Origin of the sequence: Microbacterium algeriense, from assembly GCF_008868005.1 — a bacterium.
GTDB lineage: Bacteria > Actinomycetota > Actinomycetes > Actinomycetales > Microbacteriaceae > Microbacterium > Microbacterium algeriense.
Genome location: NZ_WAAO01000001.1, coordinates 1,454,573 through 1,509,278 on the forward strand (window position 1 = coordinate 1,454,573; position 54,706 = coordinate 1,509,278).

Genomic DNA, 54,706 nt, shown 5'->3' on the forward strand with positions numbered 1-54,706 from the left:
GAGATCCACTTGAATCCGGTGAGCGTCTCGTGGAAGTCGAGACCGTGGTGCGCCGCGACGGCGCCGAGCCCGGGGGAGGAGACGAGCGAGCAGGCGAGCGACGCACCGGGAGTGCCGGCCGCCGCCTTCGCTGCTCTGGCGCCGAGGAGCAGGCCGACCTCGTTGCCGGTCAGGCGGCGCCAGCCCTGCGGCGACTCCTCGTCGGGGACGGCGACGGCGAGGCGGTCCGCGTCCGGGTCGTTCGCCAGGATGAAGTCGGCCTTGACGCGACGGGCCCTGGCGAACGCGAGGTCCATCGCCCCCGGCTCCTCCGGGTTGGGGAACGAGACGGTGCGGAAGGTGGCGTCCGGGGTGAGCTGCTCGTCGACCACGAACGGCTGCGGGTACCCGGCGTCCTTGACGATGCGGGAGAGCGTCTCCCATCCGACACCGTGCATCGCGGTGTACACCCAGCGCATGCCCGTGGTGCCGGCGGGGGCCGGGGCGACGGCGGCGGTCGCGGCGATGTAGGCCTCGACCACGTCCTCGCCCGCGGTCTCGTAGTCCGTCGCGCGCGGCAGTGCCGTGACGGGACCGGCGTCGGCGACCCGCTGGATGTGCGCGGCGATCTCGGCGTCCGCCGGGGCCACGATCTGCGAGCCCTGGTCGGCGCCGCCGAGGTACACCTTGTAGCCGTTGTCGTTCGGCGGGTTGTGCGAGGCGGTGACCATGACGCCCGCATCCGCGCCGAGGTGGCGCACGGCGAACGCGAGGACCGGCGTGGGCAGCAGCCGGGGCAGCAGGATCGCGCGCAGGCCCGCGCCGGCGAACAGCTCGGCGGAGTCGGTCGCGAACACCCGGGAGTTGCGGCGACCGTCGTAGCCGATCACGACCGTCGGTGTGCCGCCGTTCGCCTTCTCGCGCAGGTAGGCCGCGAATCCGGCCGCGGCCTGGGCGACGAGGACCCGGTTCATCCGGTTGCTCCCGGCGCCGAGCTCTCCGCGGAGTCCTGCGGTGCCGAACGCCAGGCGGGTGCGGAACCGGTCGTCGAGCTCGGCGACGGCCGCCTCGTCCGCTGCGGCCGCACGGGTGATCAGACCCGCCAGCTCATCGCGCGTCGCGGGGTCGGGGTCCTGTCGCAGCCAGGCGCGCGCCTGGGCGAGCCGCTCCTCGCTCACAGGGCCTCGACCACCCTGGCCAGCAGGGCGGAGATCACCGGCTCCGCCTCGCGTCCGGCCTCGATGACCTCGGCGTGGCTGAGCGGCGTCTGCTGGATGCCGGCCGCCAGGTTCGTGATGAGCGAGAACCCGAGGATCTCCATGCCGGCCTCGCGCGCGGCGATCGCCTCGAGCGCGGTGGACATGCCGACGATGTGGCCGCCGATGTGCTTGGCCATCTGCACCTCGGCCGGCGTCTCGTAGTGCGGTCCGCGGAACTGCGTGTAGACGCCCTCGTCGAGGCTCGGGTCGATGCTGCGGGCGATGTCGCGCAGGCGCTTCGCGTACAGGTCGGTCAGGTCGATGAAGGTCGCGCCCTCGAGCGGGGAGTCCGCGGTGAGGTTGATGTGGTCGCTGATCAGCACGGGCTGGCCCGGCTTCCAGGTCTCGCGGATGCCGCCGGCGCCGTTCGTGAGCACCATGATCTTCGCGCCCGTGGCTGCGGCGGTGCGGACGCTGTGCACGACCCGGCGGACGCCGTGGTCTTCGTAGTAGTGCGTGCGGGCCCCGATGACGAGGACGTTCTTCCCACCGGGCGTCCGGATGCTGCGCAGCGTGCCGACGTGGCCCTCGAGCGCCGGCTTGGAGAACCCGGTGACCTCGGTCGCGGGGACCGTCGCGACGGTCTCGCCGATGATGTCGGCGGCCTTGCCCCAGCCGCTGCCGAGGGTGAGGGCGATGTCGTGCTTCTCGACGCCGGTCAGACGCGCGATGTCGGCCGCGGCTTCGGCGGCGACCTCGAACGGGTTCGCAGAGGGGTCGTCGAGGGGGTTGCTGTGGGTTTCAGGCATGGATCCACTCTAGGAAGTGGCAGGCTCCGGTGCCAGGATTGCGGAAGAATGGAGAGCATGTCTTCCACCACTTTCGAGCGCACTCAGCGCGTCGCCGTCCTCGGCGGCGGTCCCGGCGGTTACGAGGCGGCCCTCGCGGCAGCCCAGCTCGGGGCCGAGGTCACCCTGGTCGAGCGGGTGGGCGTCGGCGGATCCGCCGTGCTCACCGACGTCGTGCCCTCGAAGAGCCTGATCGCCACCGCCGATGCGGCCGTCGCCATCTCCGAGGCCAGCGACCTCGGGGTGAACTTCTACGCGAAGGGCGAGAACGGCAAGCCGCTCAAGCCCGAGATCGCCATCAACCTCGCGGCGGTGAACAAGCGCCTCATCGCCCTCGCCGGACAGCAGTCCGAGGACATGCGCGCCACGCTCCTCGACGCCGGAGTGCGCATCCTCTCCGGTCACGGCCGGCTCGAGGGCCCGAACGCCATCGTCGTCTCCACGGGCGAGCGCGGCACCGACTTCGACCGCGTCGAGGCCGACACGATCGTGGTGGCCGTCGGCGCGTCTCCCCGCGAGCTCGACTCGGCCAAGCCCGACGGCAAGCGCATCCTCACCTGGACGCAGCTGTACGACATGAAGTCGCTTCCGGAGCACCTGATCGTGGTCGGATCCGGAGTCACGGGCGCGGAGTTCGCCTCCGCCTACATGAACCTCGGAGCGAAGGTCACGCTCGTCTCCAGCCGGGATCAGGTCCTCCCCGGCGAGGACAAGGACGCGGCGAGCGTGCTGGAGAAGGTGTTCAAGCGCGGGGGCATGCAGGTGCTCTCCAAGTCGCGCGCCGACAAGGTCGAGGTCACGAAGGACGGCGTGACCGTGACCCTCTCCGACGGCCGCACGGTCGACGGCAGCCACTGCCTCATGGCGGTCGGGTCCATCCCGAACACCGCGGGCATCGGCCTCGAGGAGGCCGGGGTCGAGCTCGACGACTCGGGTCACGTGCGGGTGAACAAGGTCGCGCGCACCTCGGTGCCCAACGTGTACGCCGTCGGCGACTGCACGAACTTCTTCCCCTTGGCGTCCGTCGCGTCGATGCAGGGGCGCACCGCGGTGTTCCACGCGCTCGGCGACATCGTGATCCCGCTCGAGCTGATCAAGATCACCTCGAACATCTTCACCGCACCGGAGATCGCGACGGTCGGCTACGGCGTGAAGGACGTCGAGGACGGCGTCGCAGACGGCATGGTCTACAAGCTCCCGCTCGCGGCGAATCCGCGCGCGAAGATGATGGGCATCAAGGACGGCTTCGTCAAGCTCATCGCGCGGAAGGGCTCCGGCACGGTGATCGGCGGTGTGATCGTCGCTCCGAAGGCCTCGGAGCTGATCTACCCGATCGCGGTCGCCGTCGAGCGACGGCTCACGGTCGATCAGGTCTCTCGGGTCTTCGCCGCGTACCCCTCGCTCTCGAGCAGCATCACCGACGCGAGCCGCGCGATGCACCTCGTGAACATCTCCTGATCCGAGACCCCGCTTTCACGCCGAGACCCCGGGCTGCAGACGTCTGCAGCCCGGGGTCTCGGCGTGAAAGCGGGGTCTCGCGGGTCAGCTGATCGTGAGCAGCTGGTGCCCCGCGGAGACCGTGGCGCCCGCGTCGGCGTTGATGTTGCTCACGACGCCGTCCTTATGCGCCTGCAGCGGCTGCTCCATCTTCATGGCCTCGAGCACCACGACGAGGTCGCCCTTGACGACCTGCTGCCCGTCCTCGACGGCGATCTTGACGACGGTCGCCTGCATCGGCGAGGTGACCGCGTCGCCGGATGCTCCCGCGTTCGCGGTGGTGGCGTGGCTGCGGCGCGACGGCGGAACCGCGAGCGGGCGGCCGGCCGTCCCTGGAGCCACGGCGACGCGATCGGGAAGGCTGACCTCGAGCCGCTTGCCGGAGACCTCGACGACGACGGTGTGCCGCGCTTCGGCCGGGGCCTGCGTCTCCAGCTCGCCGTCCCACGCCGGGATGTCGTTGACGAACTCCGTCTCGATCCAGCGGGTGAAGACGCCGAACTCGCCGTCCTCGGCGGTGAAGGCGGGGTCGCGGACGACCTTGCGGTGGAACGGGATGACGGTGGGGAGTCCCGCGACCTCGAACTCGTCCAGCGCGCGGCGGGAGCGCTCGAGGGCCTCCGCCCTGTCCTTGCCGGTGACGATGATCTTCGCCAGCAGCGAGTCGAAGGCGCCGGAGACCGCGTCTCCTGCCGTGACGCCGGAGTCGAGGCGGATGCCTGGGCCTCCGAAGGTCTTGAACACGTGGATGGGCCCGGGCTGGGGGAGGAAGCCGCGTCCGGGGTCCTCGCCGTTGATGCGGAACTCGAACGAGTGCCCCTGCGGCTTCGGGTCGTCGTAGTCGATCGTGCCGCCGGCGGCGATGCGGAACTGCTCGCGGACCAAGTCGATGCCGGTGACCTCCTCGGAGACCGGGTGCTCGACCTGCAGGCGGGTGTTCACCTCGAGGAACGACACTGTGCCGTCCGCGCCGATCAGGAACTCGCAGGTGCCGGCACCGACGTAGCCGACCTCCTTGAGGATGGCCTTCGACGCGGAGTACAGCTGGGCGGTCTGGTCTTCCGTGAGGAACGGAGCAGGGGCCTCTTCGACGAGCTTCTGGTGGCGGCGCTGCAGAGAGCAGTCGCGCGTCGAGATGACGACGACGTTGCCCTCCGCATCGGCCAGGCACTGGGTCTCGACGTGGCGCGGCTTGTCGAGGTACTTCTCGACGAAGCACTCGCCGCGCCCGAACGCGGCGACGGCCTCGCGGGTGGCGGACTCGAACAGCTCCGCGACCTCGTCGAGCTCACGGGCGACCTTGAGGCCGCGCCCGCCGCCGCCGTACGCCGCCTTGATCGCGATCGGCAGACCGTATTCCTTCGCGAAGGCGACGACCTCGTCGGCGCCGGAGACGGGGCCGGGCGTGCCGGGGGCGAGGGGAGCGCCGACCTTCTCGGCCACGTGGCGCGCGGTGACCTTGTCGCCGAGAGCCTCGATGGCCTCCGGGGACGGGCCGATCCAGGTCATCCCCGCATCGATGATGGCGCGGGCGAACTCGGCGTTCTCAGCGAGGAACCCGTAGCCGGGGTGCACGGCGTCGGCACCGGCGCGGCGGGCGATCGAGAGGATCTTCTCGATCTGGAGGTAGGTCTCGGCGCTGGTCGATCCGCCGAGCGCGTACGCCTCGTCGGCGAGACGCGTGTGCAGGGCATCCCGGTCCTGGTCGGCGTAGACCGCGACCGAGGCGATCCCGGAGTCTCGGGCGGCGCGGATGATGCGGACGGCGATCTCGCCGCGGTTGGCGATGAGCACCTTGGCGATAGCAGGCATGATTGCCAGCCTAGCGAGAAGCCTCGCGATCCTTTTGACGACTCCCCACAAGAAAGACGCAGAAACGTGGAGGGGAGTCTACGACCACAGGTCCGTCCACCGGACGCCGAGCTCTCCGGCGAGGCGGCGCACGGTCGACAGCGACATGCCCACGACCGTGGACGGGTCACCGTCGACCCGGGTGATGAAGGCCCCGCCCAGGCTGTCGACCGTGAAGGCGCCCGCGACGTGGAGCGGCTCGCCGGATGCGACGTACGCGGCGATCTCGGCATCCTCGATGTCGGCGGCGAACGTCACGGCGGCCTCGGCGACGGCGGTGGCCTCCACGGGTGATGCGCCGGGGGAGACCCGGAACACGGAGTGCCCGGAGTGCAGGATCCCGGTCGCGCCGCGCATCTCGCGCCAGCGTCTGGTCGCCTCGTCCGCGGTGTAGGGCTTGCCGTAGACGCGCCCGCCGAGCTCGAACATCGAGTCGCCGCCGATCACGAGACCGTCGAAAGCACCCTCTTCGGCCAGCGCCCCCGCCACGGCGGCCGCTTTCGCCCGCGCGAGCAGCAGCACCAACTCGGCCGGCGCCAGCGCGGCTCCGCGTTCCCGCTCGGCGGCCGCGGCGACGGCGTCCTCGTCGACGTCCGGCGACACCGTGAGGGGTTCGATCCCCGCCTGGCGAAGCAGCATGAGACGGGCGGGTGAGGTGGAAGCGAGGCAGACGCGCATGTGCACCACCGTATCCTCGAAGGATGACTTCCTCCCCAGCCGACGTGCTCGAGCTCGACATCACCGGCATCGCCCACGGGGGCACCTTCGTCGCCCGTCACGAGGGACGCGTGGTGTTCGTCTCCGACACGATCCCGGGGGAGCGCGTCCGCGCCCGCGTGATCCCTCCGCAGGAGGGGACGGATGCCGCCACGCGCAGCTTCTGGCGGGCCGAGACCGTCGAGGTGCTGGAGGCCTCGGAGCATCGCCGTCCGCACATCTGGGCGGAGGCGGACGTCACCCGGGACCCGGCCGATCGCCCCGGCGGCGCCGACCTCGGCCACATCGACCTCGATCACCAGCGCGTCCTCAAGCGCCGCGTGCTCTCGGAGGCGCTCGACCGCTTCGCCGGGGCCGGGCTGGTCGCCCCCGAGATCGAACCGGTCGAGTCCGGCGACGGCCTCGGCTGGCGCACGCGCGTCACGCTGCACGTGGACGACGAGGGCACGGTCGGTCCGTTCGCCGCCCGCAGCCACCGCGTCGTCCCGGTGAGCTCGTATCCGCTGGCCCGCCCCGCCATCGCCGAAGCGGCGCTCGCACTCCAGGGCGAGGCGCCAGGACGCATCGAACTCGTCGAGCCCGCCGACGGCCGGGTGCGGGTGATCCGCCGCGAGGAGACCGAGCGTCCGGCGAAGGTGGCGCGCGGGTTCCGGCGCAAGCCGACGCCCGAGGTGATCCACGAGACCGTGAATGACCGTCGTTTCGAGGTCGACGCCACCGGGTTCTGGCAAGTCCACCCGCGGGCGGCGTCCGTGCTCGACGCCGCGGTGTACGGGATCCTCGACGGCCACGTCGACGACGCCAAGACCCACTACGACCTGTACGGCGGGGTCGGCCTCTTCGCCGCCACGCTCGCCGACCTCGGCGGGACCGACATCGTGACGGTCGAGTCCAGTGCGCGGGCCACCCAGCACGCGGCGGCCAACCTCGCCCCGCTGGAGGTGACCGCGGTGACGGCGCGCGTCGACCGCTTCCTCGCCACTCGGACAGGGGGAGCGCGGACGGGGGCCGTCGTGCTCGACCCGCCCCGCGCCGGAGCCGGTCGGCAGGTCGTCGAGGGGGTGCACGCGCTCGCCCCCGACGCCATCGCCTACGTCGCCTGCGACCCGGTCGCGCTCGCCCGCGATCTCGGCACCTTCCGCACGCTCGGATGGAACGTCGACCGCCTCCGCGGCTTCGATCTGTTCCCGCACTCGCACCACTTCGAGGTCGTCGCGCTGCTCACCCGGTGAGGCCGCGCTGCGGCCGCCGACCGACTCACTAGGCTGGGCGGATGAGCACGGTCGCACTCATCGACGATCACGAGTCCGTTCGCCTCGGCCTCGAGGCCGCCTGCGCGCGTGATGCGCAGACCGTGGTGTTCTCCGGCAGCACGGTCGTGTCCTATCTCGAGTGGCGTGCGGCGTCGGGCTCTGCTCCCGCCGATGTCGTCGTGCTCGACCTCACCCTCGGGGACGGGACCACCGTCACCGAGAACGTGACGTCGCTCGTCGCCGACGGTGCGAGCGTGGTGATCCACAGCGTCGCCGACCGTCCGGCCGCGGTGCGCGAGGCGCTCGCGGCCGGAGCCGCCGGTGTGGTCAGCAAGTCCTCCGCGCTCGACGACGTGCTCGACGCGATCCGCACCGTCGCCCACGGCGAAGCCCTCAACAACGTGGAATGGGCCAGCGCCGTCGACGGCGACCGCGCCTTCGCCGACGCGCAGCTCTCCACCCGCGAGCGCGAGGTGCTCCGGCTCTACGCGGCAGGACTGCCGCTCAAGGCCGTGGCGGAGCGACTCGGCGTCGCGTACTCGACCGCCAAGGAGAACATCACCCGGATCCGCGTGAAGTACGTCGAGGTCGGACGACCCGCACCGACCAAGGTCGACCTGCTGCGCCGGGCGATGGAGGACGGCATCGTCGGGGCGGACGGGGCGCCGAGTGCCCGCTGAACCGCTGAGCATCCGCGACGCCTGGAGCAAGATCCCCTCTCCGGGCAGCACGGAGACGGCGTTCGAGCGCTTCACCGGCACCCGCATGGAGCGGATCCTCGCGATCGTCGTGGCGATCGGCTCGACCGCGCTCGCCGCTCAGGCCTTGATCGCCGCCGTGCACGGGCTGTCGCACGCCGACGCGGCGCACATCGTCATGCTGGTCGTGGTCTTCGCGCCCCTCGCCGCGATGCTCGTGGCCTGTCTGGTCGGTCGGGGCGTGCGCACCTTCTCCGGTCTGTTCGCGGTGGCGTACGTGCTCGCGCTCGCCGCCTGGCCGACGGTCGTCGATCAGGCGGACAAGAGCGCAGGCGACCAGCCGTGGATCTTCTTCCTCGTCAACGTGGGGGTCGTCGCAGCGATGCTCGCGTTCCCGCTGCGGCTCCAGTTCGTGTGGGCCGTCGGCGTGCCGTTCGTCTACGGCTACGTCCGTCTCGTGCAGGGCGGATTCTCGCGCGAGTTCTGGGTCACCACCGCGTTCGACGTGTCGTTCACCCTCATCCTGGGCGTGGTCATCATCTCCCTCGGCTGGATGTTCCGATCGGTCGCCGCAGGGGTGGACGAGGCGAGAGGGCAGGCCGTCGCGTCGTACTCCACCGCCGCGGCGACGGCGGCAGCAGAGGAGGAGCGGGTGGCGATGTCGGCGCTGATGCACGACAGCGTGCTGGCGGCCTTGATCGCTGCCGAGCGCGCGGACAACGAGCGCGCGAAGGAGCTTGCCGTGGCGATGGCGCGGGAGGCGCTCACCCGCCTCGCGAACACGGAGGCCGCGGTCGCGCAGGAGGGCAGCGACGAACCGGTCGGCGCGGCGCAGATCGTCGTCGAGCTGCGGCGGGCCCTGTCGGAGCTCGGCGCCGACGCGATCGTCGAGGAGCGCGGCGGCGTCGGCCTCATCCCGGGACGCGCCGCGCGCGCGTTGGTCCTCGCGGCACGCCAGGCGATCGGCAACGCCGTCACGCACGCCAACGGGCGCGGTCTGCACATCATCGTCGAAGGGCACGGCGACGAGGGGATCGGCGTGACGATCTCGGACACCGGCCCCGGATTCGACGTGGGAGCGATCGGTGCGGATCGCCTCGGCATCCGCGCGTCGATCTTCGCGCGCATGGCCGGGGTGGCCGGCACCGCCGACATCCGCTCCGATGAGCACGGCACCACCGTCACCCTGGTCTGGGAGCGCTCGTGAACCGCACCGTCCGCAGCGTGGCCACCTCCCTGGCCGTCGGGTTCGCGCTCTACTTCGTCGCACGAGCGGTCTGGTGGATCGAGCAGCCCACGGTGCCCCTGCTCATGGTCCTCGCGATCGCCGTGTACCTCGTGGTGGTGAACGTCGCGATCCTCGGCGACGGCTCCTCGGTGCGCATGCCGCTGTGGACGGCCGTCCTGGCGGTGGTCTCCACCGCCCTCATCCCCGCCCTCGTGACGCTGTCGCTGGATCCCGCCGACCGCACGGCGCCGTTCGCCACCTGGTACATCGGTGCGCTGGGCCTGCTCGCGGTGGTGTGCGTCGTGCGGCGTCGATCGGTGGTCGGCTGGCTGACCCTCGGCATCCTCATCGTCTCGGCATCCGCCTACCTGGGCGTCGGCGTCGCCCTCAGCCTCGGCCTGGTCGGTTCGATCATGTGGGTGGCCGTGGCGCGTCTGCTGGTCATGTTCTGGGACCGAGCGGTCCGCGACACGGAGCGGCTCGCGGAGATCCAGCAGGCGGTGTCGGCCTGGCACGCCACGCAGCGGGTGCGGCAGCGCGAGCGTCGGCTGCGCACGCAGTTCGCTCTCGCCGTGGCAGGTCCCGTCCTGAGCCGCGTCGTCGCGGCGCGCGGCGACCTCACGGACCAGGAGCGCTTCGATGCGCGACTCGCGGAGGGCCGGCTGCGCGATGAGCTGCGCGGGGCTGATCTGCTCAACGACGCCGTGCGCAACGCGATTGAGGCCGCGCGCCGACGCGGTTCCGTCGTCACCGTCTTCGACGAGGGCGGCTTCGACGAGATCGATGAGGAGCGGCGCCGGGAGATCCGCGACGAACTCGCCGTGGTGCTCGAGCGCGCTCACACGGGGCGGCTGATCATCCGCTCGGCGCGGGATCCGCGTGTCGCGGTGACGGTCGTCGGTCGTGCGGGTTCGCGTTCCTCGGGAGATGACGACGCCGTCGACCTCTGGCACGAGATCCCGCGGAGGGGATCCGGAAGCTGAGAGTGGGCGAGGGGCGGCGAATCCGCCTGCCCCTCGCCGTGCGGACAGTTACCCGAAAACCGTCCGCTGGTGGCCGATCAGCGTCTGTCTACCCTGGGACAGAGAGACCAGCCGAACGCGAAGCGTCCCCCTCAGTCTGATGGTTCTTCAAGTCGTTGTCTGTAGGTATTTTGGGGGACAAGATTCTCAGCCCGATAGGAGATCATAGGACGATGGGAACTCGCCGGGGCACGAACCTTCCGCGGATGGGCGACTTCAATCAGTCGGTCATCCTCGAGGCCATCCGGCAGGCGGACGACGGTCTGAGCAGGACCGAGCTGGTCGCGGCGACAGGACTGTCCGCGCAGACGGTGACGAACATCACCAGGCGACTGCTCGGCGACGGGTTCATCCGTGAGGCGGAGCGCCGCATCAACGGCCCCGGCAAGCCGCGGGTGACGCTCCGCCTGATCGCCGACAGCCGCTTCTCGGTGGGCGTGCACCTCGACCCGGCGGTGATGACGTTCGTGCTGCTGGATCTCTCCGGGGCGGTGGTGCGACGGATGAGCGTGCGCACGCCTGCGAAGGAGCCGCGCCTGATCATCGAGAGCATGGCGGCCACGATCGAGGCGCTCATCGCGGGCTCCGGTGTGGATCGCACGCTGATCGCCGGGGTGGGCGTCGCGGCACCCGGTCCGCTCGACACGCAGAAGGGGACCGTGATCGATCCGCCGAAGCTGCTCGGCTGGCACCGGGTCCCGCTGCGTGCGGTGCTCGCGGAGGCGACGGGCCTCCGGGTCGTCCTCGAGAAGGACACCACCTCGGCCGCGGTCGGCGAGCTCTGGAAGCGGCGCGGCTCCGCCGACGACTCGTTCGTCTTCGTGTATCTGGGCACGGGCATCGGTGCGGCTCTGGCCAGGGACGGGGAGGCGGTGCGCGGGAGCACGCACAACATCGGCGAGATCGGACACATCATCGTGGATCCGCAGGGACCGTCGTGCACCTGCGGGCTGCGCGGCTGCGTCGAGGTCGTGTGCACACCCGAGGCGATCGTGGAGCGGGCCGAGCGCGCCGGAGTGTTCCAGGACGATCGCGAGGGAAGCGACGCCGCTGCCGTGGACGTGCGGTTCAGCGAGCTGTGCGACAGGTCGGCGGCGGGGGAGGAGCAGGCTCGAGAGGTGCTGCGGCAGGCCGCGGAGCATCTCGCGGTCCTGACGGCGGCGCTGACGAACATGCTCGACGTCGACCGTGTCGTGGTCGGCGGCCCCTTCTGGGCGCGCTTCTCCGAGATCGCCCTCGACGTGATCCCCGGGTCGCTGGAGCGGGCCAGCGCGACCAGGGCGCTGCGTTCGCTGCCGGTCGCCGGCACCGTGGTCGGCGACGACGTCGGAGCCGTGGGGGCCGGGTGCGTCGTGCTCGACTCGCTCCTCAGCCCACGCGCGTCCGATCTGCTGCTGGACGACTGAAGAAGCCCTCGGCTCAGCCCGAGAAGCGGCCCCAGGGGATGTCGCGGCGCAGCGGCGTGCGCAGCGGGCGCTGCGTGCGCGTCCAGGCCGACACCGCAGGTTCGTCCGCCACCGCGTCCGCCGCTTCCGAGGCGTAGGCCTCGCTGATCACGGCGATCAGGGCGGCGAGCTCCTCCTCGGTGGCCTCGCCGCGCGTGATGTCGAGCATCGTCGCGACCTCGTCCGGCGCGGCGGCAGGCTCCTGCTGCGCGGTCACAGCGGGATGTTCCCGTGCTTCTTGGGCGGCAGCTCCGCGCGCTTGCCGCGCAGCGCCCGCAGCGCCTTCGCGATCGACACGCGGGTGTTGGCCGGCTCGATGATGCCGTCGAGCTCTCCGCGCTCCGCCGCCAGGAACGGCGACGCGACGTTGTAGGTGTACTCGTTCGCGAGGCGGGTGCGCACGGCCGCGACGTCTTCGCCGGCCTCCTCGGCCTTCTTGATCTCGCCGCGGTACAGGATGTTGACCGCGCCCTGACCGCCCATGACCGCGATCTCGGCCGTCGGCCACGCGAGGTTGACGTCCGCGCCGAGCTGCTTCGAGCCCATCACGATGTATGCCCCGCCGTACGCCTTGCGCAGGATCACCGTCACCAGTGGCACGGTGGCCTCGGCGTAGGCGTAGAGAAGCTTCGCGCCGCGGCGGATGACCCCGGTCCACTCCTGGTCGGTGCCGGGGAGGTAGCCGGGCACGTCGACGAGCGTGACGATCGGGATGGAGAACGCGTCGCAGAAGCGCACGAAGCGGCTGGCCTTCTCGCCTGCCTCGATGTTCAGCGTGCCGGCCATCTGGGACGGCTGATTGGCGATGATGCCGACCGAGCGTCCCTCGACGCGACCGAAGCCGATCACGATGTTGGGTGCGAACAGCGGCTGCACCTCGAGGAAGTCGCCCTCGTCGACGACGTGCTCGATGACGGTGTGGATGTCGTACGGCTGGTTCGTGGAGTCGGGGACGATCGTGTTCAGCACGCGGTCCGCGTCGGTGGTCTCGAACTCGAACGTGCTCTCGTACGACGGCAGCTCGGCCATGTTGTTGTCCGGCAGGAAGCTGAGGAGCGTGCGCGCGTAGTCGATCGCGTCGTCCTCGTCTTCGGCGAGGTAGTGCGCGACACCCGACCGGGTGTTGTGCGTGTAGGCGCCGCCGAGCTCCTCCATGCCCACGTCCTCGCCGGTGACCGTCTTGATGACGTCCGGTCCGGTGACGAACATCTGGCTGGTCTTGTCGACCATGATGACGAAGTCCGTCAGCGCGGGGGAGTACACCGCACCCCCGGCGGCCGGGCCCATGATGATGGAGATCTGCGGGATGACGCCGGAGGCGCGGGTGTTCAGGCGGAAGATCTCGCCGTACTTGCCGAGCGCGACCACCCCTTCCTGGATGCGCGCTCCGCCGGAGTCGAGGATGCCGATGCAGGGCATCCCACCGGCGAGGGCGAACTCCATGATCTTCACGATCTTCTCGCCGGCGACCTCGCCGAGCGAACCGCCGAAGGTGGAGAAGTCCTGCGAGTACACCGCGACCGTGCGTCCGTTGATCGTGCCGACGCCGGTGACGACGGAATCGCCGTAGGGGCGCGAGCGATCCATGCCGAAGGCCGTGGTGCGGTGGCGCACGTACTCGTCGAACTCGACGAAGCTCCCGGGGTCGACCAGCAGCTCGATGCGCTCCCGGGCGGTCATCTTGCCCTTCGCGTGCTGCTTCTCCTTCGCTTTCGCCTCGGCGTCGACGACGGCCTCGGTGTAGCGAGCGCGCAGATCCGCGATCTTGCCGGCGGTGGTAAAGAGGTCGGGCTTGTCCGTCACGGATTCCACCCTATCGTCGGCTCGGCCCGTGCCGTTGGATGCTCGCCACAACGGGTCGGCTGATCCTTTGGCGACCTGCTCTCTCTGCGATCAGCGCTCGGCGGCGTCCGCGCCGGGGTGCGACGGGAGGTCGTGATCGCCGTGGTCGGTGTCACCCGCCCCCGCCTCGAGCTCCTCGACGGCACGCCCGCGGCGGGTGGCGAGGTCGCCGACGCGGTGCCCGACCCACCCGGCACCGCGGACGACGGTCCCGGCGGCGCCGGCCACCGCGCCGCCCGCGTAACGCGCACCCCGCAGCATCCTGAGTTCGAGCTTCTGTGCACCCGGCACGGGCTCCAACTCGAGAGGCAGATCGAGGGGCGCCGCCCCGAACGCCCGATGCGAGGTCGTGAGCACGCGGCGTCCGAGGATGTGGTTGCCCGCGCCGCCGACGGCGGCGCCGATGCCGAACGGGAGCGCCTTGCCGATGACCGAGGCGCCGCCCTTCGCGGCGAATTGCTTCACGAACATGCCCTTGAGCTGATCGACGAGCGGGCCGACGGCAGCGCGGGGGAGCGACTTGGTGACCAGCTCGCCCCAGTAGGACGATCTGCTCGCGCCCCGGCCGGCGACCTGCCCGGCGAGCTGCGCGACCAGGTCGACGCCCTCCTTGCCGAGCATCAGCGTCATCACGAGGGCCCTCGCGCGGTCGGGGTTCGCGACCGCGATGCCGTGCACCTCGGCGACCGACTGGGCGAACAGCGCGGTCGACTCCACGAAGCCCACGGTCTCCACGCCGGAGAGGGCGAGCGTGATCCCGGTGCCGATGCCGGGCACGACGGCGGTCGCGCCGACGGCTGCTCCACCGGTGGTCACCGCTGCGAGGTAGCGACGTTCCAGGATGCGGATGATCTCCGCAGGGGAGGCGTGCGGGTTGCGGAGGCGGATGCTGCGGATGTGCGCCAGGACGAGCGGGCGCTGGATCGACAGGACGCGATCCAGTCCGCGCACCATCATGGGGTGCTCTGTCGAGCCGACCGGCGGTACGCCCTTGTCCCAGGGGGCGTCGTCCGGGAGCGAATGGATCTTGTGCACCTTGGGGGCCATGCAGCGATCCTAGGGAGCCAGTCCGCGAAAACGCCGAAAGCCCGGCACCGCGCGGGGTGCCGGGCTTTCCGAGCAGGGATCAGACGAAGAGGTTCGCCCGCTCCAGGTCCTCCGCGAAGTCGACCTCGACCGCGTACAGGTCGGAGACGTCCATCGGCTCGAGGAGCAGGCCGTCCTCGGCGATGGCGAGCTCGAGGCCGCGCTCGAAGTAGTCCTGGTCCTCGACACGCTGCAACTGGCGCATGAACGCCTTCTTGTGCGTCGAGGAGATGTAGTTGATGCCGACGGCTTCGCCGAGGCCGCCCTTGACGGTCTTGGAGAGCTCGTTGATGTAGCCCTCGGCCGTGACGGTGTACTTGACCTCTTCGTCGCTGACCTTCGAGGTGTTCACGGTGACGAAGGACTGGTCGCGCTCGATGTACTCGAGGGCGCGGCCCAGGATCATCGGGTCGAACACGACATCGCCGTTCATCCACAGCACGCCGCCGCGACCGGTGGCGCCGAGCGCGCGGAGCAGGCTCTTCGACGTGTTGGTCTCGTCGTAGCGCTCGTTGTGGACGTAGTTGACGTGCGGGAAGGCGTCGATGATCGTCTCGGCGCGGTAGCCCACCACCGTGGTGATGCGGGCGCTCGAGCCGAAGGCGGCGCGGATGTTGTCGTGCTGCTGGCCCATGATCGTGCGGCCGTCGCTGAGCTCGGTCAGCGGCTTCGGCAGCGCACGGCCGAGGCGCGAGCCCATGCCGGCGGCGAGGATGACGGTCTGAAGAGTCACGAGTGCTCCTAAAGGAAGTTGTGTTCACGGTCGGTTAACCGACCAGACACTTCGTCGTGCCGCGTTCATGCTAGCGATACAGCCTGGGAACCCCGGGGCCAGGGAGGCCCCGTTGTCATTTCGTGACCGAGTACACACCGGACGCACAGGCTGGACAACCCCCTTGCGCATCGGAGGATCTTCGCTCTCGGATCGTCGATTGTCGCGTGGGGCCTTGGCTCGACGCGACCCGTTGATACCGTAGTACGGTGACTGCCTCCCCTGACGACCGCACCGCCCAGGTGGACGAGACCGAGACCGCGACGAACAAGACATCGGCGAAGCGCGCGCCCGCGAGGAAGCAGAGTTCCGGGGCGGCGACGCCCGAGGAGACGACGACGGCCGGGTCCGCCGCGAAGAAGACGGCGCCGCGCACCGCGGCGAAGCCCGCGACGGCGAAGAAGACCGCCGCGGCACGGAAGCCCACCGCGAAGCAGGCCTCCGGTGCGAGCCGAGCGGCTTCCGGTACGGCCACCGCGGCGAAAGCGGCCGCAGAGAAGGCGGCACCCGCCACAGACGTGGTCGTGGAGCCCCTGAACCGCGCCCTGGCGGAGAACTCCGGCGCGAAGACGAGCGCGTCATCGGCCGCACCGCGGTCCGCGGCTGCTGCGCGTACCGCCGCAGCAAAGAACTCCGCCGCGCGGTCGACCGCGCCGAAGTCGGCATCCACCGCGAGGTCGACGGCCAAGCCTGCCGCGAAGAGCACGGCGGCGAAGACCACGGCAGCCAAGACCACGGCAGCCAAGACCGCCGCGCCCAGGACCACTCCGGCCAAGACCACGGCCAGCAGCGCCGCGGCGAAGACGGCCGCAGCGAAGTCCGCGGCCGCCAAGGCCGCGGCGACCAAGGCAGCGGCGGCGAAGTCGGCGGCACGATCGACCACCGCGAAGACGACGGCCGCGAAGGCGGCAGCGGCGAAGGCGGCGGCGACGAAGGCGGCCAAGGCCGCGGCAGCCAAGGAAGCCAAGGCCAAGGCCGCCGCGGCCGAGCCGGTCGAGCCGGAAGCGGTTGCGGTGGAGGCCGAAGCCGCCTCCGTCGAGACGGCTCCGGAGACGCCCGTCATCGAGTCCACGTCGCAGATCGAGACGCAGTCGGCGACCGAGATCGAGCCCGCTGTCGAGTCTGCGACCGTGGTCGAGCCTGCGACCGTGGTCGAGCCTGCGGCCGCGGCGGAGAGCGAGCCGGCAGCCGAAGCGGAGCCCGACTCCGCGGCGCCTGTCCTCGTCGAGCCGCCGTCGGAAGTCGAGACGGCGCCCGAGGTCGAGCTCGAGGTCGTGGAGGTCGTCGAGGCCGTCGTGGACTCGGACGATGCGGCCTCCGGCACGATCCGCCCGGACGACGGGGCGTCCGCCGGCGAGGCGATCCGCATCCGCGGGCTGGTGAAGCACTTCGGCGACAACCGCGCGGTCGACGGCATCGACCTCACGGTTCCCGCCGGCTCGTTCTACGGTGTGGTCGGCCCCAACGGCGCGGGCAAGACGACCACCCTCTCCATCGTCGCCGGACTCCTGCGCGCGGACGCCGGAAGCGTCGTGATCTGCGGGATCGACCAGGCCAGCGACCCGCAGGCGGCGAAGCGGGTGATGGGCGTGCTGCCGGATCGGCTCCGCACCTTCGATCGGCTCACCGGCCGTCAGCTCCTCTATTACTACGGACTCCTCCGAGGCCTCACCGCCGACGTGATCGAGAAGCGCGCCGCCGACCTGGCGCGCGCGTTCGACCTCGGCGACGCGCTGAGCCGCGTCGTCTCCGACTACTCGGCCGGCATGACGAAGAAGATCATGCTGGCCGGCGCGATGATCCATTCGCCGCGGGTGCTGGTGCTCGACGAGCCCTTCGAATCCGTCGATCCGGTGTCGTCCGCGGTGATCCTCGACATCCTCCGCGCCTACGTCTCGCACGGCGGGACCGTGATCCTCTCCAGCCACGGCATGGACCTGGTGGAGCGGGTGTGCTCCCGCGTGGCGATCATCGTCGGCGGTGAGGTCCTCGCCGAGGGCACGATCGACGAGGTGCGCGCGGGGCAGACCCTCGAAGCGCGCTTCGTCGAGCTGGCCGGTTCGAGCGGAGAGGTGGAGGGGCTCGAGTGGCTGCACACGTTCTCCGACTGAGGTTCGCCCTCCTCCTGGGCGCGGTGCGGGGCGAACGTCGGATCCGGACGCTCGTGGCGTTCGCGGCCATCGTCGCGATCACGGTCGCCGTGTGTCTGGCCGTGCTCAGCCTGGACAGCGCCCCCGTGCCGGTCGCCCGCGCGGTCACGGTGCTCGGCGGCGCCGCCCTGCTGGTCGGCTTCCTCGTCGGGCCGGTCCTGGTGGGCGCTGTCGACCAGCTCGACCCGCGACGGTTCGCGGTGTTCGGCGTCGACGAGCGGCAGATGCCCTGGGTCCTCGCTCTCGCCTCGCTCGTGAGCGTCCCCAGCCTCGCCCTGCTCGCCGTCTACATCAGCGTGTGCGTCGTCGCGATCAGCGCCGGGGCACCCTGGGCGCTCGCGGTGCTGCTCACGATCGTCAGCGTGCTCACCACCGCCCTCACGTCGCGGATCGGCATGGCGATAAACGCGCTGCTGCTCCCGGAGCGCCGATCTCGCGAGCTCACCGCCCTGTTCGCCCTCGCGCTGATCGTGATCGCCTTCCCCGTCGCGGTGTTCTTCGGATCGCTGCGCTGGGACGGGCTCGTTCCCGACTCCCTGGCCGTCCTGACGACCGCGATCGGCTACAGCCCGTTCGGCGCCGCCCCGGCGTTCCTGTTCTCGGTCGCGGCCGGCGAGGCGGGGGCCGCGTGGGTCAGCGGCATCGTCGCCTTCCTCACCCTCGCCCTGCTCTGGCTCGCGTGGACCTGGGTGGTCCGCCGACTGCTGACGACCACGGAGCGTCCGGTCGCCGCACGGGAGCGCACCGGGCTGGGCTGGTTCGGACTGCTGCCGTCGAACGCCTTCGGCGCGATCGCCGCGCGCAGCCTGGTCTACTGGCTGCGCGACCGCCGCTACATCATGAACATCATCGTGGTGCCGGTCGCCGGCGTGCTCACGGTGCTGCCGCTCATCGTCGCGGGAGTGCCCATCGAGATCGCGGCGCTCGTCCCCGTGCCGGTGATGGCGCTGTTCTTCGGTTGGCTGCCGCACAACGACGTCGCGTACGACTCCACGGCGCTGTGGACGCACGTGGCGAGCGGCGTGCGCGGGCTGCCTGACCGTCTCGGGCGCCTCGTCCCGGTGCTGCTGGTCGCGGTGCCGGTGCTCGCCATCGCGGTGCCCCTGTCCCTCCTGCTGATCGGTGACTGGAGTCTGCTGCTGCCGCTCGGCGGTCTGGCGGCGAGCCTGCTGTTCTCCGCGCTGGGCGTCTCGAGCGTCCTGTCCGTGGTCGCCCCGTATGCGGTCTCGCGACCGGGCGACAGTCCGTTCCAGCAGCCGCAGCGGCCCACCTCGCGGGGCACCTACGGCCCGGCCGCGGCGTTCCTCGGGGCGATCGTGTTCAGCGCACCGACCATCTGGCTGTTCGCCGCCACGATCATCGAGGGCTCGGCGTACGCCCCTGCGACGTTCTGGGTGGGGATCCTCGCGGGGCTGCTGGTGCTGGTGGTCGGCGCCGTCGTCGGCGGACGCATCTTCGAGCGCAGCGGCGAACGCCTCATGGAGTTCGTCGAGACCGCGTGATGCCTGCCCGCAGCGCGCGCGACGCCGGTAGACTCACGGGATGAGTACTCCGCTGGACAGCCCCGATCAGGGCGGCGTGGCAACGCTTGATCGCGAACTGGAAGAGCTTCTCCGCGAAGAGAACCTCGAGCCGGGCGACCATGAGCGCTTCTCGCATTACGTGAAGAAGGACAAGATCCTCGAGTCCGCGATCACCGGCAAGCCGGTGCGCGCACTGTGCGGCAAGAAGTGGACCCCGGGCCGCGACCCGGAGAAGTTCCCGATCTGCCCCACGTGCAAGGAGATCTACGAGTCGATGATCGGCTGACCTCAGTCGGCTTCGACGAAGAGCGTCGGGATCGCCGGGTCGGACTTGCTGAGCGCCAGAGCGCGCACCGGAAGCTCCTCCCGCACCCGCAGGTGGTGCGCCCGCGCCGATGCGGTGCCCGCAGCGCCTTCATGGGCCGTGTCGATCTCGCCCGCTTCGACGAACGTCGCCTGCAGCGCGCGGCCGTCCGGGTGCTCGGCCGGGGTGTCCAGCGCCTCGAAGCCGTCGGAGACCACCACCGTCTCGGCGGTCGCGACGCCGTCCTCCAGGGTGCGGAACGCCGCCTTGCGCCCGCCGTGCGATGCCTTGTCGGCCGACGCCTTCGCGACGCCGATCCAGGAGCCGGCGCCGTCCTGCCTCGCCACGAGCTTGTAGACCATGCTCGCGGTCGGGTAGCCGGATCCGGTGACCACCGAGGTGCCGACCCCGTAGGCGTCCACAGGGGAGGCGGCGAGGGCGGCGATGGCGTACTCGTCGAGGTCGCTCGTCACGGTGATCCGGGTGCCCGTCGCGCCGAGTTCGTCCAGCTGCGCACGGACCTCGGCGGCCACGATGGGAAGGTCTCCGGAGTCCAGGCGCACGCCGCCCAGGCCGGTGCCGGCGACGCGGATCGCGGTCTCCACCCCGGTGCGGATGTCGTAGGTGTCAACGAGCAGCGTCGTGTCGAGGCCCATGCTCTCGACCTGCGCGCGGAACGCCTCCTCCTCGGTGTCGTGCAGCAGCGTCCAAGAGTGCGCGGCCGTGCCCATCGTGGGGATGCCCCAGGTGCGACCGGCTTCGAGGTTGCTCGTGGCCCCGAATCCGGCGATGTAGGCGGCGCGGGCTGCGGCGACGGCTGAGCGCTCCGCGGCTCGTCGCGAGCCCATCTCCGCCAGCGGACGCTCCCCGGCGGCGATGCTCATGCGGGACGCGGCGGTGGCGACGGCGGAGTCGTGGTTGAGGACGCTCAGGGCGAGCGTCTCCAGGACGACGGCGTCGGCGAACGTTCCCTCGACCGTCAGGATCGGCGAGCCGGGGAAATAGAGCTCGCCCTCGCGATATCCGCGGATCGAGCCCGTGAACCGGTAGTTCTCCAGATAGCTGAGGGAATCCGCGTCGACGACCCTCTCGTCTCGGAGGAAGCGCAGCTCGTCGTCCCCGAAGCGGAAGTCCCGGAGCAGCCCGAGCAGGCGCCCGGTGCCGGCGACGACGCCGAAACGGCGGCCCCCGGACAATCGACGGGAGAACAGCTCGAAGACGCTCGGACGGGATGCGGTCCCGTCGCGGAGAGAGGCGGCGAGCATCGTCAGCTCGTAGCGGTCGGTGAGCAGCGCCGTCGACGAGGTCATGCGCTCAGCTTAGTGAGCATGCCGATGCGCGAGGCGGCGCGCACGCGGGTAGGCTGGGGAGTCATGAACGACGCGCCCATCGGGATCTTCGACTCCGGTGTCGGCGGGCTCACGGTGGCGCGGGCCATCCGCGCCCAGCTGCCCCGGGAGTCGTTCGTCTACATCGGCGACACGGCGCACTCGCCGTACGGCCCCAAGCCGATCGCCGACGTCCGCCGGTACTCGCTCGAGGTGCTCGACACGCTCGTCGACCAGGGCGTGAAGATGCTCGTGATCGCGTGCAACACCGCCTCTGCGGCGATGCTCCGCGATGCGCGGGAGCGCTACGACATCCCGGTCGTGGAGGTGATCGGCCCCGCGGTGCGGCGTGCCGTCTCCACGACCCGCAACGGCCGCGTCGGCGTGATCGGCACCGTCGGCACGATCGGCTCGCGGGCGTACCAGGACATGCTCGAGGTCAACGAGCGCCTGCAGGTCTTCACGGCGGCGTGCCCGCGATTCGTCGAGTTCGTCGAGGCGGGGGTCACCGGCACGCCCGAGGTGCTCGCGGTCGCGGAGGAGTACCTCGCGCCGCTGCGGGAGGCGGACGTCGACACCCTCGTCCTCGGCTGCACCCACTATCCGTTCCTCCGCGGCGCCATCAGCTATGTCATGGGGGAGGGCGTCACGCTCGTCTCCAGCGACGACGAGACCGCCGGCGACGTGTACCGTCAGCTGGTCCGCGGTGATCTGCTCGCGTCGCCGGACGCCGTGGCCACCTACGTCTACGAGGCCACCGGCGCCTCGACCGATGATTTCACCGCCCTGGCGAACCGGCTGATGGGTCGCGAGGTCCGCGACGTCCAGCTGGTCCAGACGGGCGTGATCGCTCTTCCCGAATCCGCCTTCGAGTAACCGGCGACGCGTCGACCCGACCGACCCGCCCCCTCCGACCCGAGAGAAGCCCATGACCGAAATCGTCCGCGTCGACGGCCGTTCCACCGACCAGCTCCGCGAGATCACCATCGAGCGCGGCTGGAGCAGCCAGGCCGAAGGGTCCGCCCTGATCAGCTTCGGCGGCACCAAGGTGCTCTGCACCGCCTCGTTCACGAACGGCGTGCCGCGCTGGCTCACCGGGAAGGGCAAGGGGTGGGTGACCGCGGAGTACGCGATGCTCCCGCGCGCCACCAACAGCCGCAACGACCGCGAGAGCGTGAAGGGCCGCATCGGCGGCCGGACGCACGAGATCTCGCGTCTGATCGGTCGCGCGCTGCGTGCCGTCGTCGACACCAAGGCGCTCGGCGAGAACACCATCGTGATCGACTGCGACGTGCTGCAGGCCGACGGGGGAACCCGGACCGCGGCCATCACCGGCGCCTACGTCGCGCTGGCCGACGCGATCGAGTGGGGCCGCGACAAGAAGTTCATCGGTCGGAACTCGACCCCGCTGCTCGACTCGGTCGCCGCTGTGTCCGTCGGCATCGTCGACGGCGAGCCCATGCTCGATCTGGCATACACCGAGGACGTGCGCGCGGAGACCGACATGAACGTCGTCGTCACGGGTCGCGGCCTGTTCGTCGAGGTGCAGGGCACGGCCGAGGGCGCCCCCTTCGACAAGCGCGAGCTGGATGCGCTGCTCGAGCTCGGCGTCGCCGGATGCGCCGATCTGAAGGGCCTGCAGCTCGCCGCACTGGCGGGGGAGTGACGATGCAGGTCGTCCTCGCCACGCACAACCCGCACAAGGTCGCGGAGTTCCAGCAGATCATCGCCCGGACGCGTCCGGATCTCGAGGTCATCGGCTACGACGGCCCCGAGCCGGTCGAGGACGGCGTGACCTTCGCCGAGAACGCGCTGCTCAAGGCGAGGGCGGCCGCGGCGCACACCGGGCTCGCGGCGCTCGCCGACGACTCGGGCATCTGCGTCGACGTCCTCGGCGGCTCTCCTGGGGTCTTCTCGGCGTACTGGGCTGGGCAGAAGAAGGACGCCACGGCGAACCTGGAGCTGCTGCTGGACCAGCTGCGCGACATCGCCGACCCGCACCGGACGGCGCACTTCACCTCGACCATCGCCCTCGTCTTCCCGGACGGGCGCGAGGAGGTCGTGGAGGGGCTGTGGCCGGGGCGCCTGGCGCACGCGGCCTCGGGATCCGGCGGGTTCGGCTACGACCCGATCTTCCTCCCCGACGGGCAGCCGGACGGCGAAGAGCGCTCGGTCGGAGAGTTCACCGCGGAGGAGAAGCAGGCCCAGTCGCACCGCGCCCGGGCGTTCGCCGCGCTGATCCCGCTGCTCGCGGAGCTCTGACCGAGCGGGCCGTCACCGGGGCTCGTGATGATGGTTCTCGTTACCCTTCCCGACTAGCGGAACAGGCCTCTGACCGGGTCTTCCCGAGCTAGCCTTGAGGCATGCACGATCACGCACCCGCGCCAGGCGGCATCCGCTCGGCGAGCAGCCGGCGCCTCCTGGCGATCTCCCTGTCGCTGACCGCGACCGTCATGATCGTGCAGGTCGTGGGGGCGCTCCTCACCGGGTCGCTTGCGCTCCTCGCCGACGCCGCGCACATGTTCACGGACGCTTCGGCGCTCGTGATCGCCCTCATCGCGGCGACCGTCGCGGCGCGACCCGCGGATGACCGACGGACGTTCGGCTACCAGCGCGCGGAGGTCTTCGGTGCGCTCATCAACGCGGTCATCCTGATCGCGCTCGCCACCTGGGTCGCGGTCGAGGGCATCGGCCGTCTCGTGAACCCGGGCGAGATCGAGGTGGCCGGCGGACTCATGCTGGTCGTCGCGGTGGTCGGCCTGCTCGCCAACGCGGTGTCGATGTGGCTGCTGAGCCGGGCGCAGCGCACGAGCATCAACGTGCGCGGGGCCTATCTCGAGGTCATGGGCGACCTGATCGGGTCGGCGGCGGTCATCGTCGCTGCGGTCGTGATCCTGGTCACCGGATGGATGCCCGCCGATGCCATCGCCTCGCTGTTCATCGCGGCGATGATCGTCCCGCGCGCGATCGCCCTGCTGCGCGAGGTGTTCTCCGTGCTCGCGGAGTCCGCACCCAAGGGCACAGCGGTGAGTGAGATCAGGACGCATCTGCTCGGCTACGAGGGGGTCGTCGGGGTCCACGACGTGCACGTCTGGCAGCTGACACGCGGGGCCCCGGTGTTCACGGCACATGTGAGCGTCGAGCCGCAGCTGTTCGCGGATGGCCGCTCGACCCAGCTGCTCACCGACATGCAGGCCTGTCTGGCGGACCACTTCGACGTCGAGCACTCGACGTTCCAGATCGAGCCGGCGGAGCAGTCGGACTGCGAACCGCATCACGCCTGACGGTCGCTCGGCCGGGGCGGGTCAGGAATCGACGACGATCTCCTCCGGCGTCTTGTCGGGACGCAGCCCGCGCCAGCGGGCATGACGCAGCACCCCGTCGGGCGTCCAGTTCGCGAACTCGACCTCACCGACGAGCTCGGGACGCACCCAGAGCGCGTCCGACGCGTCGGGAGCGGGAACCCCGTCGAGCGGGGCCTTCGGAACCCGGAGCGGTTCCAGCCGGTCGAGCAGGTCACGCAGGATGCGGTCGGTGAACCCGGTGCCGACGCGCCCCACATAGCGCAGCGCCCTCCGTCCGGCGCTCTCTTCCGGCACTGCGAGCAGCAGCGAACCGAGGGTGCTCTCGCGCCCGCCCTTGCCGGGACGGATGCCGACGATCACGGCCTCCTGCATCCGGGTGTGCTTGAGCTTGAGCCAGGACGGGGAACGCTGCCCCGGACGGTAGCGCGACGAAGGATCCTTGGCCACGACGCCTTCCAGACCGAACTCCCGGCTGGCCGCGAGGGCGGCGTCGACATCGTCGAACACCGGCGGCACCTGTACGGGCGCGTCCAGACCGGCGACCACGTCTTCCAGGAGGGTGCGGCGCTCGCGCAGCGGCAGGCCGGTGAGGTCGTGCCCGTCGAGGCGCAGCAGGTCGAACAGCATGTACACGATCGGGGTGCGCACGACCTCGCGTTCGATCTCCCGCGGGCGGGTGAGGTGCATGCGGTTCTGCAGCAGAGAGAAGCTCGGGCGGCTCTGCGCGTCGAACGCGACGATCTCGCCGTCGACCACCGCGTCGGAGACGGGGAGGAACGGCGCTCCGTCGGCCGTGAGCTCGGGGTAGCGGGCCGTGATGTCGGTCCCGCGGCGGGCGTGCAGCAGCATCCGTCCATCCGCCCACGTGCCGATCGCGCGGATGCCGTCCCACTTCACCTCGACCCAGGACGGATCGCTCAACGTGCGCGCGATCGCGGGCGTGCCGTTCTCGGCCAGCATGGGGGCGAGCGTCGCCGCGGTCGTCGGTCCCGCCGAGGCCACGGGGGTGCTCAGGGGGCGCCGCGCGGACCGCCGGGAAGGAGTCGCGGTCGCCGCCGCTGGGGGCGCGAGAGGAGCGGCGTCTGCCATCGGGCGCAGCGCGACGAGCGGGTCCTGTCCCGCCGCGGCCCGTGCGAGCACCTGGTCGAGGTCGAGCTGGGCGAGCTGGGGGTCGTCGAGCTCCTCCCAGGTGCGGGGAGCGGCGACCCAGGGCTGCGCACGGCCGCGCAGGGAGTACGGCGAGATGGTGGTCTTCTTGCCGTTGTTCTGGCTCCAGTCGAGGAACACCTTGCCGCCGCGCTCCGCCTTCGCCATGACGCTCGTGGCGAGGTCGGGGTGGTCGTTCTCGATCAGTCGCGCGAGCTCCTTCACGACGGCGGAGATCTCGGCGCTGGTCTGCTCCCCGGGAAGAGCCGCGTACAGGTGGATGCCCTTGCTGCCGCTCGTGACCGGGAACGGGTCGAGGCCCATGCCGGTGAGGATCCTGCGCGCGATGCGGGCGACCTCGGCGCACTGCGCGAGTCCGACACCGGGTCCCGGGTCGAGGTCGAGCACGAGCCGGTCGGGACGGCCGGGCAGCCCGTCCGGAGCGAAGCGCCACTGCGGCACGTGCAGCTCGATCGCAGCCACCTGCGCGAGCCAGACGAGGGTCGGGACGTCCTCGACGAGCGGGTACTCCTTCGGGCCGTCCGAGTGCTCGATCGGCTGCCGCGGGATCCATTCCGGGGCGCCTGGCTCCAACTGCTTCGTGAAGAAGGCATCGCCCGGCGCATCCGTCGTTCCGACGCCCTCCACCCAGCGCTTGCGGGTGACGGGACGCCCGTCGAGCAGGGGGAGCAGCAGCGGTGCGATGGCCGTGTAGTAGGCGATGATCTCGCCCTTGGTGGTGCCGGTGGACGGATACACGATCTTGTCGAGGTTGGTCACCCGCAGCCGGCGTCCGTCGATCTGCACGACCTGCCCTTGTCCGACCATGGAGCCAGCGTAGTCAAGGGTCTGGCCGCGACATGTCCGACTGGTGTTCACTGGGCTCATGAGAACGATCTGGAAGGGCGCACTGACGTTCGGGCTCGTGAACGTGCCCGTCAAGGTGTACTCCGCGACCGAGGACCACGATGTGCCGCTGCATCAGGTGCACGACAAGGACGGCGGTCGCATCCGCTACCAGCGCACGTGCGAGGTATGCGGCGAGACCGTCGCCTATGCCGACATCGACCGCGCCTACGTCGACGAGGGCCAGACGGTCGTGCTGACGAAGGACGATCTCGCCTCGCTCCCCGCGGAGAAGAGCCGGGAGATCGACGTCGTCGAGTTCGTGCCCTCCGATCAGGTCGACCTGCTCACTCTCGACAAGCCGTACTACCTGGAGCCGGACTCGAAGTCCCCGAAGGCGTACGTGCTGCTGCGCAAGACGCTGGAGCAGACGGATCGGACCGCGATCGTGCGGTTCACCCTGCGCCAGAAGACCCGCCTCGCCGCGCTCAGGGTGCGGGGCAAAGTGCTCGTGCTGCAGACGCTCCTCTGGGCCGATGAGGTCCGCGACGCGGCTTTCCCCGCCCTCGACGAGGACGTGCGGATATCGAAGAAGGAACTCGAGCTCTCGGCCTCGCTCGTCGACAGCTACTCCGCCGACTTCGATCCCGAGGAGTTCGTGGACGAGTATCAGAAGGAACTGCGCACGCTCATCGACGCGAAGATCGAGGCGGGCGACACGTTCGACGTGGCCGAGACGTTCGGCGAAGCCGAGAAGGCGGCCGAGGGCGGCGAGGTCATCGACCTCATGGAGGCGCTGCGCGCGAGCGTCGCCCGTTCCAAGGAGGAGCGGGCCAAGAACGCGGGCTGACGGATACCGGCTGGCCGCGGCCGCCCGAGAGTCAGTGCTTGCCGTCGCCGTCCAGGTCGGGAGCGCGGTCGAACACCTCGGTGTCGAGGACGAGCTCCTCCGCCTCTTCGTGGTCGGTCACGACGTCCTCGCCCGCCGCGGCGGCCTTCTTCGCCTTGTGCCGCTCAGAGAGGTAGTGCCACAGCGTGACGAGCGCCGTGCCGCCGACGGCGGCGAGCAGGATCAGGTCGATGTAGTCCTCGACGAACGTCGCAACCGGAGGGATGAACCCGATCACATAGCCGAACATCGTGAGGCCGAAGCCCCACAGGACGGCGCCGATCAGGTTGTAGAGCGTGTATCGACGCCAGGGCATGTGCCCGACGCCCGCGGCCACGGGGGCGAAGGTGCGCACGATCGGCACGAAACGGGCAAGGATCACGGTGATCCCGCCGAAGCGCTCGAAGAACGCGTTGGTGCGCTCGACGTTCTTCTTGCTGAAGAGACCGGATTCCTTGCGCTCGAAGACCGCTGGGCCGCCCTTGTGGCCGATCACGTAGCCGACCTCACCGCCGACGAAGGCGGCGAGACCGATGAGGAGTGCGACGAACCACACGTTGATGCCGAACACGCCATGATCCGATCCGGCGATCGGGTGCGAGAGAAGGCCCGCGATGACGAGCAGGGTGTCGCCCGGGAGGAGGAACCCGACGAGCAGACCGGTCTCGGCGAAGATGATGAAGCACACCACCAGGAGGGCCCACGGTCCGGCGGTCCCGATGATCGTCGCGGGGTCGAGCCAGGGGATGAGGGCGGTCGGTGCGTGCAGCATGGATTCGAGCACTGGCGGGATTCCCGTCGGTCGTGATGGTCGGCGGCAGAGCGGAGCGACATCCGGGCGGCCTCACGACGGCACCATCGTCTCTCGTGCGGAAGGTGGGACTTGAACCCACACGCCCTGGGGCACAGGAACCTAAATCCTGCGTGTCTGCCAATTCCACCACTCCCGCGCGGTGGGATCAGTCTACTGACCGGGGAAACCGCATATCTGGGGATCAGCCCGCAGTTCGCGGACCGCGGTGGTCCGCCGCTCAGCCGAGAGCGCTCATGCCGGGCAGGCCGGGCTCCTCGGGGTTCGGGGCGAGCGGTTCCGCCGGGTTCGGGGCGAGGGGCTCCTCGGGGTTCGGCGCGAGGGGCTCCTCCGGGTTCGGGGCGAGCGGCTCGTCGGGGATGTGCGGAGAAGGCTCGTCGGGGGTGGAGGGAGGCGGGAAGGTGTCGGTCATGACCGTTCCTTTCGTGTGAGGGTGGCTGGTACGAGCCACTTCAGCAGGGTCGACGCATGACGTCTGCACCCTTGCGTTTCGACGGAGGATGTGGGCGATTCGTGGGCGCGGCTGTGGATAACGTCGGCAGCGATATCGCGATCCTTGCGAGGATGCCGGGGTGAATCGCCTCTCCGCCCTGGTCGCCGAACGCGTGCGCTCCCGGTTGCGCGCCGAGGGGGTCGATCCGTCCGTCGACCCGGATGCGGCCTGGCGGATCGCGCGGGCGGAGGTGCGTCGCCACGACGACCTCGCGCTGGCACGGGGGGACGCCTTGATCGAGGACGAGGCCGCGTGCATGCGGGAGGTGCTCGCTTCGCTGAGCGGTTTCGGTGCCCTGCAGCCGCTGCTCGACGATCCGGAGATCGAGGAGATCTGGCTCAACGGCGACGGACGGGTGCATGTCGCCATTGGTGGTGCGGCGCGACAGACGGGTCTCCAGCTCGAGGAGGCGGCGGTCCGGGATCTGGTCGAGCGGATGCTCCAGTCCACGGGGCGTCGCGTCGATATCAGCCAGCCTTTCGTCGACGCCTCGCTCCCGGACGGCTCGCGCCTGCACGTGGCCATCGCCGACGTCGTGCGGGGCTCCTGGGTCGTCAACATCCGCAAGTTCCTGCCGAACTACCGCTCTCTCGACGCTCTCGCGCAACAGGGCATGCTGGGCTCCGGTGCGGCGCGGCGGCTGAGCGACGCGATGAACGCGGGGCGCACGGTGATCGTGTCGGGTGCGACGCACGCGGGCAAGACCACGATGCTCGGAGCCCTGCTCGCCTCGTGTGCGCAGTCGCAGCGGATCATCACGGTGGAGGAGACGTTCGAGCTCGCCGTCGAGGGGCCGGACCTGGTGGCTCTGCAGGGGCGGCAGGCGGGTCTCGAGGGCACGGGCGAGATCACGCTGCGCCGACTGGTGAAGGAGGCGCTGCGCATGCGACCGGATCGCCTGGTCGTCGGCGAGGTGCGCGATGCGGAGGCGCTCGACCTCGTGCTCGCGCTCAACACCGGCGTGCCGGGCGCGTGCACGGTGCACGCGAACTCCGCGACGGAAGCGCTCGAGAAGCTCAGCATCCTTCCCCTGCTCGCCGGCCGGAACATCGATCGCGCGTTCGTCGCGCCCGCGCTCGCCGCGTCGATCGACCTGGTGGTTCACTGCGTGCGCGACCGCACGGGGCATCGCCGCGTGCAGGAGATCATCGCCCCGACGGGCGAGGTCGAGGGCGGGCGCATCCTCGTCCGGAGCATCGAACCGGCTGTGTCGCCACCGGACGAGGTCGGAGAGAACGGCGGGACGCGCTTTCCTGTCGGGGTGTCAGCGTGACGGTCTTCGTCGGTGCGCTGCTCGCAGCGGGGATTCTGCTCTGCCTGTCGCCGTGGATGTGGCCGCCCCAGGAGGACACGACGGTCGCAGCTTCCCACGGTCGGCTGGTCCGGCTCGCGGAGGAGGCGGGTCTGGAGGCCCTGTCGCAGCGGACGCTGACCGCGGTGATGATCACCGTCGGCGGGGTGGCCGCGTCCGTCGTCTGGCTGCTGACCGGCCTCGGCGTGCTGGCGGTCCTCGCGGCTCTCGCCGGAGCCTCAGCGCCGATCGTCTTCCTCCGGGGGCGTCGTTCGCGTCTCCGCCGGATGCGGCGACAGCTCTGGCCCGACGTCTGCGACCTGCTCATCGCGTCGATCCGGGTCGGACTCTCGCTTCCGGACGCGGTGGCGAGCCTCGCGGAGTCCGCGCCGGCGATGCTCCGGCCCGCGTTCGTCGTGTTCGCGCGAGATCTGCGAGCGAGCGGTCGATTCGAGACGAGCCTCGATCGGCTGAAGTCCACCCTGGCTGATCCGCTGGGCGATCGGATCGTGGAGACGTTGCGCATGGCTCGTCAGGTCGGCGGCACCGAGCTGGTCGGGGTGCTCCGCGCCTTGTCCAGCTCGGTCCGAGCGGATGCGGCCCTGCGCGGCGAGGTCGAGGCCCGGCAGTCCTGGATCCGCGGTGCGGCGGTCCTCGGTTCGATCGCTCCGTGGGTGATCCTCGGGCTGCTCGTCCTCCGACCGGAGGGCGCCGAAGCGTATGGCACACCGGAGGGCGTGCTCGTCATCTGCGCCGGGGCGGTGACGTCGTTCCTCGCGTTCCGGATCATGGTCCGCATCGGTCGCCTTCCGGAACCGCGGCGGTGGTTCGGATGAGCGGGCTCTCGGTCCTCGCCACTGCCGCGCTCATCGGCGGCGGATTCGCGGCGGGAGTCCTGAGCATGCTCGCGGCGCTACCGCGATGGCGGGCGCCCTCCCTCGCGCTTCGCATCGGACCGTATGTGCGCGATGTCGTGCCGGACGAACGACTGCCTCGAGCGGTTCTGCCCGCGGTCGGCGTTCTGCCCGCCGGCGGGCGAGCCCTGTGGGAGGCTCTCCGGCGCCGGTTCGAGCGTCTGCTCGGCGGCGGCGAGACCCTGCGGCTGCGTCTCACACAGGCCGGTCTGCAGAGGGACCCGGCGTCTTTCCGAGGCCGCCAACTGGGATGGGCGCTCGGCGGGATCGCTGCGGGTGCCGTCGTCGTGACGGCGCTCGCCGTGACCGGGCGGTTGTCCGTGCCGACGACCGTCTTGCCGCTGCTCTGCGGTGCGGGAGCTGCCGCCGCATACGATGCGCAGCTCTCCGCACGAGCCAAGGCCCGACGAGCGCGGCTCTCCGACGAGCTTCCGACCACGCTGGAATTCCTGGCGCTGTGCCTCTCCGCGGGGGAGGGGTTTCTCGATGCCCTGCGCCGGGTGACCGCGGTCGGGTCCGGCGAGCTCACGGTGGAGCTTCGCCGGGTGGTGCTCGCGGTGGGCACGGGATCGCCGCTCGCCGACGCGCTCGGAGAGATGCAGCGACGTCTCGATCTGCCGGCGCTGTCCCGCGCGATCGACCAGGTGATCGCCGCGCTCGAGCGCGGCGCACCGCTCGCGGCGGTGCTGCAGGCGCAGGCCGGGGACGCCAGGGAGGAAGCGAAACGCACGCTCATCGAGCAGGCCGGGCGCAAGGAGATCCTGATGCTCCTGCCGCTGGTCTTCCTCATCCTCCCGCTCTCGGTGCTCTTCGCCGTCTATCCCGGCCTGTTCATCCTCCGGCTCGGCATCGGCTGATCCGCTCACGAAAGGAACACGATGACGACACGATCAGAGACCTCCCCGCGGCCGAGACGAGAACGCGGGAGATGGCTCCGCGAATTCGCGCGCGACGAGTCCGGGGACGTCCCCGGGTGGGTCCTCGTGACACTGATGACGGCGGGCCTCGTGGTGCTCATCTGGGCCGTCGCTGGTCCGGCGTTGACCTCGCTCTTCGAGCAGGCGATCCAACGCGTGTCGGGGCTGTGAGATGCGCGTCGGGGTTCCGTTGGCGGACGACCGGGGCTCCAGCGCGGTGGAGTTTCTCCTGGTCGGGACGCTGCTCACCGCGCTGACCCTCGCCGTGCTTCAGCTCGCGCTCGCGGTGTATGTCCGCAACGTCGTGCACGACGCCGCGGTGGAGGGGGCGTATCACGCCGCTCTCGCCGACACCGGACCGGTAGACGGGGTTGCACGGGCGCGGGCAGTGATCACGCGTGCGGTGGGCGCGGAGTACGCCGAAGACATCACGGTCGTGACGTCCGGCGTTCCGCCGCACGAGACGATCGACGTGCAGGTGCGCACCACCTTCCCGCTGATCGGGCTGATCGGCGTGCCGTTCGGGATGGAGGTGGCGGCGCATGCGCCCGCTGAGACGTTCGGCGCTCCATGACGACGCCGGTTCCGCGGCCCTCGAATTCGTCACGGTCGGTGTGATCCTCCTGGTGCCGCTGGTGTACCTGGTGATCGCACTCGGCGCGATCCAGGAGCAGACTCTCGGTGCGGAGGCGGCGGCACGCCACATCGCGCGCACGATCGCCCAGGCCCCCGACGCCGAGAGCGCTTCCGCGCGCAGCGATGCCGTGCTCGCGGGCGTCGTCGATGAATACGGTCTCGACGAGGGCGCCGTCCGGGTGTCGATCGCGTGCACGAGCCGTGCCGTGGCATGTCCGTCACCCGGAGCGACGCTGGTGGTCACCGTCGCGACACGCACGCGCCTGCCCCTCGTGCCCGACCTGCTCGGGCTGGACCGGTCCACGGCGGTCCCGGTGCAGGCGGACGCGGTGCAGAAGATCTCGCGGATGTGGGGGACCGGATGAGGTTCCGGACCGGCGGCCGGACGAGCCCGGAGGAGGGGAGTGTGATGCTGCTCACTCTCGGGTACGTTCTGCTCGCGCTGGCGCTGCTGTTCGTGTGCGTCTGCGCCACGGACCTCTACATCGCGCAGAAGCGCCTCGATGCCCTCGCGGACTCCGCGGCGCTCGCCGGAGCTGACGGGTTCACGCTGGAAGTGCGCGACGGCGCCTTCCGTGCGGAACTGACCGACGCGGGCGTGGGCGATCACGCGACCGCGGTGGTGACCGCGCTTCCTGGGAAGGCGTCGATCGTCGCGGCGGGGACGCCCGATGGAGTGTCCGCGCGCGTCACGGTGGCGACGGACTGGCACCCGCCGTTGCTGTCGCCGTTCATCCCGGACGGCGTGCGGCTCGAATCGACCGCGACCAGCCGCACCGCACTGCGGTAGTTGAGCGGACTCACCGACGTCAGCGGAACGACAGCCCGTCACAGCTGACCGCGTCGGCGAAGTCGTCGTCCGCGATCTCGCTCCTGACCTCTGCCGTGTAAGCGCGCTTCGGAATCACTGCGACTTCCGCCATGGTGGCACTGTCCACAACCGCGTCGTCTGCGCAGCTCGCCACGACGATCCATGCAGTGTCGTCGCCGCCTTGCTGGTACGTCGCCTCGAGGCCTACGCGGGGCGAGACATCCTGGGTGAGCAAAGTAGTCGTGTCCCCCACGTGTTCTGAAACCTCCTCAAGAGACTTCCCGACCGTCTCGGCGATCGGCAGAGAGGACATGGCGCAACCGGTGACCGCCGCCGCTAGCGCGACTGCCGGCTCGCACGCGCGAAGGCGGATCAAAGCCCGCGTCAGGAGCTTGCCCCGGAGTGCTGCGCTGCGCCTGAGCGCCCCGGGGCCTATGGGGCGGAACGCTGCTTCGGTCATCCGCCCAGGCTACTGGAATCTAAAGTTTTACCGCGCCGCGCACTCGCTCCAACCGCACGAAGGCGACGAGGACTCCGGCGGCGAGGGCGCCGAGCCCGCCGAGGGCCATGTCGCCGATGGTGTCCTCGTAGGTGACGAAGATCTCGTCCGTGACGAACGTACGGCCGGCCCACTCGATCATCTCCCAGACGGCGCTGACGGCGAGCCCGAGGATCGTGCAGAGGACGACGGGGATGCGGCGGCGGAATTCCGGCGAGTCCTGGGCGGGGACGATGCGGAGCCGCGCGAGCACCAGGTAGCCCGTCGCGGCGATCGCTCCTGTGCACACGAAGTGCACCACGAGGTCCCACCCCGGCACCGACCGGTAGAGGTCGAACACGTTGCTCGCCGCCGCGACGAGCACGGTCACGCCGACGGCGAGGTCCGCCCCGCCACGCATCCCGAGCGCGCGCGGGAGCATGAGCGCGGGCGTGGCGAGAGCGAGGATGCCGGCATCGGTCGGGGTGGACCAGATGGCGGCCACCAGCACGCTGAGCACGCCGATCACTCGGATGGCGTCGGCGCCGTACTCCGCGACGGTGCGCGGACGACGGAGGAAATCCTCTTTCACGGTGCCTCCTCTGGGCGGTCGGGGGTGGCGGTGTCAAGGTCGAACAGGACCTGCACGGGGAGATGGTCCGACGGCCAGCCGCCCTCATACCGCCGCGCGTTGATGCCCGCACGACGCACCCGGAGCTCGGGCGAGGCGAGGATCCCGTCGATGCGCCGTCCAGGCCGCGGGGGACGGTAGCGCGCGAACGTCCCCCAGTCGGGGGTCCGCCGGGATTCGGCCGTGTTCCACGCGTCGGTGAGCAACCCGCCGGACTGGAGGGTGCGCCATGGTGCGGAGCCGGCTCGTGCGTTGAAGTCGCCGAGGACGATGACCGGTGCGGCCGCCGCTTCGGCCCGGCGGTGGATCGCCTGCGCCTGTCGGAGCCGTGCCCAGGGCGAGAACGCATCGAGATGCGTGTTGAAGACGGTGACCTCGCGCCCCGTCAGCCGATCACGGAAGAGCGCGGCCACCACGACGCGCGGGAGGCTGAGCCACGACGAGGAACCCGGCCGTTCCGGATGGCGCGACAGGGCGTACTGACTCCCCGCGCGCAGCTCCAGCCGCTCGGCGTCGTAGAACAGCGGGCAGCCTTCACCTCGGGGTCCGGGAAGCCGGCCGTGGCCGAGCATCCGGTACGACGGGCCGAGCGCATCGCGGACGACGGCCGCCTGTGCGGGCAGCGCCTCCTGCACGCCGAGCACGTGCGGTCGCTCCGCGCGCAGCAGCACCGCGACGCGCGGTCGCCTCCTGGGCCACCGGTCTTCCGGTGGCCAGGCCAGGGCGCCGAGGTCGCGCCGCACGTTGAGCGTCATCACATGGAGGTCGGTGTCGGCGGCGGCTCCGAGGAGAGGCTCGGTCATCGCCGCGCTCCCGGAGCCGGGACGCCGAGGCGGTGGAACAGGCGTCGCAGGCCGAGGCGCACCCAACGCACCGGAGGGAAGTCCTCCGGCCAGTGCACGAGCACGGTCCGGAAACCGGCGGCGATACGACGGAGGAAGGCGCGACCGCTGCCGAAGGGTCGCATCGAGATGCCCATCCCCGTTCCTCGGAGCCAGCGGATGCGGTGACGTTCACCCACGTGGAAGGCGAGGTCCAGGTCGTCGTGTAGGCCAGGATCGCGGTGCACGCGGTCGCGGACGTCGAGCCAGGTCGACCGGCGCAGGGCGAGGTTCGACCCGAACAGCGGGGCGTGACCCAGCGCCGTGCCGCACACCAGCCCGTACGCGAGGAGATACACCGCGGCCAGAGGGCGGCGCAACGCCGGCGGCCCGTCCACGAAGTGCGCGCCGCCCGTCCACGCTCCGACGCGAGGGTCTCGTCTGCACGCCCCCACCATCCGCTCGACCCATCGCGGATCGGGGACACCGTCGGCGTCCAGGCGCAGCATCACCTCGCCGGTCGCCGCGTCGTAGCCGGCCGCGCTCGCCGCGGGGATGCCGGGAGTGTCGCACCGGACGACGCGCGCCCCCTGTCGCGTGGCGACCTCGGCGGAGGAGTCGGTGGAGCCGTTGTCGACGACGACGATCTCGTCCGCCGGCAGCGTCTGCACGGCGAGAGCCCTGAGGCAGCGCTGCAGAGCTGCCGCGTCGTCCTTGACCGGGACGACCACGCTGACCGTGGGTTCGGGGGCGGCTGGTGTGGCGCGGTGCACGTCGTCTCCTCGCGGGTATCGCCTCAGCCTAGGGAGCGTCAGTGACGCTCACGAGCTGGTTGACACGCGGGAGGCTGCTGAGTACGGCGCTGCCGGGGTGTGCGCGAGTTCTTTCGGTCCTGACCCCTCAGGCGGGGTCCTCGGGCGGGGAGGCGTCCGGGGGAGTGCGCGGGACGAAGCGCGGGATCCAGCGCAGGAAGCCGAGTGCGCCGACGAGCCCGATCACGCCCATCGCTCCCGCGGCGAACGGCAGGGCCGCGACCGCGGTGATGCCCGACACGAGCAGTGGAGCGATAGCCCCTCCCGCGTCGGTGAGTGTCCGCCAGGAGCCGAGGAAGGCGGCGGGCTCGCGCTTCGGGGCGACGTCGGCCCCGAGCGTCAGCAGGATCCCGCTGGAGAGTCCGTTGCCGACGCCGAGCACGGCGGCGAACATGCCGAACCAGAGCACGGCGGCGTCCAGGTCGTGCGTGAACGACAGCGCGAGGAACCCGGCGCCCATCAGCACCATCGCGGGCATCGCTGCCCACAGGCGTCCGAAGCGATCCATGACCTGACCGCTCGCGTAGAACAGGGCGAAGTCGATGGCGCCGGAGACGCCGACCACGAGCGCGATCGTCGAGGCGTCCAGTCCGAGCGAGAGCCCCCACAGCGGCAGGACGACCTGACGCGCGGAACGGACCGCTGACAGGGACGCCGCCGCGAGTCCGAGGCGGCCGAGCACCGCACGCTGCCGCCACATCGTCTGGAAGATGCCCGCGCGCTCGACGGTCGGGATCGATCCGCTGACGGCCTCGCCCGAGTCCTCCAGGTAGCGCTCGCGGGTCGTCGAGGGCAGCGGCGGAACGGTCTTCTCAGGGTCGGGGCCGAACAGCACGAGCAGCACCATGACGACGAGGCAGCCGAGGAAGAACCAGATGGCGGCGCTCTCGGTGCCGAAAAGCTGCAGGAGTCCGGCGGCGACGAACGGGCCGATGAAGATGCCGAGCCGGAAGCTTCCGCCGAGCAGCGACAGCGACCGCGCCCGGAAGGGGACGGGCACGCGCGTGGTCATGAAGGCGTGCCGGGCGAGGCCGAACGCCGCCGCGCACAGACCGAGCACGAACACGGAGGCGGCGAACACCGCGAGGTTCGGCGCGAACAGCATGCCGACAGCGGACAGGATCGCGATCACGCCGGCGATCACCATCGTGAACCGCTCGCCGATCTTCCCGACCGCCCACCCGGCAGGCAGGTTCCCGCACAGCTGGCCGACCACCAGAGCCGAGGCGACGAGGGCCGCGAAGGCGACATCCGCGCCCATCGAGACCGCCAGCACCGGGATCAGCGGGATCACCGCACCCTCGCCGAGCGAGAACAGGATCGTCGGCAGATACACCATGGGCCCGAACTGGCGGAGGACCGTCGATGCACTGCTCACGCCCTCACGCTACTCCTCGTCGGGCGTACCCCTCGTCGACACGTCCCCGCGCGGGCGGGCGGCACGTTAGGCTGAGGTGTCATGCTCGAACTAGATCTCTCCGCCGAAATCCAGGCGCTCAGGCACACCTTCGGCGACATCAGCGAGGTCGTCGATGTCTCCCGTCTCCGTGACGACATCGCGCGTCTCAGCGAGGAGGCCGGCGCCCCCGACCTCTGGGACGACACCGAGAACGCGCAGAAGGTGACCAGCGCGCTCAGCCACCGGCAGTCCGAGCTCGCGCGCATCACGGGCATCGCCCAGCGCCTCGACGACCTCGAGGTGCTCGTCGGACTGGCGAACGAGATGGGGGACGAGGACTCCGCCCAGGAGGCGCGCACCGAGCTCGCGGCCCTGACCGACCTGATCAACCAGCTCGAGGTGCAGACCCTCCTCGACGGCGAGTACGACGAACGAGCCGCGATCGTCACGATCCGCTCCGGCGCGGGCGGCGACGACGCCACCGACTTCGCCGAGATGCTCATGCGCATGTACCTGCGCTGGGCGGAGCGGCACAAGTACCCGGTGAAGGTCATGGACACCTCCTACGCGGAGGGCGCCGGCATCAAGTCGGCCACGTTCGAGATCGACGCCCCCTACGCGTTCGGCACCATCTCCGTGGAGGCGGGAACGCACCGCCTCGCCCGCATCAGCCCCTTCGGCTCCGCGGACAAGCGGCAGACGTCGTTCGCCGCGGTCGAGGTCATCCCGCTCATGGAGGAGGCGACCGAGGTCGACATCCCCGAGAGCGACATCCGCGTCGACGTGTTCCGCTCCTCCGGCCCCGGCGGCCAGTCCGTCAACACGACAGACTCCGCCGTGCGCCTGACGCACCTTCCGACCGGCATCGTCGTGTCGATGCAGAACGAGAAGTCGCAGATCCAGAACCGCGCCGCCGCGATGCGCGTGCTGCAGACCCGACTCCTGCTGCTGCAGAAGGAGCAGGAAGCGGCGAAGAAGAAGGAGCTCGCGGGCAACATCACCGCGAGCTGGGGCGACCAGATGCGCTCGTACTTCCTCTACGGACAGCAGCTCGTGAAGGATCTCCGCACCGGCCAGGAGTCCGGCAACCCTGCAGCGGTCTTCGACGGCGACCTCGACGACTTCATCTCGGCGGGCATCCGCTGGCGCAAGCGCAAGGACGACGATGACTGAGTCCTGAGTGACTCCATGACGAAGGGCCCCGGAGGATTCCGGGGCCCTTCGTCATGCAGCGGACGTCAGTACCCGGCGCCGCGGAGCGTGCCTGTGACGTCTTCGTAGCTGAAGACGATGCAGTGGACCGTGCGGTCGTCGGCGCGGGCCCAGGAGCTGCGGGTCGGCTGATACGAGTAGACGTCGAGCACCGACGACTCGTAGGGGACGCCGACGAACGCCTCGAACTGTGCGATGCACCCGTCCCAGGCGATCTCGTAGAGCGGGTCGTCACCGGGGAACTCGCTCTCGCCCTCGACCTGGAAGATGTAGTAGATCTCATCCGTGTGCGGCTGCTCGCACGGCACCACCGGGAGGTCGTAGATCTGGTCCTCGGCGTCGTACTCGACCAGCGGCAGGCAGTCGCCGACCTGGAGCTCCGCGAACGGCACCATCTCCGCGCCCTCGATCGCGGAGGGGTCGTCGCCCGGCGCCGGTGTCGCCCCTTCGGCCGGCGGGCGGGCGCTCGGCGTGGCGAACGGCTCCGGGGCGCGGTCGGCGATCGACGTCGCGGTGAACGTGATGAGCGAGACGGCGACGGCCAGCACGGCGCCCACGACGGCGACGACGAGGCCGGTGATCCCCGGCCACTTCCGACCGCGGACGAAGAGCGAGACCAGCGACAGCACGGCTCCCACGGCGAGCAGCCCCCATCCCGCCAGCGCGATGGGCGGGAGGCACGCGACGATGACGCCGACGACAACGACGATGAGTCCGATGACCCCCAGGACGGGGAACCGCGACGGTGCCGACGGGCCGGGCTGCCCGACGCCGGGAGCTCCGGGGACCGTGCCGTACGGCGGGTACGCCGCGGCGGGCGCGGGCTCGGTGCGTGCGAACCCGGTGTCGGGGGAGGACGGTGCGGTGTACGGCGGCGCGAACGGCGCAGGCTCAGCGGTCGCGGACGCATCCTCCGAGGGAGTCGCCTCCGCTGCGGCTGCGACTGTCTCCCGCGCCGACGCATCGGCATCGGCTGCAGCGTCGGAGGGATCCGGCGCCGCGGGGGCGGGCTGGGGCGCGGTGACGACGTGCTGCGTCCACTGCGTCCCATCCCACCACCGCCGGTTGCCCGAGCCGTCGTCGTACCACCCGGCAGGTGTCGTCATCGCCGTTCCCCGTGTGTTCTTCTCGATCGTTGCGTGGAGCCTTCGCCCGGGCTCGCTGTCAGGCCGCGAAGCAGGCCGCGAGGGCCTCGGTGTCGCCGAGCACTTCGGCGAAGCCGTACGCCGCATCCACGTCGGTGAGCGTTCCGTCGCTCTCCGCGATGGTGCGCAGCGTGGCGTTGTCGAGGTCGGAGGCCACGAACATGTCGGCGATGCAGGCGATCTGCGCCTCGGTGTAGCCCTCGGCGCCGGTCGTCGCGAAGATCGCCGTCAGACCCTGCGCGACCTCGGCCGCCGTCGGACGCACGCCCTGGTCGACGTCATCCGGTCCCGTGGTCTCGGCCGGTGCGCTCGCCTCGATCGACGGCGAGGAGCTCGGGAGCCGGTCGATCTCCTCGCTCACTCCCTGCGCGAACGCGAACAGGTAGATGAACGACATCACCACGCCGATGATGGTGCCGACGACGGACAGGACGAGGCCTGCGATGCCCGGCCACTTCCGGCCCTTGAGGAAGAGCGAGATGATCGAGACCACGAAGGCCGCCGCGAGCAGGATGAACCCCACGAAGCCGACGACGGGGATGAAGACCAGGATGGTGCCGAGAACGGCGAGCCCGAGACCCACGAGGCCGAGCACCGAGAGCTTCTTCGGGTCCTCCGGCGCCGGCTGACCGTAAGGGGCTCCGGCCGGGTCGGACGGGGCGGCGGAGTACGCACCGGGGTAGCCGGGCGTCGAGCCCGGGTACGCGGGAGCGGAGTACGCGGGAGCCGAGGCGGAGTCGCCAGGGGCCGGGTAGCTCGTGGTCACGGCCGTGTCGTCCACCGGTGTCGCCTCGGCGGAGGGGGCCTCGGCCTCGGGAGCGTACTGCTCGGTCCACTGCTGGCCGTCCCACCAGCGCTGTCGGCCCGATCCGTCGTCGTACCAGCCTGCAGGCGTTGACATGCGTCCCCCTCGAAGATTCATTCCGCCGCGGTGTGCCCGCGACGCATATCTCTGTATATCAGTGGGAGGTGACTCAGCGGGACGGCGATGCGGAGAGCGATGTCGCCCGCGCCCGGTCGCCCTGCGGCGTGCGGGGTGTCGCTCGCGGCCAGGAGAGAGGGCGCGCTTAGGCTCGAAGCGCCATGATTCGGTTCGAGAACGTCACGAAACGCTACCGCGGGACGTCGAAGCCCGCCCTCTCCGGTGTCGACTTCGAGGTGCAGCGCGGGGAGTTCGTCTTCCTCGTCGGGGCCTCGGGCTCCGGCAAATCCTCCTGTCTGCGGCTCATCCTGCGCGAGGACGTCCCCACGTCGGGCCGCATCGCCGTGCTGGGCCGTGACCTGCGTTCGCTCGCGAACCGCAAGGTGCCCTACTTCCGTCGCCACATCGGCTCGGTGTTCCAGGACTTCCGGCTGCTGCCGTCGAAGACCGTCTACCAGAACGTGGCCTTCACGCTTCAGGTGACGGGATCCTCGCGCGGCTTCATCCAGCAGGCCGTGCCGGAGGCGCTCGCGCTCGTGGGCCTCGACGGCAAGCAGAAGCGCATGCCGCATGAGCTCTCCGGCGGTGAGCAGCAGCGCGTCGCTATCGCGCGTGCGCTCGTCAACCGTCCGCAGGTGCTCCTCGCCGACGAGCCCACCGGAAACCTCGACCCCGCGACGTCGGTCGACATCATGCAGCTGCTCGCCCGCATCAACGCCGGCGGGACCACGGTGCTGATGGCGACGCACGAAGCGGGATTCGTCGACCAGATGCAGCGCCGCGTGATCGAGCTCCGTGACGGCGAGATGGTGCGCGACGAGGTGCACGGCGGATACGGAGACACCTCCAACATCCCCCGCCTCGTGCCGGAGGAGGTGCGCGGTGCCGCCGCGGCCGCAGCGCTCACAGCCGTGCAGGAGGTGCAGCGCCAGACCGCCGACCTCTCCGTGGTCCGAGCCGCCCTCGCCGAGGAGCTCCACGCGCAGCGGGTCGCAGCCGCCTCCGCCGACGATGCTCCGATTGACGCGACGGCCTCCGCGACGACGGTCGAGCCGCCGGAGACCACCCGTCCGCAGGAGACCGGCACCGCGAGCATCGTCGAGCCGCCCGCCGTCGTCGAGCCGCCCGCCGTGGTGGAGCCGCCTGCCGCGGAGCCGCCCGCCGTGGTCGAGCCCCCCGGAGTGGTCCGCCCCCGTACGCACCCGATCACGCTTCCGACGGTCGACGTCGCCGAGCTCGGGGTCGCCGACCGGCTCGGCCTCTCCGACGAGGACGACGAGGAAGTGGGCCCGACCTCATGAGAATCGGACTCATCCTGACCGAGGCCCTGGGGGGCCTCCGGCGCAACATCTCGATGGTCATCTCCGTCGTGCTCGTCACGTTCGTGTCGCTGACGTTCGTCGGTGCCGCCATCCTCATGCAGAACCAGATCGGCGTGATGCGCGGATACTGGGCCGAACGCGCCCAGGTCGCGGTGTACATGTGCTCGGCGGTCTCCGAGTCGGACACCTGCATCGACGGGGCCGCGAGCGAGGAGCAGGTCGACGCCGTGCGTGCACAGCTGGAGGGGGAGGCGCTCAAGCCCCTCATCAGCTCGATGACGTTCGACACCAAGGAGGAGACCTACGCCAAGCTCGTCGCCCAGCTCGGCGAGGACCAGGCGAGCGTGCTCACCCCCGACCAGGCCTTCGAGGTGTTCTTCGTCACCATGAAGGACCCGGGGCAGTCGCAGGTTCTCGCCGAGGCCTTCAGCGGGCAGGCGGGCGTGGAGCAGGTCAAGGACCAGCTGCAGTACCTCGAACCGCTGTTCTCCGCGCTGACGGTCGCGACGTACATCGCCGTCGGCATCGCGGTCCTCATGCTCATCGCGGCGACGCTGCTCATCGGCACCACCATCCGCCTCTCCGCCTATGCCAGACGCAAGGAGATCGGGATCATGCGCCTGGTGGGCGCGTCGAACCGATTCATCCAGACCCCGTTCGTGCTGGAGGGCGTGTTCGCGGCCTTCCTCGGGTCGGCGCTCGCGAGTGCGGCGGTCGTGGCGGGCGTGCACTTCGGCGTGAACGGCTACCTGCGCGGTCGCGTGCCCTTCATCACCACCTGGGTGACGATGCAGGACGCGGCGCTGGTCGTGCCCATCCTGATCGCGATCGGCGTCGTGCTCGCCGCCTTGTCCGCCGGATTCGCGATCCGACGCTGGCTTCGCACCTGATAGCCTGAAAGGCTGCTCGGACGGAACGATCGATCGAGCTCATCACGGCACACAGGAGAGCACCATGCCCAGGGAACGCGGAGAGAAGGTCGTCGCGACCAATCGTCGCGCACGTCACGACTACAACATCGAGAAGTCGTACGAGGCGGGGATGGTGCTCACCGGCACCGAAGTGAAGTCGCTCCGTCAGGGGCGCGCCAACCTCAGCGACGGCTACGCGTTCGTGAAGGGCAACGAGGTCTTCCTCGATTCGGTGCACATCCCGGAGTACTCCCAGGGCCACTGGACCAACCACTCCGCGAAGCGCATCCGCAAGCTGCTGCTGCACCGGGAGGAGATCGCGAAGATCGCGCACGCGGTCTCAGCGGGCGGGTACACCCTCATCCCGCTGAAGCTCTACTTCTCGGACGGGCGAGCCAAGGTCGAGATCGCGCTCGCGAAGGGCAAGCGCGAGTACGACAAGCGCCAGACCCTGCGCGAGCGCCAGGACACTCGGGAAGCCGAGCGCGCGATGCGCCTGCGCAACCGCGTGGGGGAGTGACCTTCAGCGTCACATCCGCGGCGTGAAGCCGAAGACGCGCCCGAGGAATCGCAGCTCGCGTTCGAGGGCGTCGACGATCGTGTCCGCGCTGCGGAAGCCGTGGCCCTCGCTCGGGTACAGCACGTACTCGTGGTCGACGCCGCGCGCGGCGAGGGCGTCGCGGATGGCCTCGGACTGCGAGGGCGGGACGACGCGGTCCTCGCCGCCCTGCAGGAGCAGCACCGGCACGTCGATGCGGTCGGTGTGCGTGAGCGGCGACCGCTCGATGTACACGTCTTCGCTCTCCGGGAGCGGCCCGACCAGGCCGTCGAGGTAGGACGCCTCGAAGTCGTGGGTCTCGGCGGCCAGCATCCGCAGGTCGGCGACGCCGTAGCGGCTGATGCCCGCCGCGAACGCACCCCCGCGCACGAGCGCCGAGAGCACCGTCCACCCGCCGGCGGAGCCTCCGCGGATCGCGATCCGCTCGGGGTCGGCGAGGCCGGCGTCGGCGAGACCCCTGGCCGCGGCGATCACATCGTCGACGTCGACCACGCCCCACTGTCCGTCCAGGCGCTCCCGGTAGGCGCGGCCGTAGCCGGTGGAGCCGCCGTAGTTGACGTCGAGCACGCCGATGCCCCGGCTGGTGAAGAACGCGACCGCTGCCGAGGACGCCCCGGTCACGTGGGCCGTCGGCCCGCCGTGGACCAGGACGACGTACGGCGGCAGCTCGTCGTCGGGAGCGGAGGCCTCGGGATGCGTCGGAGGGTACGCGAAGGCATGCACGGCGCCGTGGGGCCCGTCGACCTCGATCGATCGCGCCGGCGGCATCCATTGCGCATCGACGGGCTCGCCGCCCCGCACGGCGACGATCTCGCCGGAGTCGACGTCGACGCACCACAGGCCCGGGTCGACACGCGAGCCGTTCCCGGACAGCAGCACGCTCGTGCCCCTGGCGTCATCGATGCTGACGTGGCCGTCGGCGGGCGTGTCGATCGGCCGCACCTCGCCCTGCGCATCGATCAGCACGATCTGGTCGCGGCCGTTGGTGCGGACGGCGACGATCCTGCCGTCATCGAGCGGCCGGTACCAGCGGTTGCCGAGCACCCACAGTCCGTAGCCGGTGTCGGCATCGGCCGGAGCCACCGGCTGCGGGGCTCCGGCCGGCACGACGCCGTCGAGCGTGACGCGGTGGAGCCCCCACCGGCCGTCCGGGTCATCCGCGAAGACCAGTTCGGCCTCGCCGACCCACTCCGGCTGCAGCGCAGCGCGTGAGCGGATGCTCTGCGGGCGGCCTCCGTCGAGCTCCGCGACCTGTACGCCGGCGCCCTCCCACGGCATGCGGCCGCGGTCCCAGGCGACCCAGGCGAGCCGGGTGCCGTCGGGCGAGAGCGCCGGGTGGGCGAAGAACCCGTCTCCTTGTACGATCACCCGGACGGCCGAGGCGTCCTCTGCCGCGGAGCCGTCGGTCGGGATCTCCACGATCCCGCGAGTGTGCGGGGTGGTCGACAGGTCCTCACGCACGGCGAACAGGCGGCCCTGCCTAAGGTGCAGCCCGCCGTGCGAGGGGCCGGCCGGGGTGAGCGGCAGCGGATCGGCCGCCGGGCCCTGCCGGTACACGCGCTGATCGCCCGCGTCGACGAAGTACAGCGTTCCGTCGTCGTCCGCGGTCCACGCGCCGCCACCGTACTCGTGCACGCGCGAGCGTGCGCTCCACGGGGCGCGAAGCACCTCGGCTCCGGAGGAGCGTCGTACCGTGACGCGCCCCTTCTCCGCCGGGACGGACTCACCCCACCAGATCTCGGCGCCCACGAACCGGGCGCCGTCGATGCGCGGCGACGATGCCGCCACGGACGCGGCGGAGACGGGCGAGGGCCAGCTACCGAAAGGAGACGACATGCCTCGAGCCTATGGGCCGGCGGCAGACGACGTCACACGCGCGCTCTCGCGTCAGACCGCGCGGAGGACCGCCACGACCTTGCCGAGCACCACGGCCTCGTCGCCGAGGATCGGCTCGAAGGAGGAGTTGCGCGGCAGCAGCCACGTGTGACCGTCCCGACGCCGCAGCACCTTGACCGTCGCCTCGCCGTCGAGCATCGCCGCCACGATCTCGCCGTTCTCGGCGTTGTTCTGGGAGCGGACGACGACCCAGTCGCCGTCGCAGATCGCGGCGTCGATCATCGACTCGCCCGAGACCTTGAGCATGAAGAGATCGCCCTTGCCGACCAGCTGCCGGGGGAGCGGGAAGATCTCCTCGACCTGCTGCTCGGCGGTGATCGGCACTCCGGCGGCGATGCGTCCGACCAGGGGGACGAGGGCGGCGTCGCCGACCGGTGTCGCGATATCGGCCGGGTTCTCGCCGCTGGCGCCGGGGAGGTCGATCAGCACCTCCATGGCGCGGGTCTTGCCCGGATCGCGCCGCAGGTACCCGCTCAGCTCGAGCTGACCGAGCTGGTGCGTCACGCTGGAGAGCGACTTGAGTCCGACGGCGTCACCGATCTCGCGCATGCTCGGCGGGTAGCCGTGATGCGCGATCGAGTTCTGGATGACCTCGAGGATCGCCATCTGCTTGGGGCTGAGGCTCTTGCGACGACGCGTGCGCGGGGCCTCCGATTCGGGGGCGGAGTTCTCGCTCATGGTGCTCCTTCAGTGCGTGATCCCGACGTCCCTCTTCGAATGTCGGAGGCCCGTGGTGGGGTGTTCTCATCGAAACCGTATCCGAGAATCGAGCCGATCTGGAAGATCTGTTCGAGCGTGTCGGCCGATTCTCGGATCTGTTTTCGAAGAATACTTGACAGATGTTCGAACTCGAAGATAACTTCGGAACGTAGCTTCGCATTCACGGCTCCCGGCCGAGTCGCGAATGCGAACGCTACGCCAACTTCCCCGGCAGCCCACGGCTCCGGGTCAGGCTAAGGAGCACCACATGAGCAGCATCAGCTTCAGCACCGCAGCGGTCATCCCGACGTCGGCTCGTCCGACGACGCGACTCCGGCTGACGGCACGCGGTCGCGCCGTGATGCTCGGGCTGGCCTCCGTCCCGCTGGCGATCGGCATCGCGTTCGCGGCGCTCAGCGGCGGCTCCGCCGTGGCCTCCGGCGCGGATGCTCCTGCTGTCAGCGTCGAGACCGTCACGGTCATGCCGGGGGACACGCTCTGGTCGATCGCGAGCACGGTCGCCCCCGAGGTCGACCCGCGCGACGTGATCGGCGAGATCAGCCGCATGAACCTCCTCCACGGCGGAGAGCTGCAGATCGGCCAGGAGCTGGCGATCCCGGCGCAGTATACGAACTGAGAGCCGACGTCGTACGCCGCAACGTTGCCTCTCCTGTGCTGAGCGCCGCCTAGCATGGGAAGGGTGACCCTCTCCCTCAACGATCTTCCGCTGCGCGACGATCTGCGCGGACTCACTCCGTACGGTGCGCCGCAGGCTCCGCTCCCCATCGCGTTGAACGTGAACGAGAACACGCATCAGATCCCGGACGCGGTGGCGAGCGACATCCTCGACGACATCGCCGTGGCGATCCGCGACGTGAACCGCTATCCGGACCGGGAGTTCACCGCTCTGCGCGAGGCGTTCGCCGAGTACCTCGCGCACGGCCTCGCACCGGAGCAGATCTGGGCGGGCAACGGCTCCAACGAGGTGCTCCAGCACATCCTCCAGGCCTTCGGCGGCCCCGGCCGCACCGCGTTCGGGTTCGCGCCCACGTATTCGATGTACCCGCTGATCGCGCAGGGGACCGGGGCGCGCTGGATCGCCGGCACCCGTCAGCCCGACTACACGATCACCCCGGAGGAGGCCGCAGAGCAGGTGCGCGCCGCCGACCCCGACGTCGTCATCCTCTGCTCGCCGAACAACCCGACGGGCACGCCGCTCGGTCTGGATGTCGTCGAAGCCGTCTACGAGGCGGCGCGGGGCATCGTGATCGTCGACGAGGCGTATCAGGAGTTCGCTCCCCGCGACGCCGTGTCGGCACTGACGCTGCTCGATGGTCGCCCGCGGCTCGCGATCTCGCGGACCATGAGCAAGGCGTTCGCGTTCGCCGGCGCCCGCGTCGGCTATCTGGCCGCCGACCCCGCGTTCATCGATGCGCTGCGACTGGTGCGGCTGCCGTACCACCTGAGCGCCCTGACCCAGGCGGCAGCGGTCGCCGCCCTGCGCAACGCCGATGTGATGCTCGGCATGGTCGAGGACATCGTCGAGCAGCGCGACCGCATCACCGCGACGCTCGAGGCGCTCGGCTACACGCCGCACGAGTCCTGGTCGAACTTCGTCCTGTTCGGCGGCGTCGCCGATCCGCGCGCGACGTGGCAGCAGCTGTACGACCGCGGGGTGCTGGTCCGCGACGTCGGGATCCCCGGCCACCTCCGGGTGAGCGCGGGCACCGAGGCCGAGACCACCGCGTTCCTGGACGCTCTCGCCTCGATAGGATCGGCATCATGAGCACCTCCGCACCGACCCCGCGCACCGCGAGCCGCGTCCGCAGCACGTCGGAGTCCACCGTCGAGCTCGAGCTGAATCTCGACGGCACCGGCGCGAGCCGCATCGACACCTCGGTGCCCTTCTTCGACCACATGCTCACGGCCTTCGCGAAGCACTCGCTCACCGACCTCACCGTGCGCGCCTCCGGTGACACGCACATCGACGCGCACCACACCGTGGAAGACGTCTCGATCGTCCTCGGTCAGGCCATCCTCGAGGCGCTGGGCGACAAGTCGGGCATCGCACGGTACGGCGACGCCCTGGTGCCTCTCGACGAGGCGTTGGCGCAGGCGGTCGTCGACATCTCCGGAAGGCCGTACCTCGTCCACACGGGCGAGCCCGCCGGTTTCGAGCACCACCTCATCGGCGGGCACTTCACCGGCTCCCTCGTGCGCCACGCCTTCGAGGCGATCGCGTTCAACGCCGCGCTGACCGTGCACGTACGCGTCCTCGGCGGGCGCGACCCGCACCACATCGCCGAGGCCGAGTTCAAGGCGTTCGCGCGTGCGTTCCGTCAGGCGAAGGCCCTCGACCCGCTCGTCGACGGCATCCCCTCCACCAAGGGAGCGCTGTGAGCACGGCACCCCGCGTCGCCGTCTTCGACTACGAGTCGGGCAACGTCCACTCCGCCGTCAAGGCGCTGGCGGCCGCGGGAGCAGACGCTGTGCTGACGCGGGACCGCACCGCCGCGCTCGAAGCCGACGGCCTCGTCGTCCCCGGCGTCGGCGCATTCCAGGCCGTCCGCGACGCGCTCTCCGCGCACGGCGGCGACGAGATCATCGGCCGCCGCCTCGCGGGCGGTCGTCCCGTCCTCGGCATCTGTGTCGGCATGCAGGTGCTGTTCGAGCACGGCGTCGAGCGCGGTCACGACACGACGGGCCTCGGCGAGTGGCCGGGCGCCGTCACCGAGCTCAACGCGCCTGTCCTGCCGCACATGGGATGGAACACCGTGGAGCCCGGCGCCGACAGCGTGCTCTTCCGCGGGATCGAGCAGGAGCGGTTCTACTTCGTGCACTCCTACGCGGCCCAGTCCTGGGAGCTCGATGTCATCCCGCCGTTCCCGCAACCCGTGCTGACGTGGGCGACCTACGGCGACCCGTTCCTCGCCGCGGTGGAGAACGGTCCGCTCTCGGCGACGCAGTTCCACCCGGAGAAGTCGGGCGAAGCGGGGATCCAGCTGCTGCGGAACTGGGTCGGAAGCCTCTGACCCGGGCGGTGACGCCCCCGTTTTGTGCCCCGCCGCCCGGCGGACTACCCTCGGTTCTCGTGCCCGCCCCGGGCCGGAGACCCCCCCGATCCAAGGACCCCATGAACGACTTCGCACAGTCCCCTTCGCTCACGCTCCTTCCCGCGGTCGACGTCGCAGGGGGCAAGGCCGTCCGCCTCACCCAGGGCGAGGCCGGGACCGAGACGAACTACGGCGACCCGCTCGACGCCGCGGGGGAGTGGGTCTCGCAGGGGGCGTCCTGGATCCACCTGGTCGACCTGGATGCGGCTTTCGGCCGCGGCAGCAACGCCTCGATCCTGCGCAAGGTCATCAAGCAGTTCAAGAACGTCAACGTCGAGCTCTCCGGGGGCATCCGCGACGACGCGAGCCTCGAGGCGGCTCTGGAGAGCGGCGCCGCGCGCATCAACCTCGGCACCGCGGCGCTGGAGAACCCGGAGTGGGCGGCCGACGTGATCAGCCGGTACGGCGAGGCGATCGCCGTGGGCCTCGACGTCCGTGGCACCACCCTCGCGGCGCGCGGCTGGACGAAGGAGGGCGGCGACCTCTGGGAGGTGCTGGAGCGCCTGGAGGACGCCGGCTGCAGCCGCTATGTCGTGACCGACGTGACCAAGGACGGCACGCTCCGCGGCCCGAACCTCGAGCTGCTGCGCGAGGTGACCTCGCGCACGCCGAAGCCCGTCGTGGCGTCCGGCGGCATCTCCAACCTCGACGACATCGCCGCGCTCCGCGAGCTCGTGCCGCTGGGCGTCGAGGGTGCGATCGTCGGCAAGGCCCTCTACGCGGGAGCGTTCACACTCGCTGAGGCGCTGGATGTCGCAGGAGACTGACCCGCACTCCTGCGGCCCCGAGCCGCACAACCACGGCGACTCCGCCGGGGTTCCGTGGGAGGGCCGCAGCTTCGAGTCGAATCCGCATGCGGCGGACGACGGATCCGCCGACCCGGCGCTGCTGGCCGCTCTGCTGCGCTTCCGCGCAGGGGAGGGCAGCCAGTCCGAGGTCGTCGACGCCTTCCGTGCCGCCCGTGTGCTGGTGCCTCTCATCGCGGAGAAGGGGGAGGAAGGGATCGCCCCCAACGGTCTCACCGTCGACAAGACGCAGGAGCTCTCCATCGTCACGGTCGCGGCTCCGGATGGTCGGCGCGTCCAGCCGGTGTTCTCGTCGGTCCAGGCGATGCAGGCGTGGGACTCGTCGGCGCGACCCATCCCCGTCGAGGCGGTCCGCGCGGCGTTGGCCGCCTCGTCGGAGGACACCGACCTGATCGTGCTCGACCCGACGTCCGACACCGAGTTCGTCATCCGGCGTCCCGCCGTCTGGGCGATCGCTCAGGAACAGCGCTGGGAGCCGAGCTTCCTGTCGACCGAGGTGTTCACAGCGCTGCAGGAGAGCGTGGCCCACGAACTGGCCGTGATCGATGTGGCGGTGGCTTCCGGAGACCCCGACGCGCGTCTGCGCGGTCCCGAGCTCATCGTGGTCCTGGAGCTGGTCGACGGACTCGAACGTGAGGTGCTCGACGCCGTGCTCTCGCGTCTCGCGTCTCGCTGGGCATCGGATGACCGGATCGCCGTGCTCGTCGACTCCCTCACCGTGAAGCTCCGCCGCAGCGCCTGAACCGCTTCGCTACGCTCGGGGACATGCCCCGGACTCTGGTGCGAGCCCTCGCGGCCGTCGTGCTGCTCGGAGGCGCCGTCGCCGGCACTTCCGGCTGCGTGATCAACGCGTGCCCGGCGATCGCCTACATCAGCATCTAGTTGACGGGACCGGTCCACTTCTCGCCCGGGCCCTTGCCGATCGGGTCGGGGATCGTGGACGCCTCGCGGAACGCGAGCTGCAGCGAACGGAGGCCGTCGCGCAGGGAGCGGGCGTGCATGTCGCTGATCTCGGGGGCGCCGGCGGTGATCAGCCCTGCGAGAGCGTTGATGAGCTTGCGCGCCTCGTCCAGGTCGAGCTGGGCGGCGGCGTCCGGATCGTCGGCCAGGCCGAGCTTCACGGCCGCGGCGCTCATGAGGTGCACGGCCGCGGTGGTGATCACCTCGACGGCGGGGACGTCGGCGATGTCCCGAGTGGCCGATGAGGCGGCCTCCTCCTGACGTGCCCAGCGCTCTTCGCGCTCCTGTGCCGCCTCGTCCGATGCCTGGTTCGTCACTTCGCCTTGCTTTCTGTTAGACTTTGGCGGGCTCCGGAGCGTCATGCTCCGGATCGAAAGAGGATTCACTTCCCACCCGCGCTTGCCGTTCCAGGCTACCGGGTCTTGCACTCCACCGGCTCCGTTCGCAGAACGGCTCCGGCAGACTGGGTGCGGAGCCGGCGTCTGAATGCCGGTGGGTGGGACGATTCCGATTTCGCCCGTGAGGCAGACAGCGTCACGGTGGCCGAATCCCCATCGTCTAAGGAGCTCCGCATCAGCGATCCCCGTACCAATGAGCGCATCCGCGTCCCCGAGGTCCGCCTCGTCGGCCCCGCGGGTGAGCAGATCGGCGTCGTCCGTATCGAGGCCGCACTGCGCCTCGCGCAGGAAGCCGATCTCGACCTCGTCGAGGTCGCCCCGAACTCGAAGCCGCCTGTGGTCAAGATCATGGACTACGGCAAGTTCAAGTACGAGGCCGCACAGAAGGAAAAGGAAGCTCGCCGCAACCAGGCGAACACGATCCTCAAGGAAGTCCGCTTCCGACTGAAGATCGAGGCGCACGACTACACGACCAAGCTCAAGCGCGCCGAGGGTTTCCTCAAGGCCGGCGACAAGGTCAAGGCCATGATCCTCTTCCGCGGTCGCGAGCAGTCGCGCCCGGAGCAGGGTGTCCGCCTGCTGCGCAAGTTCGCAGAGGACGTCGCCGAGTTCGGAACGGTCGAGTCCAACCCGACCATCGACGGCCGCAACATGGTCATGGTCGTGGCTCCGCTCAAGAGCAAGTCCGAGGCCAAGCAGGAGCAGAACGCCGTCCGCGACGCGCAGCGCGCCGACAAGAAGCAGGCCGCGCGCGAGGCGAAGAGCGAGTCCGCAGCCACTCCCGCGGAGTAACTCCCGCCCCCAGAACTCCCGCACCGCGGGTTGACACCGTCGCCTGAGAAGGCGCCATACGAAGGAAGAGAAGATGCCGAAGCAGAAGACCCACTCGGGTGCTAAGAAGCGCTTCAAGATCACCGGCAGCGGAAAGCTGAAGAAGCAGCAGGCGAACATGCGCCACAACCTCGAGCACAAGTCGAGCCGTCGCACCCGCCGCCTCAACCAGGACCAGGTGCTCTCGAAGGCTGACACCAAGGTCGCGAAGAAGCTTCTCGGTCGCTGACGCGCCCGAACGCACGAATAGGAACACAGGAAAATGGCAAGAGTCAAGCGGGCGGTAAACGCCCACAAGAAGCGTCGCGTCATCCTCGAGCGCGCCTCCGGTTACCGCGGCCAGCGTTCGCGCCTCTACCGGAAGGCCAAGGAGCAGGTCATCCACTCCCTGGTCTACTCGTACCGGGACCGTCGCAAGCGCAAGGGCGACTTCCGTCGTCTCTGGATCCAGCGCATCAACGCCGCTGCTCGCCAGAACGGCATGACCTACAACCGCTTCATCCAGGGCCTCGGCCTCGCGGGTGTCACGGTCGACCGTCGCATGCTCGCCGACCTCGCGGTCAACGACGCTGCCACGTTCACGACCCTGGTCGAGACGGCGAAGAAGGCTCTGCCCTCCGACGTCAACGCGCCGAAGTCGGCTGCGTAAGCACCTCTTCACGAACGGGCGTCTTCCTCCGGGAAGGCGCCCGTTTCGCGTTCTCCAGGACGGCGGTGACCCTAGACTGTGATCGTGCTGGAGAACCCCCGCTCGCCCCGAGTCCGTGCCGTCGCGAAGCTGACCAAGCGCAGTGCGCGCACCGAGACCGGACTGTTCCTCCTGGAGGGACCGCAATCCGTCCGCGAGGCGCTGACCTATCGTCCCGATGCGATCGTCGAGCTGTTCGCGACGCCCACCGGCTGGGAGAAGCACCCGGACATCCGGGCCAAGGCCGCCGAGGCCGACATCGACGTCGAGTACGTCACCGAGTACGTGCTGAACGCGATGGCCGACACCGTCACCCCGCAGGGACTGGTCGCGGTCGTGCAGCAGACGCCGACGTCGGTGCGCGACATCTTCGACGCCTCGCCCCGTCTCGTCGCGATCTGCGAGGAGGTGCGCGACCCGGGCAACCTCGGCACGATCATCCGCGCGGCCGATGCCGCCGGCGCTGATGCCGTCGTCCTGACCGGGCGCACGGTCGACCCGTACAACCCGAAGGTGGTGCGCGCCACGACCGGCTCGCTGTTCCACCTGCCGGTCTCGGTCGGCGGAGACCTCGACGAGGTCGTCCGACGCGCCCACGATGCCGGCCTGCGCATCCTCGCGGCCGACGTGAAGGGCGAGGACCTGCTGCAGGCACGCGCCGAGGGCGTGCTGGCGGAGCCGACCGGATGGCTCTTCGGCAACGAGGCGCGGGGGCTCGAGGATGAGGCGCTCGCGTTGGCCGACCAGGTGCTGCGGCTGCCGATCTTCGGGCGCGCGGAGTCCTTGAACCTCGCGACCGCCGCGAGCGTGTGCCTCTACGAGAGCGCGTTCGCGCAACGTGCGACGCCCCGCGACTGAACGCGGTTTCGGACGCTGATGGGGAAGCGGGGCTGATGGGGAAGCGGGGCCGATGAGGATTCTGATCGTCGAGGACGACGAACGGGTCGCGGCCGCCCTCGAGGCGTTCCTCGCTCGGTCCGGCTATGCGACCGTGCGTGCGGCGGACGGCGCGGCCGCCCTGGATCTGCTGGGTGCGGACACCGAGGTGGTGCTGCTGGATCTCGGGCTGCCCGACGTCGACGGCATCGACCTCTGCCGACGCATCCGCGGGCGCTCCGACGTCCCGATCGTGATCGTGACCGCGCGCAACCAGGTGGCGGAGCGGATCAAGGGCCTGCGAGCGGGCGCGGACGACTTCGTCGTGAAGCCCTATGACGTGCACGAGCTGCTCGCCCGGATCGAGGCGGTGACGCGGCGCTCGCGTCCGATCATCCCGGAGTCGGACGCCGAGGTGCTGCTGCGCGACGGGGGCCTGCGCATCGACCTGGTGTCGCGTCAGGTGCTCGTGGACGGTGCGCCGGTGGAGCTCACGCGCAAGGAGTTCGACATCGTCGCGGTGCTGGCGCGCTACCCCGGCGTCGCGGTGCCGAAGGAGCGCCTGATCCGCGAGGTCTGGAACACGGATTGGCGCGGCTTCTCGCACTCGCTCGAGGTGCACGTCGGCGCGATCCGCAGGAAGACCGGGGACCGACGGCTGATCGAGACCGTCCGCGGGGTCGGCTATCGGCTTGCGGGAGCGTGAGTCGTGCGCAGGCGCTTGATCGTGGTGTTCCTCGTGCCGCTGGTGGCGATCCTGGTGGCGCTCGGCGGTGCGGCGGGGTGGAGTGCCGCGAGGAGCGTGCAGCAGGCGTTCTACACGCAGCAGCTCGGTGACCTGGGCTACTTCGCGACGAGCGCGCGTCAGGCCCTGCGCTCGGGGAGCCCGGCCGTCATCGATGCCGAGGTCAGGCGGTTCCAGGAGGTGTACGGGATCGAGGTGACGGTGTTCGACCTCGGCGGCTCCGTCTGGGCGGCCGGGGACCACGACGGCGCCGTGCTCGGGGATGAGGACGCCGAACGGGTGAAGCTCGCCCTCTCCGGGCGTCGCGCCGAGCAGCCGACCACGGACGTGCCCTGGGGTGTCGCGGATGCGGCCCTGGCGGAGCCGGTCTTCGACGACGGGGACGTGATCGGCGCGGTGCTCGTCTCCGCCGACGCGGAAGCGCCGCGCACCGCGATCCTGCAGCAGCTCCTCCTCTTCGCGGCGATCGTGCTCGTCCTGACCGCTCTCGGCGTTCTCCTGGTGTTCCGGCTGGCGCGGTGGGTGCTGTCGCCGGTCGGACGTCTGGACGAGGCGATGGTGGCCATCGAGCGCGGCGAGATGGATGCGCGCGTCGCGGAGGACGCGGGGCCGCCCGAGCTGCGGCGCATGACTCAGGTGTTCAACGGGATGGCCGATCAGATCGAGCGGGTCATGACGCGG

At 70.5% G+C, this 54,706-nt stretch carries 59 protein-coding genes and 1 tRNA gene (2 of these 60 cut by a window edge); 37 read left to right on the plus strand and 23 right to left on the minus strand.

Features of this window, described 5'->3' with window-relative positions; all coding sequences use genetic code 11:
• Both F6A08_RS07175 and F6A08_RS07180 read right to left on the minus strand, forming a co-directional pair.
• Positions 1–1,157: the 5' portion of a phospho-sugar mutase gene (locus F6A08_RS07175; RefSeq protein ID WP_124895981.1), read on the minus strand. 514 nt of this gene lie to the left of the window's left edge; 1,157 of the gene's 1,671 nt are visible here — the first part of the coding sequence; it begins with the start codon at positions 1,155–1,157; the stop codon falls past the left edge of the window.
• Positions 1,154–1,987 carry a purine-nucleoside phosphorylase gene (locus tag F6A08_RS07180; protein ID WP_017202514.1) on the minus strand — a complete coding sequence of 278 codons (834 nt, stop codon included), beginning with the start codon at positions 1,985–1,987 and terminating at the stop codon, positions 1,154–1,156. Before F6A08_RS07180 ends, F6A08_RS07175 begins: the two co-directional genes overlap by 4 nt.
• Before the next feature lie 48 nt (positions 1,988–2,035).
• On the opposite strand from F6A08_RS07180, the gene F6A08_RS07185 reads away from it, so the two are divergent.
• Positions 2,036–3,484 carry an NAD(P)H-quinone dehydrogenase gene (locus F6A08_RS07185; RefSeq protein WP_192576701.1) on the plus strand — a complete coding sequence of 483 codons (1,449 nt, stop codon included), beginning with the start codon at positions 2,036–2,038 and terminating at the stop codon, positions 3,482–3,484.
• Between the two features lie 84 nt (positions 3,485–3,568).
• Here F6A08_RS07185 and F6A08_RS07190 read toward each other — a convergent pair whose 3' ends face one another.
• Together F6A08_RS07190 and F6A08_RS07195 are read right to left on the minus strand one after the other, a co-directional pair.
• The gene (locus F6A08_RS07190; protein ID WP_151459020.1) at positions 3,569–5,335 is read right to left on the minus strand and encodes an acetyl/propionyl/methylcrotonyl-CoA carboxylase subunit alpha; all 1,767 of its coding nucleotides are present in this window, start codon (positions 5,333–5,335) and stop codon (positions 3,569–3,571) included.
• A 78-nt stretch (positions 5,336–5,413) separates the two neighbouring features.
• Positions 5,414–6,052: a Maf family protein gene (locus F6A08_RS07195; RefSeq protein ID WP_151459133.1), complete on the minus strand. Its 639-nt coding sequence runs from the start codon at positions 6,050–6,052 to the stop codon at positions 5,414–5,416.
• 23 nt (positions 6,053–6,075) lie between these two features.
• Here F6A08_RS07195 and F6A08_RS07200 point away from each other — a divergent pair, with 23 nt between their 5' ends.
• From F6A08_RS07200 to F6A08_RS07220, 5 genes are all read left to right on the plus strand, one after another.
• Complete coding sequence (locus F6A08_RS07200; protein WP_151459021.1) at positions 6,076–7,323, plus strand: class I SAM-dependent RNA methyltransferase; 1,248 nt, start codon at positions 6,076–6,078, stop codon at positions 7,321–7,323.
• Between the two features lie 41 nt (positions 7,324–7,364).
• The gene (locus F6A08_RS07205) at positions 7,365–8,024 is read left to right on the plus strand and encodes a response regulator transcription factor (RefSeq protein ID WP_017202510.1); all 660 of its coding nucleotides are present in this window, start codon (positions 7,365–7,367) and stop codon (positions 8,022–8,024) included.
• On the plus strand, positions 8,014–9,249 hold the full coding sequence (locus tag F6A08_RS07210) for a sensor histidine kinase (protein WP_151459022.1): 1,236 nt from the start codon (positions 8,014–8,016) through the stop codon (positions 9,247–9,249). Before F6A08_RS07205 ends, F6A08_RS07210 begins: the two co-directional genes overlap by 11 nt.
• Positions 9,246–10,253, plus strand: a complete 1,008-nt coding sequence (locus F6A08_RS07215; RefSeq protein WP_151459023.1) for a hypothetical protein — start codon at positions 9,246–9,248, stop codon at positions 10,251–10,253. Before F6A08_RS07210 ends, F6A08_RS07215 begins: the two co-directional genes overlap by 4 nt.
• A 245-nt stretch (positions 10,254–10,498) precedes the next feature.
• A complete protein-coding gene (locus tag F6A08_RS07220; protein ID WP_151459134.1) occupies positions 10,499–11,698 on the plus strand; it encodes an ROK family transcriptional regulator in 1,200 nt (399 codons plus the stop codon).
• Positions 11,699–11,711: 13 nt separating this feature from the next.
• On the opposite strand, the gene F6A08_RS07225 is transcribed toward F6A08_RS07220, so the two are convergent.
• From F6A08_RS07225 to F6A08_RS07240, 4 genes are all read right to left on the minus strand, one after another.
• Positions 11,712–11,954 carry an acyl-CoA carboxylase subunit epsilon gene (locus F6A08_RS07225; RefSeq protein ID WP_192576702.1) on the minus strand — a complete coding sequence of 81 codons (243 nt, stop codon included), beginning with the start codon at positions 11,952–11,954 and terminating at the stop codon, positions 11,712–11,714.
• Positions 11,951–13,540, minus strand: coding sequence for an acyl-CoA carboxylase subunit beta (locus tag F6A08_RS07230; protein ID WP_404810435.1), 1,590 nt, complete (start codon positions 13,538–13,540; stop codon positions 11,951–11,953). The genes F6A08_RS07225 and F6A08_RS07230 overlap by 4 nt, the downstream gene beginning before the upstream one ends.
• A gap of 90 nt (positions 13,541–13,630) precedes the next feature.
• Entirely contained in the window at positions 13,631–14,626 is a 996-nt protein-coding gene (locus tag F6A08_RS07235; protein WP_151459024.1) for a hypothetical protein, read from the minus strand.
• 79 nt (positions 14,627–14,705) lie between these two features.
• Positions 14,706–15,398, minus strand: a complete 693-nt coding sequence (locus tag F6A08_RS07240; RefSeq protein WP_017202503.1) for a phosphocholine cytidylyltransferase family protein — start codon at positions 15,396–15,398, stop codon at positions 14,706–14,708.
• Positions 15,399–15,646: 248 nt separating this feature from the next.
• Between F6A08_RS07240 and F6A08_RS17905 the strand changes: the two genes are divergently transcribed.
• From F6A08_RS17905 to F6A08_RS07260, 3 genes are read left to right on the plus strand one after another with little or no spacing between them, the layout of a single operon-like run.
• On the plus strand, positions 15,647–17,548 hold the full coding sequence (locus F6A08_RS17905) for an ABC transporter ATP-binding protein (RefSeq protein WP_338100838.1): 1,902 nt from the start codon (positions 15,647–15,649) through the stop codon (positions 17,546–17,548).
• Positions 17,524–19,089, plus strand: a complete 1,566-nt coding sequence (locus F6A08_RS07255; protein WP_151459025.1) for a hypothetical protein — start codon at positions 17,524–17,526, stop codon at positions 19,087–19,089. Before F6A08_RS17905 ends, F6A08_RS07255 begins: the two co-directional genes overlap by 25 nt.
• A 40-nt stretch (positions 19,090–19,129) precedes the next feature.
• On the plus strand, positions 19,130–19,396 hold the full coding sequence (locus F6A08_RS07260) for a DUF3039 domain-containing protein (protein WP_026049764.1): 267 nt from the start codon (positions 19,130–19,132) through the stop codon (positions 19,394–19,396).
• Positions 19,397–19,398: 2 nt separating this feature from the next.
• Here F6A08_RS07260 and F6A08_RS07265 read toward each other — a convergent pair whose 3' ends face one another.
• Positions 19,399–20,724 carry a nicotinate phosphoribosyltransferase gene (locus tag F6A08_RS07265; RefSeq protein WP_151459026.1) on the minus strand — a complete coding sequence of 442 codons (1,326 nt, stop codon included), beginning with the start codon at positions 20,722–20,724 and terminating at the stop codon, positions 19,399–19,401.
• Positions 20,725–20,787: 63 nt separating this feature from the next.
• Here F6A08_RS07265 and murI point away from each other — a divergent pair, with 63 nt between their 5' ends.
• From murI to F6A08_RS07285, 4 genes are all read left to right on the plus strand, one after another.
• Positions 20,788–21,618, plus strand: a complete 831-nt coding sequence (murI, locus tag F6A08_RS07270; protein WP_026049763.1) for a glutamate racemase — start codon at positions 20,788–20,790, stop codon at positions 21,616–21,618.
• 52 nt (positions 21,619–21,670) lie between these two features.
• Positions 21,671–22,408: a ribonuclease PH gene (rph, locus tag F6A08_RS07275; RefSeq protein WP_017202497.1), complete on the plus strand. Its 738-nt coding sequence runs from the start codon at positions 21,671–21,673 to the stop codon at positions 22,406–22,408.
• 2 nt (positions 22,409–22,410) lie between these two features.
• Positions 22,411–23,004, plus strand: coding sequence for an RdgB/HAM1 family non-canonical purine NTP pyrophosphatase (gene rdgB / locus F6A08_RS07280; RefSeq protein WP_151459027.1), 594 nt, complete (start codon positions 22,411–22,413; stop codon positions 23,002–23,004).
• A gap of 101 nt (positions 23,005–23,105) precedes the next feature.
• A complete protein-coding gene (locus tag F6A08_RS07285) occupies positions 23,106–24,026 on the plus strand; it encodes a cation diffusion facilitator family transporter (protein ID WP_017202495.1) in 921 nt (306 codons plus the stop codon).
• A 21-nt stretch (positions 24,027–24,047) separates the two neighbouring features.
• Here F6A08_RS07285 and ligD read toward each other — a convergent pair whose 3' ends face one another.
• Positions 24,048–26,021: a non-homologous end-joining DNA ligase gene (gene ligD / locus F6A08_RS07290; protein WP_151459028.1), complete on the minus strand. Its 1,974-nt coding sequence runs from the start codon at positions 26,019–26,021 to the stop codon at positions 24,048–24,050.
• A gap of 58 nt (positions 26,022–26,079) precedes the next feature.
• Here ligD and ku point away from each other — a divergent pair, with 58 nt between their 5' ends.
• Positions 26,080–26,889, plus strand: coding sequence for a non-homologous end joining protein Ku (gene ku, locus F6A08_RS07295; protein WP_017202493.1), 810 nt, complete (start codon positions 26,080–26,082; stop codon positions 26,887–26,889).
• Between the two features lie 31 nt (positions 26,890–26,920).
• Here ku and F6A08_RS07300 read toward each other — a convergent pair whose 3' ends face one another.
• The 3 genes from F6A08_RS07300 to F6A08_RS07310 all read right to left on the minus strand — a co-directional run bounded on the left by F6A08_RS07300 (position 26,921) and on the right by F6A08_RS07310 (position 28,151).
• The gene (locus F6A08_RS07300; RefSeq protein ID WP_192576720.1) at positions 26,921–27,700 is read right to left on the minus strand and encodes a DedA family protein; all 780 of its coding nucleotides are present in this window, start codon (positions 27,698–27,700) and stop codon (positions 26,921–26,923) included.
• Positions 27,701–27,796: 96 nt separating this feature from the next.
• Positions 27,797–27,878, minus strand: a tRNA-Leu gene (locus F6A08_RS07305).
• Between the two features lie 81 nt (positions 27,879–27,959).
• Positions 27,960–28,151, minus strand: a complete 192-nt coding sequence (locus F6A08_RS07310) for a hypothetical protein (RefSeq protein WP_017202491.1) — start codon at positions 28,149–28,151, stop codon at positions 27,960–27,962.
• 160 nt (positions 28,152–28,311) lie between these two features.
• Here F6A08_RS07310 and F6A08_RS07315 point away from each other — a divergent pair, with 160 nt between their 5' ends.
• The 7 genes from F6A08_RS07315 to F6A08_RS07345 are packed head-to-tail and all read left to right on the plus strand — an operon-like array spanning position 28,312 to position 32,780.
• Positions 28,312–29,505 (plus strand): TadA family conjugal transfer-associated ATPase, encoded by a 1,194-nt coding sequence (locus F6A08_RS07315; RefSeq protein WP_225855767.1) that lies wholly within the window; start codon positions 28,312–28,314, stop codon positions 29,503–29,505.
• Positions 29,502–30,359, plus strand: coding sequence for a type II secretion system F family protein (locus tag F6A08_RS07320; RefSeq protein WP_151459029.1), 858 nt, complete (start codon positions 29,502–29,504; stop codon positions 30,357–30,359). The genes F6A08_RS07315 and F6A08_RS07320 overlap by 4 nt, the downstream gene beginning before the upstream one ends.
• Positions 30,356–31,294 (plus strand): type II secretion system F family protein, encoded by a 939-nt coding sequence (locus F6A08_RS07325; protein WP_151459030.1) that lies wholly within the window; start codon positions 30,356–30,358, stop codon positions 31,292–31,294. The genes F6A08_RS07320 and F6A08_RS07325 overlap by 4 nt, the downstream gene beginning before the upstream one ends.
• A 21-nt stretch (positions 31,295–31,315) precedes the next feature.
• Entirely contained in the window at positions 31,316–31,525 is a 210-nt protein-coding gene (locus F6A08_RS07330) for a hypothetical protein (RefSeq protein ID WP_124895950.1), read from the plus strand.
• A 1-nt stretch (position 31,526) separates the two neighbouring features.
• Positions 31,527–31,928, plus strand: a complete 402-nt coding sequence (locus tag F6A08_RS07335) for a TadE/TadG family type IV pilus assembly protein (RefSeq protein ID WP_017202461.1) — start codon at positions 31,527–31,529, stop codon at positions 31,926–31,928.
• Positions 31,897–32,355 carry a TadE family protein gene (locus F6A08_RS07340; protein WP_151459031.1) on the plus strand — a complete coding sequence of 153 codons (459 nt, stop codon included), beginning with the start codon at positions 31,897–31,899 and terminating at the stop codon, positions 32,353–32,355. Before F6A08_RS07335 ends, F6A08_RS07340 begins: the two co-directional genes overlap by 32 nt.
• Before the next feature lie 44 nt (positions 32,356–32,399).
• Positions 32,400–32,780, plus strand: coding sequence for a hypothetical protein (locus F6A08_RS07345; protein ID WP_192576703.1), 381 nt, complete (start codon positions 32,400–32,402; stop codon positions 32,778–32,780).
• 19 nt (positions 32,781–32,799) lie between these two features.
• Here the strand turns inward: F6A08_RS07345 and F6A08_RS07350 are convergent, their stop codons facing one another.
• The 5 genes from F6A08_RS07350 to F6A08_RS07370 all read right to left on the minus strand — a co-directional run bounded on the left by F6A08_RS07350 (position 32,800) and on the right by F6A08_RS07370 (position 36,882).
• Entirely contained in the window at positions 32,800–33,261 is a 462-nt protein-coding gene (locus F6A08_RS07350; RefSeq protein WP_151459033.1) for a hypothetical protein, read from the minus strand.
• A 19-nt stretch (positions 33,262–33,280) separates the two neighbouring features.
• Positions 33,281–33,871, minus strand: a complete 591-nt coding sequence (locus F6A08_RS07355; RefSeq protein WP_151459034.1) for a DUF2238 domain-containing protein — start codon at positions 33,869–33,871, stop codon at positions 33,281–33,283.
• On the minus strand, positions 33,868–34,713 hold the full coding sequence (locus F6A08_RS07360) for an endonuclease/exonuclease/phosphatase family protein (RefSeq protein ID WP_225855768.1): 846 nt from the start codon (positions 34,711–34,713) through the stop codon (positions 33,868–33,870). The genes F6A08_RS07355 and F6A08_RS07360 overlap by 4 nt, the downstream gene beginning before the upstream one ends.
• Entirely contained in the window at positions 34,710–35,504 is a 795-nt protein-coding gene (locus F6A08_RS07365; RefSeq protein ID WP_151459035.1) for a glycosyltransferase family 2 protein, read from the minus strand. The genes F6A08_RS07360 and F6A08_RS07365 overlap by 4 nt, the downstream gene beginning before the upstream one ends.
• A gap of 127 nt (positions 35,505–35,631) precedes the next feature.
• Positions 35,632–36,882, minus strand: coding sequence for an MFS transporter (locus F6A08_RS07370; protein WP_151459138.1), 1,251 nt, complete (start codon positions 36,880–36,882; stop codon positions 35,632–35,634).
• A gap of 120 nt (positions 36,883–37,002) precedes the next feature.
• On the opposite strand from F6A08_RS07370, the gene prfB reads away from it, so the two are divergent.
• Positions 37,003–38,115: a peptide chain release factor 2 gene (gene prfB / locus F6A08_RS07375; protein ID WP_017202446.1), complete on the plus strand. Its 1,113-nt coding sequence runs from the start codon at positions 37,003–37,005 to the stop codon at positions 38,113–38,115.
• Positions 38,116–38,180: 65 nt separating this feature from the next.
• On the opposite strand, the gene F6A08_RS07380 is transcribed toward prfB, so the two are convergent.
• Both F6A08_RS07380 and F6A08_RS07385 read right to left on the minus strand, forming a co-directional pair.
• Positions 38,181–39,260: a DUF2510 domain-containing protein gene (locus F6A08_RS07380; protein ID WP_192576704.1), complete on the minus strand. Its 1,080-nt coding sequence runs from the start codon at positions 39,258–39,260 to the stop codon at positions 38,181–38,183.
• A gap of 58 nt (positions 39,261–39,318) precedes the next feature.
• Entirely contained in the window at positions 39,319–40,200 is an 882-nt protein-coding gene (locus F6A08_RS07385; protein WP_151459037.1) for a DUF2510 domain-containing protein, read from the minus strand.
• 182 nt (positions 40,201–40,382) lie between these two features.
• On the opposite strand from F6A08_RS07385, the gene ftsE reads away from it, so the two are divergent.
• From ftsE to smpB, 3 genes are all read left to right on the plus strand, one after another.
• The gene (gene ftsE / locus F6A08_RS07390; RefSeq protein ID WP_151459038.1) at positions 40,383–41,522 is read left to right on the plus strand and encodes a cell division ATP-binding protein FtsE; all 1,140 of its coding nucleotides are present in this window, start codon (positions 40,383–40,385) and stop codon (positions 41,520–41,522) included.
• A complete protein-coding gene (gene ftsX, locus F6A08_RS07395) occupies positions 41,519–42,433 on the plus strand; it encodes a permease-like cell division protein FtsX (protein WP_017202441.1) in 915 nt (304 codons plus the stop codon). The genes ftsE and ftsX overlap by 4 nt, the downstream gene beginning before the upstream one ends.
• A 64-nt stretch (positions 42,434–42,497) precedes the next feature.
• The gene (gene smpB, locus F6A08_RS07400; RefSeq protein WP_017202440.1) at positions 42,498–42,974 is read left to right on the plus strand and encodes an SsrA-binding protein SmpB; all 477 of its coding nucleotides are present in this window, start codon (positions 42,498–42,500) and stop codon (positions 42,972–42,974) included.
• Positions 42,975–42,983: 9 nt separating this feature from the next.
• Here smpB and F6A08_RS07405 read toward each other — a convergent pair whose 3' ends face one another.
• The gene (locus tag F6A08_RS07405; RefSeq protein WP_151459039.1) at positions 42,984–44,849 is read right to left on the minus strand and encodes a dipeptidyl-peptidase 5; all 1,866 of its coding nucleotides are present in this window, start codon (positions 44,847–44,849) and stop codon (positions 42,984–42,986) included.
• Between the two features lie 51 nt (positions 44,850–44,900).
• The gene (gene lexA / locus F6A08_RS07410) at positions 44,901–45,587 is read right to left on the minus strand and encodes a transcriptional repressor LexA (protein ID WP_151459040.1); all 687 of its coding nucleotides are present in this window, start codon (positions 45,585–45,587) and stop codon (positions 44,901–44,903) included.
• Positions 45,588–45,876: 289 nt separating this feature from the next.
• Here lexA and F6A08_RS07415 point away from each other — a divergent pair, with 289 nt between their 5' ends.
• From F6A08_RS07415 to F6A08_RS07440, 6 genes are all read left to right on the plus strand, one after another.
• Positions 45,877–46,245: a LysM peptidoglycan-binding domain-containing protein gene (locus F6A08_RS07415; RefSeq protein WP_017202437.1), complete on the plus strand. Its 369-nt coding sequence runs from the start codon at positions 45,877–45,879 to the stop codon at positions 46,243–46,245.
• Positions 46,246–46,308: 63 nt separating this feature from the next.
• Positions 46,309–47,394 (plus strand): histidinol-phosphate transaminase, encoded by a 1,086-nt coding sequence (locus tag F6A08_RS07420; protein WP_151459041.1) that lies wholly within the window; start codon positions 46,309–46,311, stop codon positions 47,392–47,394.
• On the plus strand, positions 47,391–48,008 hold the full coding sequence (gene hisB, locus F6A08_RS07425) for an imidazoleglycerol-phosphate dehydratase HisB (RefSeq protein ID WP_017202435.1): 618 nt from the start codon (positions 47,391–47,393) through the stop codon (positions 48,006–48,008). Before F6A08_RS07420 ends, hisB begins: the two co-directional genes overlap by 4 nt.
• Complete coding sequence (gene hisH / locus F6A08_RS07430; protein ID WP_017202434.1) at positions 48,005–48,640, plus strand: imidazole glycerol phosphate synthase subunit HisH; 636 nt, start codon at positions 48,005–48,007, stop codon at positions 48,638–48,640. Before hisB ends, hisH begins: the two co-directional genes overlap by 4 nt.
• A 101-nt stretch (positions 48,641–48,741) precedes the next feature.
• Positions 48,742–49,488: a bifunctional 1-(5-phosphoribosyl)-5-((5-phosphoribosylamino)methylideneamino)imidazole-4-carboxamide isomerase/phosphoribosylanthranilate isomerase PriA gene (priA, locus tag F6A08_RS07435; protein ID WP_017202433.1), complete on the plus strand. Its 747-nt coding sequence runs from the start codon at positions 48,742–48,744 to the stop codon at positions 49,486–49,488.
• Positions 49,472–50,269, plus strand: a complete 798-nt coding sequence (locus tag F6A08_RS07440; RefSeq protein WP_151459042.1) for an SseB family protein — start codon at positions 49,472–49,474, stop codon at positions 50,267–50,269. The genes priA and F6A08_RS07440 overlap by 17 nt, the downstream gene beginning before the upstream one ends.
• 136 nt (positions 50,270–50,405) lie before the next feature.
• Here the strand turns inward: F6A08_RS07440 and F6A08_RS07445 are convergent, their stop codons facing one another.
• Complete coding sequence (locus tag F6A08_RS07445; RefSeq protein ID WP_017202431.1) at positions 50,406–50,804, minus strand: DUF1844 domain-containing protein; 399 nt, start codon at positions 50,802–50,804, stop codon at positions 50,406–50,408.
• Between the two features lie 222 nt (positions 50,805–51,026).
• Here F6A08_RS07445 and infC point away from each other — a divergent pair, with 222 nt between their 5' ends.
• From infC to F6A08_RS07475, 6 genes are all read left to right on the plus strand, one after another.
• Entirely contained in the window at positions 51,027–51,677 is a 651-nt protein-coding gene (gene infC, locus F6A08_RS07450; RefSeq protein ID WP_017202430.1) for a translation initiation factor IF-3, read from the plus strand.
• Between the two features lie 73 nt (positions 51,678–51,750).
• Positions 51,751–51,945, plus strand: coding sequence for a 50S ribosomal protein L35 (gene rpmI / locus F6A08_RS07455; protein ID WP_017202429.1), 195 nt, complete (start codon positions 51,751–51,753; stop codon positions 51,943–51,945).
• 33 nt (positions 51,946–51,978) lie between these two features.
• On the plus strand, positions 51,979–52,365 hold the full coding sequence (rplT, locus tag F6A08_RS07460; protein ID WP_017202428.1) for a 50S ribosomal protein L20: 387 nt from the start codon (positions 51,979–51,981) through the stop codon (positions 52,363–52,365).
• An 84-nt stretch (positions 52,366–52,449) separates the two neighbouring features.
• Positions 52,450–53,262 (plus strand): TrmH family RNA methyltransferase, encoded by an 813-nt coding sequence (locus F6A08_RS07465; protein WP_026049755.1) that lies wholly within the window; start codon positions 52,450–52,452, stop codon positions 53,260–53,262.
• 52 nt (positions 53,263–53,314) lie between these two features.
• Positions 53,315–53,986: a response regulator transcription factor gene (locus F6A08_RS07470; protein WP_017202426.1), complete on the plus strand. Its 672-nt coding sequence runs from the start codon at positions 53,315–53,317 to the stop codon at positions 53,984–53,986.
• A 3-nt stretch (positions 53,987–53,989) separates the two neighbouring features.
• Positions 53,990–54,706: the 5' portion of a sensor histidine kinase gene (locus tag F6A08_RS07475; RefSeq protein ID WP_192576706.1), read on the plus strand. Its footprint extends 660 nt past the window's final position; the window shows 717 of its 1,377 coding nt (coding positions 1–717); it begins with the start codon at positions 53,990–53,992; its stop codon lies beyond the right edge, outside the window.

What these genes read in the sequence shown, in the direction of transcription:
- F6A08_RS07195 (WP_151459133.1), bottom strand. Translation starts at nt 6,052, where the DNA reads ATGCGCGTCTGCCTCGCTTCCACCTCACCCGCCCGTCTCATGCTGCTT.
- F6A08_RS07205 (WP_017202510.1), top strand. Translation starts at nt 7,365, where the DNA reads ATGAGCACGGTCGCACTCATCGACGATCACGAGTCCGTTCGCCTCGGC.
- F6A08_RS07260 (WP_026049764.1), top strand. Translation starts at nt 19,130, where the DNA reads ATGAGTACTCCGCTGGACAGCCCCGATCAGGGCGGCGTGGCAACGCTT.
- smpB (WP_017202440.1), top strand. Translation starts at nt 42,498, where the DNA reads ATGCCCAGGGAACGCGGAGAGAAGGTCGTCGCGACCAATCGTCGCGCA.
- ftsX (WP_017202441.1), top strand. Translation starts at nt 41,519, where the DNA reads ATGAGAATCGGACTCATCCTGACCGAGGCCCTGGGGGGCCTCCGGCGC.
- rdgB (WP_151459027.1), top strand. Translation starts at nt 22,411, where the DNA reads ATGCAGGTCGTCCTCGCCACGCACAACCCGCACAAGGTCGCGGAGTTC.
- F6A08_RS07470 (WP_017202426.1), top strand. Translation starts at nt 53,315, where the DNA reads ATGAGGATTCTGATCGTCGAGGACGACGAACGGGTCGCGGCCGCCCTC.
- ligD (WP_151459028.1), bottom strand. Translation starts at nt 26,021, where the DNA reads ATGGTCGGACAAGGGCAGGTCGTGCAGATCGACGGACGCCGGCTGCGG.
- F6A08_RS07345 (WP_192576703.1), top strand. Translation starts at nt 32,400, where the DNA reads ATGCTGCTCACTCTCGGGTACGTTCTGCTCGCGCTGGCGCTGCTGTTC.
- F6A08_RS07350 (WP_151459033.1), bottom strand. Translation starts at nt 33,261, where the DNA reads ATGACCGAAGCAGCGTTCCGCCCCATAGGCCCCGGGGCGCTCAGGCGC.
- F6A08_RS07300 (WP_192576720.1), bottom strand. Translation starts at nt 27,700, where the DNA reads ATGCTGCACGCACCGACCGCCCTCATCCCCTGGCTCGACCCCGCGACG.
- lexA (WP_151459040.1), bottom strand. Translation starts at nt 45,587, where the DNA reads ATGAGCGAGAACTCCGCCCCCGAATCGGAGGCCCCGCGCACGCGTCGT.
- F6A08_RS07415 (WP_017202437.1), top strand. Translation starts at nt 45,877, where the DNA reads ATGAGCAGCATCAGCTTCAGCACCGCAGCGGTCATCCCGACGTCGGCT.
- F6A08_RS07335 (WP_017202461.1), top strand. Translation starts at nt 31,527, where the DNA reads ATGCGCGTCGGGGTTCCGTTGGCGGACGACCGGGGCTCCAGCGCGGTG.
- F6A08_RS07190 (WP_151459020.1), bottom strand. Translation starts at nt 5,335, where the DNA reads ATGCCTGCTATCGCCAAGGTGCTCATCGCCAACCGCGGCGAGATCGCC.
- F6A08_RS07405 (WP_151459039.1), bottom strand. Translation starts at nt 44,849, where the DNA reads ATGTCGTCTCCTTTCGGTAGCTGGCCCTCGCCCGTCTCCGCCGCGTCC.
- F6A08_RS07235 (WP_151459024.1), bottom strand. Translation starts at nt 14,626, where the DNA reads ATGGCCCCCAAGGTGCACAAGATCCATTCGCTCCCGGACGACGCCCCC.
- priA (WP_017202433.1), top strand. Translation starts at nt 48,742, where the DNA reads ATGAACGACTTCGCACAGTCCCCTTCGCTCACGCTCCTTCCCGCGGTC.
- ku (WP_017202493.1), top strand. Translation starts at nt 26,080, where the DNA reads ATGAGAACGATCTGGAAGGGCGCACTGACGTTCGGGCTCGTGAACGTG.
- rph (WP_017202497.1), top strand. Translation starts at nt 21,671, where the DNA reads ATGACCGAAATCGTCCGCGTCGACGGCCGTTCCACCGACCAGCTCCGC.
- rplT (WP_017202428.1), top strand. Translation starts at nt 51,979, where the DNA reads ATGGCAAGAGTCAAGCGGGCGGTAAACGCCCACAAGAAGCGTCGCGTC.
- F6A08_RS07330 (WP_124895950.1), top strand. Translation starts at nt 31,316, where the DNA reads ATGACGACACGATCAGAGACCTCCCCGCGGCCGAGACGAGAACGCGGG.
- hisB (WP_017202435.1), top strand. Translation starts at nt 47,391, where the DNA reads ATGAGCACCTCCGCACCGACCCCGCGCACCGCGAGCCGCGTCCGCAGC.
- F6A08_RS07265 (WP_151459026.1), bottom strand. Translation starts at nt 20,724, where the DNA reads ATGACCTCGTCGACGGCGCTGCTCACCGACCGCTACGAGCTGACGATG.
- rpmI (WP_017202429.1), top strand. Translation starts at nt 51,751, where the DNA reads ATGCCGAAGCAGAAGACCCACTCGGGTGCTAAGAAGCGCTTCAAGATC.
- F6A08_RS07185 (WP_192576701.1), top strand. Translation starts at nt 2,036, where the DNA reads ATGGAGAGCATGTCTTCCACCACTTTCGAGCGCACTCAGCGCGTCGCC.
- F6A08_RS07285 (WP_017202495.1), top strand. Translation starts at nt 23,106, where the DNA reads ATGCACGATCACGCACCCGCGCCAGGCGGCATCCGCTCGGCGAGCAGC.
- F6A08_RS07200 (WP_151459021.1), top strand. Translation starts at nt 6,076, where the DNA reads ATGACTTCCTCCCCAGCCGACGTGCTCGAGCTCGACATCACCGGCATC.
- ftsE (WP_151459038.1), top strand. Translation starts at nt 40,383, where the DNA reads ATGATTCGGTTCGAGAACGTCACGAAACGCTACCGCGGGACGTCGAAG.
- F6A08_RS07220 (WP_151459134.1), top strand. Translation starts at nt 10,499, where the DNA reads ATGGGCGACTTCAATCAGTCGGTCATCCTCGAGGCCATCCGGCAGGCG.
- F6A08_RS07385 (WP_151459037.1), bottom strand. Translation starts at nt 40,200, where the DNA reads ATGTCAACGCCTGCAGGCTGGTACGACGACGGATCGGGCCGACAGCGC.
- murI (WP_026049763.1), top strand. Translation starts at nt 20,788, where the DNA reads ATGAACGACGCGCCCATCGGGATCTTCGACTCCGGTGTCGGCGGGCTC.
- prfB (WP_017202446.1), top strand. Translation starts at nt 37,003, where the DNA reads ATGCTCGAACTAGATCTCTCCGCCGAAATCCAGGCGCTCAGGCACACC.
- F6A08_RS07380 (WP_192576704.1), bottom strand. Translation starts at nt 39,260, where the DNA reads ATGACGACACCTGCCGGGTGGTACGACGACGGCTCGGGCAACCGGCGG.
- F6A08_RS07440 (WP_151459042.1), top strand. Translation starts at nt 49,472, where the DNA reads ATGTCGCAGGAGACTGACCCGCACTCCTGCGGCCCCGAGCCGCACAAC.
- F6A08_RS07180 (WP_017202514.1), bottom strand. Translation starts at nt 1,987, where the DNA reads ATGCCTGAAACCCACAGCAACCCCCTCGACGACCCCTCTGCGAACCCG.
- F6A08_RS07310 (WP_017202491.1), bottom strand. Translation starts at nt 28,151, where the DNA reads ATGACCGACACCTTCCCGCCTCCCTCCACCCCCGACGAGCCTTCTCCG.
- F6A08_RS07360 (WP_225855768.1), bottom strand. Translation starts at nt 34,713, where the DNA reads ATGACCGAGCCTCTCCTCGGAGCCGCCGCCGACACCGACCTCCATGTG.
- F6A08_RS07325 (WP_151459030.1), top strand. Translation starts at nt 30,356, where the DNA reads ATGAGCGGGCTCTCGGTCCTCGCCACTGCCGCGCTCATCGGCGGCGGA.
- F6A08_RS07340 (WP_151459031.1), top strand. Translation starts at nt 31,897, where the DNA reads ATGCGCCCGCTGAGACGTTCGGCGCTCCATGACGACGCCGGTTCCGCG.
- F6A08_RS07370 (WP_151459138.1), bottom strand. Translation starts at nt 36,882, where the DNA reads ATGGTGTATCTGCCGACGATCCTGTTCTCGCTCGGCGAGGGTGCGGTG.